Annotated in this window: 42 protein-coding genes, 4 tRNA genes, 1 other RNA gene and 1 pseudogene; 22 read left to right on the top strand and 26 right to left on the bottom strand. The window is 64.5% G+C overall.

Features of this window, described 5'->3' with window-relative positions; translation table 11 throughout:
- The 6 genes and pseudogenes from A0J57_RS25585 to rpsD form a co-directional block, all read right to left on the bottom strand.
- A pseudogene (locus tag A0J57_RS25585) lies at positions 1-211 on the bottom strand (transposase); the annotation flags it as partial.
- Between the two features lie 289 nt (positions 212-500).
- Complete coding sequence (gene aguB, locus A0J57_RS22155; RefSeq protein WP_044662074.1) at positions 501-1349, bottom strand: N-carbamoylputrescine amidase; 849 nt, start codon at positions 1347-1349, stop codon at positions 501-503.
- Positions 1350-1359: 10 nt separating this feature from the next.
- A complete protein-coding gene (locus tag A0J57_RS22150; RefSeq protein WP_082718815.1) occupies positions 1360-1704 on the bottom strand; it encodes a DUF3147 family protein in 345 nt (114 codons plus the stop codon).
- Positions 1705-1713: 9 nt separating this feature from the next.
- Positions 1714-2697: an agmatine deiminase family protein gene (locus A0J57_RS22145; RefSeq protein WP_061940327.1), complete on the bottom strand. Its 984-nt coding sequence runs from the start codon at positions 2695-2697 to the stop codon at positions 1714-1716.
- Between the two features lie 905 nt (positions 2698-3602).
- Positions 3603-5249: a M28 family metallopeptidase gene (locus A0J57_RS22135; RefSeq protein WP_061938253.1), complete on the bottom strand. Its 1647-nt coding sequence runs from the start codon at positions 5247-5249 to the stop codon at positions 3603-3605.
- Between the two features lie 135 nt (positions 5250-5384).
- Positions 5385-5999, bottom strand: a complete 615-nt coding sequence (gene rpsD / locus A0J57_RS22130; RefSeq protein WP_025549841.1) for a 30S ribosomal protein S4 — start codon at positions 5997-5999, stop codon at positions 5385-5387.
- Positions 6000-6181: 182 nt separating this feature from the next.
- Here rpsD and A0J57_RS22125 point away from each other — a divergent pair, with 182 nt between their 5' ends.
- Positions 6182-6478: a chorismate mutase gene (locus tag A0J57_RS22125; protein WP_025549840.1), complete on the top strand. Its 297-nt coding sequence runs from the start codon at positions 6182-6184 to the stop codon at positions 6476-6478.
- 44 nt (positions 6479-6522) lie between these two features.
- On the opposite strand, the gene A0J57_RS22120 is transcribed toward A0J57_RS22125, so the two are convergent.
- The 4 genes from A0J57_RS22120 to rpiB form a co-directional block, all read right to left on the bottom strand.
- Entirely contained in the window at positions 6523-7578 is a 1056-nt protein-coding gene (locus A0J57_RS22120) for a TrmH family RNA methyltransferase (protein WP_076605815.1), read from the bottom strand.
- Positions 7579-7659: 81 nt separating this feature from the next.
- On the bottom strand, positions 7660-8121 hold the full coding sequence (gene nrdR / locus A0J57_RS22115) for a transcriptional regulator NrdR (protein ID WP_013040447.1): 462 nt from the start codon (positions 8119-8121) through the stop codon (positions 7660-7662).
- Positions 8122-8127: 6 nt separating this feature from the next.
- Complete coding sequence (glyA, locus tag A0J57_RS22110) at positions 8128-9447, bottom strand: serine hydroxymethyltransferase (RefSeq protein WP_061938256.1); 1320 nt, start codon at positions 9445-9447, stop codon at positions 8128-8130.
- A gap of 12 nt (positions 9448-9459) precedes the next feature.
- Positions 9460-9897, bottom strand: coding sequence for a ribose 5-phosphate isomerase B (gene rpiB, locus A0J57_RS22105; RefSeq protein ID WP_025549838.1), 438 nt, complete (start codon positions 9895-9897; stop codon positions 9460-9462).
- Positions 9898-9999: 102 nt separating this feature from the next.
- On the opposite strand from rpiB, the gene A0J57_RS22100 reads away from it, so the two are divergent.
- Entirely contained in the window at positions 10000-10194 is a 195-nt protein-coding gene (locus A0J57_RS22100; protein ID WP_061938279.1) for a hypothetical protein, read from the top strand.
- Here the strand turns inward: A0J57_RS22100 and A0J57_RS22095 are convergent.
- Positions 10191-11276, bottom strand: coding sequence for an HPP family protein (locus A0J57_RS22095; RefSeq protein WP_061938258.1), 1086 nt, complete (start codon positions 11274-11276; stop codon positions 10191-10193). The genes A0J57_RS22100 and A0J57_RS22095 overlap by 4 nt on opposite strands.
- A 161-nt stretch (positions 11277-11437) precedes the next feature.
- Positions 11438-12094 carry an alpha/beta hydrolase gene (locus tag A0J57_RS22090; protein WP_013040443.1) on the bottom strand — a complete coding sequence of 219 codons (657 nt, stop codon included), beginning with the start codon at positions 12092-12094 and terminating at the stop codon, positions 11438-11440.
- A gap of 147 nt (positions 12095-12241) precedes the next feature.
- Between A0J57_RS22090 and A0J57_RS22085 the strand changes: the two genes are divergently transcribed.
- The 12 genes from A0J57_RS22085 to A0J57_RS22030 all read left to right on the top strand — a co-directional run bounded on the left by A0J57_RS22085 (position 12242) and on the right by A0J57_RS22030 (position 22332).
- Complete coding sequence (locus A0J57_RS22085; protein ID WP_061940060.1) at positions 12242-13288, top strand: cysteine desulfurase family protein; 1047 nt, start codon at positions 12242-12244, stop codon at positions 13286-13288.
- Positions 13285-14373, top strand: a complete 1089-nt coding sequence (locus A0J57_RS22080; RefSeq protein ID WP_235600934.1) for a cysteine desulfurase family protein — start codon at positions 13285-13287, stop codon at positions 14371-14373. The genes A0J57_RS22085 and A0J57_RS22080 overlap by 4 nt, the downstream gene beginning before the upstream one ends.
- A gap of 69 nt (positions 14374-14442) precedes the next feature.
- Entirely contained in the window at positions 14443-14778 is a 336-nt protein-coding gene (locus A0J57_RS22075) for a 2Fe-2S iron-sulfur cluster-binding protein (RefSeq protein ID WP_025549833.1), read from the top strand.
- 17 nt (positions 14779-14795) lie between these two features.
- Complete coding sequence (gene blaSGM / locus A0J57_RS22070; protein ID WP_103001355.1) at positions 14796-15710, top strand: SGM family class A beta-lactamase; 915 nt, start codon at positions 14796-14798, stop codon at positions 15708-15710.
- An 89-nt stretch (positions 15711-15799) separates the two neighbouring features.
- Positions 15800-15897, top strand: an RNA gene (ffs, locus tag A0J57_RS22065) — signal recognition particle sRNA small type.
- 114 nt (positions 15898-16011) lie between these two features.
- A complete protein-coding gene (locus A0J57_RS22060) occupies positions 16012-17622 on the top strand; it encodes a DNA polymerase III subunit gamma/tau (RefSeq protein WP_061940054.1) in 1611 nt (536 codons plus the stop codon).
- Positions 17619-17942, top strand: coding sequence for a YbaB/EbfC family nucleoid-associated protein (locus A0J57_RS22055; RefSeq protein WP_061940052.1), 324 nt, complete (start codon positions 17619-17621; stop codon positions 17940-17942). Before A0J57_RS22060 ends, A0J57_RS22055 begins: the two co-directional genes overlap by 4 nt.
- Before the next feature lie 130 nt (positions 17943-18072).
- Positions 18073-20469 carry an endopeptidase La gene (gene lon / locus A0J57_RS22050; RefSeq protein ID WP_044662086.1) on the top strand — a complete coding sequence of 799 codons (2397 nt, stop codon included), beginning with the start codon at positions 18073-18075 and terminating at the stop codon, positions 20467-20469.
- A 176-nt stretch (positions 20470-20645) separates the two neighbouring features.
- On the top strand, positions 20646-20918 hold the full coding sequence (locus A0J57_RS22045) for an HU family DNA-binding protein (RefSeq protein WP_007688799.1): 273 nt from the start codon (positions 20646-20648) through the stop codon (positions 20916-20918).
- A 287-nt stretch (positions 20919-21205) separates the two neighbouring features.
- A tRNA-His gene (locus A0J57_RS22040) sits at positions 21206-21282 on the top strand.
- Between the two features lie 158 nt (positions 21283-21440).
- Positions 21441-21812, top strand: coding sequence for a phosphoribosyl-AMP cyclohydrolase (gene hisI, locus A0J57_RS22035; protein ID WP_044662087.1), 372 nt, complete (start codon positions 21441-21443; stop codon positions 21810-21812).
- Positions 21799-22332 (top strand): hypothetical protein, encoded by a 534-nt coding sequence (locus A0J57_RS22030; RefSeq protein WP_061940050.1) that lies wholly within the window; start codon positions 21799-21801, stop codon positions 22330-22332. Before hisI ends, A0J57_RS22030 begins: the two co-directional genes overlap by 14 nt.
- A 58-nt stretch (positions 22333-22390) precedes the next feature.
- On the opposite strand, the gene A0J57_RS22025 is transcribed toward A0J57_RS22030, so the two are convergent.
- The 4 genes from A0J57_RS22025 to A0J57_RS22010 form a co-directional block, all read right to left on the bottom strand.
- Positions 22391-23587 (bottom strand): MFS transporter, encoded by a 1197-nt coding sequence (locus A0J57_RS22025; RefSeq protein ID WP_061940048.1) that lies wholly within the window; start codon positions 23585-23587, stop codon positions 22391-22393.
- Between the two features lie 116 nt (positions 23588-23703).
- A complete protein-coding gene (locus tag A0J57_RS22020; protein WP_061940046.1) occupies positions 23704-24381 on the bottom strand; it encodes a L,D-transpeptidase family protein in 678 nt (225 codons plus the stop codon).
- 93 nt (positions 24382-24474) lie between these two features.
- On the bottom strand, positions 24475-26742 hold the full coding sequence (locus A0J57_RS22015) for an NADP-dependent malic enzyme (protein WP_025549824.1): 2268 nt from the start codon (positions 26740-26742) through the stop codon (positions 24475-24477).
- A 10-nt stretch (positions 26743-26752) separates the two neighbouring features.
- On the bottom strand, positions 26753-27676 hold the full coding sequence (locus A0J57_RS22010; protein WP_025549823.1) for a LysR family transcriptional regulator: 924 nt from the start codon (positions 27674-27676) through the stop codon (positions 26753-26755).
- A gap of 92 nt (positions 27677-27768) precedes the next feature.
- Between A0J57_RS22010 and A0J57_RS22005 the strand changes: the two genes are divergently transcribed.
- Entirely contained in the window at positions 27769-29865 is a 2097-nt protein-coding gene (locus tag A0J57_RS22005) for a malate synthase G (protein ID WP_061940044.1), read from the top strand.
- Positions 29866-30024: 159 nt separating this feature from the next.
- Positions 30025-30963: a glutaminase gene (locus tag A0J57_RS22000; protein ID WP_061940064.1), complete on the top strand. Its 939-nt coding sequence runs from the start codon at positions 30025-30027 to the stop codon at positions 30961-30963.
- Here A0J57_RS22000 and A0J57_RS21995 read toward each other — a convergent pair.
- The 7 genes from A0J57_RS21995 to aroA all read right to left on the bottom strand — a co-directional run bounded on the left by A0J57_RS21995 (position 30960) and on the right by aroA (position 37526).
- Positions 30960-32744 carry a cation:proton antiporter gene (locus A0J57_RS21995; RefSeq protein WP_044662091.1) on the bottom strand — a complete coding sequence of 595 codons (1785 nt, stop codon included), beginning with the start codon at positions 32742-32744 and terminating at the stop codon, positions 30960-30962. The genes A0J57_RS22000 and A0J57_RS21995 overlap by 4 nt on opposite strands.
- 76 nt (positions 32745-32820) lie before the next feature.
- Positions 32821-32906 (bottom strand) — tRNA-Leu (locus A0J57_RS21990).
- 55 nt (positions 32907-32961) lie between these two features.
- Positions 32962-33252: an integration host factor subunit beta gene (locus A0J57_RS21985; protein WP_025549821.1), complete on the bottom strand. Its 291-nt coding sequence runs from the start codon at positions 33250-33252 to the stop codon at positions 32962-32964.
- Between the two features lie 168 nt (positions 33253-33420).
- Positions 33421-35133 (bottom strand): 30S ribosomal protein S1, encoded by a 1713-nt coding sequence (rpsA, locus tag A0J57_RS21980; protein WP_044662092.1) that lies wholly within the window; start codon positions 35131-35133, stop codon positions 33421-33423.
- A 172-nt stretch (positions 35134-35305) separates the two neighbouring features.
- Positions 35306-35941 (bottom strand): (d)CMP kinase, encoded by a 636-nt coding sequence (gene cmk / locus A0J57_RS21975; protein ID WP_025550487.1) that lies wholly within the window; start codon positions 35939-35941, stop codon positions 35306-35308.
- Positions 35938-36189, bottom strand: a complete 252-nt coding sequence (locus tag A0J57_RS21970) for a hypothetical protein (RefSeq protein ID WP_007688823.1) — start codon at positions 36187-36189, stop codon at positions 35938-35940. Before A0J57_RS21970 ends, cmk begins: the two co-directional genes overlap by 4 nt.
- Positions 36186-37526 (bottom strand): 3-phosphoshikimate 1-carboxyvinyltransferase, encoded by a 1341-nt coding sequence (gene aroA / locus A0J57_RS21965; protein WP_061940042.1) that lies wholly within the window; start codon positions 37524-37526, stop codon positions 36186-36188. The genes A0J57_RS21970 and aroA overlap by 4 nt, the downstream gene beginning before the upstream one ends.
- A 149-nt stretch (positions 37527-37675) precedes the next feature.
- Here aroA and A0J57_RS21960 point away from each other — a divergent pair, with 149 nt between their 5' ends.
- The 4 genes from A0J57_RS21960 (at position 37676) to A0J57_RS26170 (ending at position 39134) form a co-directional block, all read left to right on the top strand.
- Entirely contained in the window at positions 37676-38011 is a 336-nt protein-coding gene (locus A0J57_RS21960; protein WP_007688826.1) for a TIGR02300 family protein, read from the top strand.
- Between the two features lie 88 nt (positions 38012-38099).
- Positions 38100-38175: transfer RNA gene (locus tag A0J57_RS21955), tRNA-Ala, on the top strand.
- Between the two features lie 190 nt (positions 38176-38365).
- Positions 38366-38441, top strand: a tRNA-Ala gene (locus A0J57_RS21950).
- 417 nt (positions 38442-38858) lie between these two features.
- Positions 38859-39134, top strand: a complete 276-nt coding sequence (locus A0J57_RS26170; protein ID WP_153017879.1) for a hypothetical protein — start codon at positions 38859-38861, stop codon at positions 39132-39134.
- Between the two features lie 278 nt (positions 39135-39412).
- Here the strand turns inward: A0J57_RS26170 and A0J57_RS21945 are convergent, their stop codons facing one another.
- A complete protein-coding gene (locus A0J57_RS21945; RefSeq protein WP_025550494.1) occupies positions 39413-41689 on the bottom strand; it encodes an ATP-dependent helicase in 2277 nt (758 codons plus the stop codon).
- Positions 41690-41795: 106 nt separating this feature from the next.
- Between A0J57_RS21945 and A0J57_RS21940 the strand changes: the two genes are divergently transcribed.
- Complete coding sequence (locus tag A0J57_RS21940; protein WP_061940040.1) at positions 41796-42191, top strand: GFA family protein; 396 nt, start codon at positions 41796-41798, stop codon at positions 42189-42191.
- 136 nt (positions 42192-42327) lie between these two features.
- Positions 42328-42801, top strand: a complete 474-nt coding sequence (locus tag A0J57_RS21935) for a hypothetical protein (RefSeq protein ID WP_061940062.1) — start codon at positions 42328-42330, stop codon at positions 42799-42801.
- 206 nt (positions 42802-43007) lie between these two features.
- Here A0J57_RS21935 and rsmD read toward each other — a convergent pair whose 3' ends face one another.
- Both rsmD and A0J57_RS21925 read right to left on the bottom strand, forming a co-directional pair.
- Positions 43008-43556, bottom strand: coding sequence for a 16S rRNA (guanine(966)-N(2))-methyltransferase RsmD (rsmD, locus tag A0J57_RS21930; RefSeq protein WP_061940038.1), 549 nt, complete (start codon positions 43554-43556; stop codon positions 43008-43010).
- Between the two features lie 59 nt (positions 43557-43615).
- On the bottom strand, positions 43616-44422 hold an 807-nt coding region (locus A0J57_RS21925), incomplete at its 5' end, for a pseudouridine synthase (RefSeq protein WP_062017410.1).

Genomic DNA, 44422 nt, shown 5'->3' with positions numbered 1-44422 from the left:
GCGGGCGCCATGTCGTTTTGCTGTCCGGGGCCGAGGATGAAGCGGATCGGCAAGCCCAAGGCATCGACTACGGCATGSATCTTGGTGCCGAACCCGCCTCGCGAKCGYCCGAGAGCCTGGGCTTGAGCGCCCCCCTTTTTACCCGTGCCCCAGCCGCCTGGGCCTGGGCRCGGATCACSGTCGCATCGATCGCCAGCCATTCGATGTCCGCAGCACTTCGCCTTCCACGCCAGCCTCCAAAAGCCAGCCTTGAAGCACAAATCCAAACCGTCGTGAATCCCTAAAATGTCACTACGACCTAGAGCGTTTTTCCAAGCAGATGGAATCATCTGCTGACTCGGAAAACGCGACAAAACAAAAACTTAGAGCAGTCGAGCCGATGCAATCGGATCGGAATCTGCTCTANTTTCCAAGCAGATGGAATCATCTGCTGACTCGGAAAACGCGACAAAACAAAAACTTAGAGCAGTCGAGCCGATGCAATCGGATCGGAATCTGCTCTAGATGTCCTGCGCGATCCGTGCATAAAGCTCCGGCCGCCGGTCGCGGAAGAAGCCCATACCCGCCCGGTGCATCCTCGCCTGATCCAAATCCAGCGTCGCCACCAGCGCGCCATTGTCCTTGCCGTCGGCCTCAGCGGCGAAATCGCCCCACTCATCGGTGATGAAGCTGTGGCCGTAGAATTTCTGGCCGTCCTCCTCGCCGATGCGGTTGGCGGCGATCACGGGCATGCAGTTGCTGACGGCATGGCCGATCATCGCCCGGCGCCACATGCGGCTGGTGTCGAGGTCCGCGTCATAGGGCTCGGACCCGATGGCGGTCGGATAGAAGAGCATCTCCGCGCCCATCAGCGCCATCACCCGCGCCGTTTCCGGATACCATTGGTCCCAGCATATGCCGACGCCGATGGTGCCATATTTCGTCTTCCACACCTTGAACCCGCTATTGCCGGGGCGGAAATAATATTTCTCCTCATATCCCGGCCCATCGGGAATGTGGCTCTTGCGATAGACGCCCATGATCTCGCCCTCATCGTCGATCATGGCGAGCGAGTTGTAATGATGATGGCCGTCGCGCTCGAAGAAGCTGGTCGGGATATAGACGCCCTCGGCCTTCGCCACCTTGCGCATTTCCTGCACGGCGGGATGCTCGTCCAGGGGCAGGGCGTTGGCGAAGAGTTCCTCCTCCTCGACCTTGCAGAAATAGGGGCCCTCGAACAGCTCGGGCGGCAGGACGATCTTCGCGCCGCGCGCCGCCGCCTTCACCACATGGCCGGCGACCATTTCGATATTGTCCGCCCGATCGTCGGAAAAGGCGAGCTGGAGCGCGGCGACGGTAACTTTGGTCATCGATAACACCCTAAAGACGAATGCCCATGCGGGCGGCAATGGCGACGGTGACGAGATAGAGCAGGATCGTGACCGCGCAACCCGCGATCAGCGCCGGCGCGAAGGAAACCCCACGGCGCAACAATATGGGGATCAGCAGGAACATGGGCAGGGAGGGGATGACATAATAGAATGTCGCCTCCGCGTGGCGCGCCATGTTCTCCGCATCCGGCCTGTCATTCCACAGCCAGATCATTCCCAGCACCGAAATCAGCGGCAATGACGCGATCAGCGCGCCCAGCCCCGGATACCGCCGCGACACCACCGACACGATGGCGATGATGATCCCGGAGATCAGCGCCCGCAACGCCAGCATCGCGCTCATTCAGGCGGACGGCATCTGCTGGCTGCAACAATGGAAGCTGCCGCCGCCAGACAGGATCGCGTCGCTGCGCAGCCCGACGATCTCCCGGCCGGGGAAGAAGGGCTTGAGCGCATCCAGAGCCGCCTGATCATTGGGCTGGCCATAGACGGGCACGATGACGGCGGCATTCCCGATGGCAAAATTCATGTAGCTCGCCGGAATGACCTCTCCATTCACGACCACGCGGCCGGGGGAGGGGACGGACGCGACCTCGACCCCGAACGCCCTGGCCCGCTCCCGCGCGTCGGCATAGACGGCCGCATTGGGATCATCGTCCGTGCTCGCCTCCGGCAGCGCCAGAACGCCCGGCGCCACGAAGCGGGCCAGATTGTCGACATGCCCGTCCGTATGATCGTTGAGCAGGCCATCGCCCAGCCACAACATGTCGGAAAGCCCCAGCGATCCAGCCAGCAATGTTTCGATCTTCCCCCGGTCCAGTTCGGGGTTGCGATTGGGATTGAGCAGGCATTGCTCCGTCGTCACGAACAGGCCGGTGCCGTCGGTGTCGACCGCTCCCCCTTCGAACACCCAGTTCTGGGTCGATGTCGGCAGTCCGGTCGTCGCCGCCAACCGCGCGCCTATGTCCTCGTCGCCCGGCATCCGATATTTGCCGCCCCAGCCGTTGAAGCCGAAATCCACCAGCGCCCTTTCCCTGCCCCGCATCACCGCGATCGGCGCCGTATCGCGCAGCCAGACATCGCCCAGCTTCTGCACGAGGATGGTGACTCCCGGCGCCACCAGCGCCCGGGCGACGTCCGCATCGCCCTCGCTGGCGCAGACCAGCCGCACCTCCTCGCCCTTGCCGCCGGCATGCAGCGCGCTCGCGAACTGCGCGATCTGCCGCCGCGCATCTTCGAACGCGCCGGGCCACTCCTCGGCAGCGGTCGGAAAGCCGATCCATGTCCACTCGTGCGGCGCCCATTCGGCGGGCATACGGAAAGTCATGGGCTTGGCTCCTGATCGAGGGGTGTCCTCAGCGCCCTCTACAGGATCGGGTTGCGCATTCCAGAGGCATTATGACGGTTGATCGATTTGGCTGGATTGCGGACATTCCCCCTCCCGCAAGCGGGAGGGGGTTAGGGGGTGGGCTGGCGCGGCATCTGCGCTGTTTTGCAACGGCTAAGTCAGAAGCTCGCTACGCTCGCGCCCACCCCTAACCCCTCGGGTTAGGGGGTGGGCTGGCGCGGCATCTGCGCTGTTTTGCAACGGCTAAGTCAGAAGCTCGCTACGCTCGCGCCCACCCCTAACCCCTCCCGTTTACGGAAGGGGAATGTCCTGAATTGGCCAATTTCAACCGAAGCACTATAGGCGGTGGATCAAAGTCAAAGTCGAGCGCCAAACTGGAAATAATACACCCGCTAGAAAAATCATGCAGCCCGCGAGCATCAAGCGTGCAGTGATCAGGCCGGGACCATCGCTCACGCTTACTGCCAAGATGGAATAGTAAGCGGTGACGCCGCCCCCGGCGAATAGTAGAAGACCGCACATCAACGACACCGTTGGGAACCGGTCTATCAGGCTCGAAACTTTTATCATCGGTAAACTGTGTCGGCTTTTGAGCTATAGGGCAAGCCGTTTGAGCGGCAATTGATGGTCGCCTCCACCCCAAGACGATCAAACGGGACACCTCACGCGGTGCGTGTCCAATCGGCAACAAGTGATTCCAAAAGCATCCTATTTCTTGATGAAGGCAATTCGGGTCTGTCCTATTCCGCGCCGCCCGGCCTATCTCCGCACCGCTCTTTGAAACGTCCTGCCAATCGCTTCGCCACGCCTACGCGCGCGCAGGCACGCGCGCGCATATGGTGTGAACTTCGGCGCAGGATTTTGCCCGAAATGGCGGAAACCCGTCATTTTATCGCCCGGCTCCTGTCGCGGATCGCCCGGAACTCGTCGCCCGGCATCCAATTGGGCCAGTCGGTCGTGTTCGCCAGCGCGCGCCCCACATCATAATAGATCTTCAGGTCCGCCTTCACTCCACTCCAGTCCCATTTGGGATCATATTCATCCTTGGGGCCGTGATAGCGATGCTCTTCATAGTCCTTGGCCGCCTTTGCGCCCGCGGCGGGCCCGCCCTTCACCAGATCCTGCCCCCCTTCGAAATAGAGCATCGGCACGCCATGCTTGGCGAAGCTGAAATGGTCTGAGCGGTAGTAAAAGCCTTTCTCCGGCGTCGGCTCCAGGCTGGCGACCCGCTTCTGCGCCGCCAGCGCGCGGTCGAGATAGGCGTCAAGCTGCGACTTACCCTTGCCGATCACCACGACATTCTTCGCAGGGCCCGCCATGCTGAGTGCGTCCATGTTGACGCCGCCCACGGTCCGGCTGAGCGGAAAGACGGGATGGTTGCCATAATAGGCCGATCCCAGCAGGCCCGACTCCTCCGCCGTCACCGCGAGAAAGACCTGGCTGCGATCCGTCGCCCCAGCTTTCACATTCGCCTCCGCCAGCGCGACCAGCGCCGCCGTTCCCGTGGCATTGTCGATCGCGCCGTTGCAGATGTCGTCGCCGTCTGGGGCCGCCTCGCAATGGCCCAGATGGTCCCAATGCGCGGCATAAAGCACATATTCGTCAGGCCGCGTCCTGCCGGGAAGGAGGGCGACGACATTCTTCGAACTATGCCTGCGAATGGCGTTGTCGAAGGAGACGCTGGCCTTCACGCCCTTCAGCGGGACCGCCTTGAACCCGCGCTTCTTCGCCGCCGCCGTCAGCGCGTCGAGATTGAGGCCCGCGCTCGCCACCAGCGCCGCGGCCTTGTCCTTCTGCATCCAGCCGATGGCCGCCGACTGGTCCGCATTGCCATTGGCGCTGTCCGCGACATGTTGCGCGCCGGTCCAGCTCGACTGCACGACGTTCCAGCCATAGGCGGCCGGCACCGTGTCGTGCACGATGATCGCCGCCGCCGCGCCCTGCCGCGCCGCTTCCTCGAACTTGTAGGTCCAGCGGCCATAATAGGTCATTGCCCGCCCGTTGAACGGGCCGCGGAGCGTGGGCGTCTGGTAATCCGGATCGTTCACCAGGATGAGGACCGTCTTGCCCTTCACATCGACGCCGGCATAGTCGTTCCACTTCTTCTCCGGCGCGTGGATGCCATAGCCGACAAAGACGACCGGACTGTCCTTCACCTCGATATGCGGCTGGCCGGTGCGGTAGGTGGCGATCACCATCTCAGGACCGTAACTGGCCGAAACCGCCGTCTTGCCGCCGGTGAAGCGGAGCGGCGACACATTCTTCGCGTCGATCTCGACCAGCGGCACGTCCTGGAACCAGCTTCCCTTGTTGCCGGGCTTCAGCCCCAGCGCCTCGAAGCGCTGCACCAGATAGGCAAGGGTCTTCTCCTCCCCCGCCGTTCCGGGCGCGCGTCCTTCATAGGCGTCCGAGGAAATCTCCTTCACGACCTCCTTCATCGTATCGATCGAAGGACCGCCGTCGGTCGAAGCGGCAATCGCCGCGCCCCCGCTGGCAAGGGCGATGAGAGAGGTCAGGAAAAGCACGCGCATGGCAAGGCCTTTGAAAAGACTGCGAATGCTCCGTTGATGCCAGTTGGCCGGGCGTCAAACAAGCCGAGCGGACAAACAAAAAAGGCGGCCCCGAGGGACCGCCTTCCTGAATGTCTCGCCGGAAGCGAAACCGGATCAGCGCGAATAGAATTCGACGACCAGATTGGGTTCCATCTTCACCGGATAGGGCACTTCGTCCAGCGTCGGCACGCGGACATAGGTGACCTTGGCAGCGCCGTCCGCGACGACATAGTCGGGAATGTCGCGCTCGGGCAGGCCCTGAGCCTCCAGGACGAGCGCCATTTCCTGTGCCTTCTTGCCCAGCGTGATCTCATCGCCCGGCTTCACCAGACGCGACGCGATGTTGCACTTCACGCCGTTCACATAGATGTGGCCATGCGACACGAGCTGACGGGCCGACCAGATGGTCGGAGCGAACTTGGCGCGATAGACGACGGCGTCAAGGCGGCGCTCCAGCAGGCCGATCAGGTTCTGGCCGGTGTCGCCCTTCAGACGGGCGGCTTCGATATAGGCCTTCTTGAACTGCTTTTCGGTGACGTCGCCATAATAGCCCTTCAGCTTCTGCTTGGCGCGGAGCTGAATGCCATAGTCGGACATCTTGCCCTTGCGGCGCTGGCCATGCTGGCCGGGGCCATATTCACGCTTGTTGACCGGGCTCTTCGGGCGGCCCCAGATGTTCTCGCCCATGCGGCGGTCGAGTTTGTACTTGGCGCTTGAACGCTTCGACATGATATATTCCTAAGACAATTGCTTATAACGTTGTCCCCGGTATCGCCTGCGATCCATATTTCAGGGGCAGGGCTACCGCTTCACCGGGATGCGGAGCCAATCGCGAAGCGGCGCCTATGACGAAGGGCGCGGGGCATGTCAACCCTCGACAGGCCGGTGTTCCCGGCTTAGGTGAGCGGGCCATGAACCCCGAAAGCTACACGACCATGGCTGAAGTCCGCGCAGGCGTGGACGAACTCGACCGCCAGCTTGTCGCCCTTCTCGCCCAGCGTTTCGCCCATATGCGCGCCGCCGCCCGCATCAAGCCGGAGCGTGGCGCGGTCCGTGACGAAACGCGCAAGGCGGAAGTCATTGCAAATGCACGCGCCGAAGCGGAACGGCTGGGCCTGCCCGGGGAGGCGATCGCGAAGCTGTGGGATCAGTTGGTCGAAGCCTCGATCGCGTATGAGATGACTGAGTTCGATCGACGAAACGCTTGATGTGACCTGCGCCTGCCTTGGCAGGAACGGGCTGCGCCCAGCCTTCAGCGCGACCGTGGATTGCCCAATGCGGACAACACTCCGCGCAAAGTCCGCACCTCCAGATGGTTCCAGCCCGGCTTGGTCAGCAGGTTCCGCAAGGTCCGCCTGGTTGCGGGCGCACGGTCCGGCGGGAAGAAATAGCCTGCGCCTTCCAGCAGATTCTCGAACTGCGCGATCATTCCTTCCAGTTCCGACTGCGGCGCCGGTTCGCCCAGATCGACCACCGTCGGCTGCTCCAGGGAGGACTGCTTCGACCATTCATAGGCGCACAGGATCACCGCCTGCGCCAGATTGAGCGATCCGAATTCCGGATTGATCGGCACCGTCAGGATTTTCCGCGCCAGCGCCACATCCTCTGTCTCCAGTCCCGACCGCTCCGGCCCGAACACATAGGCGGAGCGCCCGGCAACGGCGTGGACCTCCCGCGCCGCCTCTTCGGGCGTCACCACCGGCTTGGTCACGCCGCGCTTGCGCACGGTCGTCGCATAGACATGCGCGCAATCGGCCACGGCGTCGGCCAGCGATTCGAACACTTCCGCCTTGTCCAACACCACATCGGCGCCGGCCGCAGACGGCCCGGCATCCGGATTGGGCCAGCCGTCGCGGGGCGACACCAGCCGCATCTCGGTCAGGCCGAAATTCAGCATGGCCCGCGCCGCCTTGCCGATATTCTCGCCAAGTTGCGGGCGGACGAGCACGATAACGGGCGTGAGGGGCGTAATTTTTTCCATGTTACCGTTCGTCCTGAGTAGGGGCTGAGCTTGTCGAAGCCCCGTATCGAAGGACTTGCGCGCGAGCAGACTGATCATGTCCCAGTCGCCAGCGATCAGCGCTTCCTTTTTCTTCCGCGACCAGCCTTTGACCTGCTGCTCAGCGGACAGTGCTTCTTCGCGAGTTCCGAAATCCTGTTGCCAGACCAGAGACACTGGCCGTCGGTTTTGCGTATATCCTGCAATTTCGCCAGCTTGATGCTGAGCGATGCGGCTTTCCAGATTATCCGTGTGCCCCAGATAATAGCTGCCGTCCGAACAGCGCAGCATATAGGCGTGGAATGTCATGGCAAGGTCCTTCGATACGCCATTTCGACAGGCTCAATGGCTACTCAGGACGAACGGAGGTTGAGGGAGGCATGAGAGCCCTCAATCACTCCCGACCTCCTTCACCGTGGAGGCGAAATCCTCGAAATCCCGAGCATCGGTGAAGTCCTTGTACACGCTGGCGAAGCGGATATAGGCAACGCTGTCGAGGCGTTTCAGCCCCTCCATCACCATTTCCCCAATCGCCCGCGCTGGAACTTCGCCGTCGCCTGACGTCTCCAACTGCCGCTGGATGCCGGAGATCAGCTTCTCCAGCCGACTGGGATCGATCGGTCGCTTCCGGCAGGCGATGCCGATGGAGCGCGCCAGCTTGTCCCGGTCGAAGGCTTCCTTGCGCCCCTCGCTCTTCACCACCCAGATGTCGCGGAGCTGTATCCGTTCGAAGGTGGTGAAGCGCGCGCCGCAGGCTTCGCACTGACGCCGGCGGCGGATGGCGGCGCCATCCTCCGTCGGGCGGCTGTCCTTCACCTGGCTGTCGTCATGGGCGCAGAAGGGGCAACGCAAGGGCGCTTACCCTTCGTAGATCGGGAAACGGGCGCAGAGGGCGGAGACGCGGTCGCGCACATCGGCTTCCACGGCTGCGTCGCCATGCTCGCCATGATCGCGCAGCCCCTCCAGAACATCCGCGATCATGTCGCCAATGGCCTCGAACTCCGCAACGCCGAACCCGCGCGTCGTTCCCGCAGGGGAACCAACCCGAATACCGCTGGTCTTGGTCGGCGGCAGCGGATCGCCCGGCACGCCATTCTTGTTGCAGGTGATGAAGCTGCGTTCCAGCGCCTCGTCCGCATCCTTGCCCGAAATGCCGTAGGGACGCAGGTCGATCAGGGCGAGATGCGTGTCGGTGCCGCCGGAAACCACCGCAAGGCCGCGCTGCTCCAGCTTCGAAGCCAGCGCCTTTGCATTGGTGACGATCGCCTGCGCATAGGTCCTGAATTCAGGACGCAGCGCCTCGCCGAAGGCAACCGCCTTCGCCGCGATCACATGCATCAGCGGCCCGCCCTGAAGGCCGGGGAACACCGCCGAATTGATCTTCTTCGCAATGGCCTCGTCATCGGTCAGGATCATGCCGCCCCGCGGACCGCGCAGGGTCTTGTGCGTGGTGGTGGTCACGACATGGGCATGGCCAAAGGGCGTCGGATGCGCCCCGCCAGCCACCAGCCCGGCAAAATGCGCCATGTCCACCATCAGCAGCGCGCCGACCTTGTCCGCGATCGCGCGGAAGCGGGCGAAGTCGAGGTGGCGGGGATAGGCCGAACCGCCTGCGATGATCAGCGTGGGCTTTGCTTCGATCGCCTGCGCCTCCAGCGCGTCATAATCGATGAGGTGCGTATCCTCGCGCACGCCATATTGCACGGCATTATACCATTTGCCCGACAGCGCGGGCTTCGCGCCATGGGTCAGGTGACCGCCGGCGTCGAGCGACAGGCCCATGATGGTGTCGCCCGGCTTGGTCAGCGCCAGCATCACCGCGCCGTTCGCCTGCGCGCCCGAATGGGGCTGCACATTGACGAAGCCGCAGTTGAAGATTTCCTTCGCGCGGTCGATGGCCAGCTGCTCGACCTCGTCCGACGGGGCGCAGCCCTGATAATAGCGCTTGCCGGGATAGCCTTCGGCATATTTGTTGGTGAAGACCGAACCCTGCGCCTCCAGCACCGCCCTGGATACGATATTTTCCGAAGCGATCAGCTCGATCTGGTTCTGCTCGCGCTTCAATTCCCTGGTGACGCCTGCAAACACCGCCGGATCGGCATCGGCCAGGCTGCGCGTGAAATAGCCTTCGGAGCGGATGTCCGACAGGTCGGGCTGGGTGAGGGTAGCGGTGCTCATAGGGCAGGCTCCTTAAAGCGCGGGATGGGAGAGCTTTTCAACGCGGCCGGCATGGCGGCCACCGCCGAAATCGGTGGAAAGGAAGGCGGAGACGCAGGCCTTGGCCATGTCGACGCCGGTCAGGCGCGCCCCCATGGCGAGGACATTGGCATCATTATGCTCGCGGCTGAGCGCGGCCGACAACGGCTCCGACACCAGAGCGCAGCGGCAGGCGGGGTTGCGGTTCACGGCGATGGAAATGCCGATGCCCGATCCGCAGAGCGCAATGCCACGTTCGGCGGCGCCGGACGCCACCGCCTTCGCCAGCTTGTAACCGAAATCGGGATAATCCACGCGGTCGGCAGTCGCTGGACCCAGATCGTCGACCTCATGCCCTTCGCCGCGCAGCCAGTCGGCAAGTTCCGCCTTCAAATCGACGGCGGCATGGTCGGAAGCGATGGCGATTTTCACGATAAGGTTGTCCACTCACGCAAAAGGTGATTCGTTCCCGCGCCTCATAGGGGCAGCGCCGCGATATTGCCACAGTCCACCGGCCGACCTATGGCCTGCTTCATGGCTGGCACGATTTTATCCATATTGATGCTCGCAGGCATGGCGCTGATCGGCGGCGGCGCCTACGCCATCGTGAAGAAGGGCAACCGCAAACGGGGCACGCTGATGATCCTCGCCGGACTGGTGATGTTCGGCAATGTCGCCATCTCCGCGATTCCCGGGCCGGACCTGCCGGTGCTGGAAAACGCCCGCTAGGCGCGAAAGGCCATCGCCGTCAGCAGGTCGGTCTGGGTAACTAGTCCGCATAGCCGCCGATCGTCATCGACCACGATCGCCTCGCGCCGGGCACCGCTGGTCAATGGCCGCAGCAGAGCCGCCACGGGCGTGTCCACATGCACGATATAGGGCTCGGACGCGATGTCCTGCACCCGCCCGCCCTCTCTCGCCAGATCCAGCGGGCCCACCACGCCCTGAACCCGGCCGGCATCGTCCAGCACGGGAAGCGACAGCAGCCGCCGTTCGTGGAGCAATTGCCGCGCCGCGGCCACCGGCTGGCCCGCCCGCACGGTGACGACATCGCGCGACATGATCTCGCCGCACGCCAGCCTGCCATGCGTCCGCTCGGCCGCCCGCATTTCCGCATCGTGCAGCACCGCCTGCAAGTCGGCCGCATTTACGTCCAGCCTGTCGCCATAGGCGTTCAGCGCTTCCTCCACGTCCTGTTCGGACGGCGTGCGCAGGATCGGCGCGGGGTCGCTGGTGCCATGGGTGGTCGCCGCCTTGGCCGCGACATGGGGATAGCTGTGCCCGGCCAGCCGGTGGAAGAGGATTGCGACGGTCACGAGCAGCGCCGTGTTCACGCCGACAGGCACGATCGCGAACATATAGCTCGGCGCGCCATGCGTCGCGCCCAGTACGGCGGAGAGGGCGACGGCGCCTCCGGGCGGGTGGAGGCAGCGCAGCACCGACATGGCGCCGATCGCGCAGCCTACCGCCAGCGCGGCGGCGATGGTGGGATCGGGGATCAGCCGGACCACCATGACTCCGACCAGTGCCGATATGATATTGCCGCCCAATACCGGCCAGGGCTGGGCCAGTGGACTGGCGGGCACGGCAAAAAGCAGCACCGCCGATGCGCCCATGGGGGCGACCAGCAGTGGATGGGCGATCCCGTTTCCCAGCATCAGTCCGCAGAGCAGCCCGGTAACGGCGATGCCGCCAATGGCGCCGCTCGCCGCCTTCAGCCGGTCCAGGAAGCCGGGACCGGCGGGAGCGGGAACAAAGGCGCTGTAATAGCGGCTCCAGATCAGGCGGACGTCGTTCTTCGGATCGGTCATGGGGCGCTGCCGCTAAAGCCCGCATGCCGACGGGCCAAGCGCAAAATTCCTCAGCCGCCTCAACCGCAGCTTCCATTCCCTTGCGGGAGGACCATGTACGATGGGCCAAAAGAAAAGGGGCCGCCGCAGCAGCCCCTCCACCTCGAACAGCGGCAATCGCCTTATCGGATCGGAGAATCCGGCGACAGGCGCATGTCGAGATAATTGTCGACCGATTTCATGAGCTGGTCCAGTTCATGCTCGAAAAAATGGTTCGCGCCACGGATTTCGTCATGGTGGATGGTGATGCCCTTCTGCGTGCGCAGCTTGTCCACCAGCTTCTGCACGGCGCTTGCCGTCACGACCTCGTCCGCCGTCCCCTGCACGATGATGCCGGAGGAGGGGCAGGGCGCCAGGAAGGAGAAGTCATACATGTTCGCTGGCGGCGCGACCGAGATGAAGCCCCGGATTTCGGGCCGCCGCATCAGCAACTGCATGCCGATCCACGCGCCGAAGGAGAAGCCCGCGATCCAGGTCGTCTGCGCCTCCGGATGGAAGCTCTGCACCCAGTCGAGCGCCGCCGCGGCATCGCTCAGCTCGCCAATGCCGTTGTCGAACGTTCCCTGGCTGCGCCCGACGCCCCGGAAGTTGAAGCGCAAGGTGGCGAAGCCGCGCCGCACGAAGGTCTTGTAGAGCGCCTGGGTGATGCGGTCGTTCATGGTGCCGCCGCCCTGCGGGTGCGGATGCAGGATCATCGCGACGGGCGCGCGGGGGCGGGGCGGCGGGCTGAAGCGGCCTTCGAGGCGACCTTCGGGTCCGGGGAAAATAACGTCGGGCATGGCACCTGTTATGGTTCTGGGCGGCCCAACCCGAAACCGGGCGAGCCGCGAATGGAGAGGGCGCAGCAGCCAGTGCTGGCGCTGCGCGACAGACCGCCTATATAGAAGTCGCCACCATTTCCGCAATCAATGAGTCTTCCCAAATCCGTGGCTTCCGACCGTCTCTATCTGGATCACGCCGCCACAACGCCGATCCTGCCCCAGGCAAGGGCAGCGATGGTCGAGGCGATGGAGAACTGGTCCAACCCGTCCAGCCCCCATGGCGATGGCCGCGCCGCCCGCGCCCTGCTGGAGGATGCCCGGCGGCGCATCGGCGCGGCGCTGGGATGGGGCGGGCAGATCATCTTCACCTCCGGCGCGAGCGAAGCCATCGCCATCGCGCTGGGCCGCGCCAGCTTTGACCGCATCCTGACCTCTCCCGTCGAACATGATTCGGTCCTGCGCGTCACGCCCCAGGCCGAGCGGCTTCAGGTGGACGCAAATGGCCTTCTCCTTGGTACTTCCCCCCTTTGCGAGGAGGAGGGGCATGAGACCATCCTTGCCATCCAGCATGTCAACAACGAAACCGGGGTCATCCAGCCTCTCGATGCGATAGACCGCAAGGGCGCCGTCCTTTTCGCGGACTGCGCCCAGAGTGCAGGCAAACTCCCCCTCCCGGATGCCGACATGATCGCGATCAGCGCGCATAAATTCGGCGGTCCTCCGGGCACGGGCGCGCTTCTGATCAAGGATCTTGCGCTGATCCGCCCGAGCGGCGGCCAGGAGCAGGGCTATCGCCCCGGCACCGAAAACCTGCCCGCCATCCTCGCCATGGCGGCGGCGCTCGACGCGCGCACGGACTGGCTTTCCAAAGCCGCGATCCTTCGCGCGCGGCTCGACGCCGCCATCGAAGCGGCCGGCGGAGAGATCGTCGCCCGCAATGCCCCGCGCATCCCGACCATCGCCAGCTATCGCATGCCCGGCCTTTCCGCCCGCGCCCAGCTTATCCAGTTCGACCTCGCCGGCATTTCCGTTTCGGCCGGCAGCGCCTGTTCTTCGGGTTCGCTCAAGACCAGCCATGTCCTCCATGCCATGGGCTGGGACGATGCGCGGGCGGGCGAAGTCGTCCGGGTCAGCTTCGGCCCGGATACGAGCGAGAAGGATCTGGATCGCTTCGCCGCGGCCTGGACCCGGATGGCGGGGCGGGCCCGGTGACGATCTATCTCGATTATCAGGCGACGACGCCTCTTGCGCCCGAAGCCTTCGATGCGATGGTCCCCCTGCTCCGCGACCAGTTCGCCAATCCGCACAGCGCCCACAGGCTGGGCCGCGCCGCCACCGCGCAGGTCGATCTTGCCCGCGCGGAAATCCTGAAGCTGCTGCCCGATGGCGGCCGCCTGATCTTCACCTCCGGCGCGACCGAGGCGCTCAACATGGCGATCCAGGGCGCTCCGCCGGGCGGCATCGTCACCATCGCCACCGAGCATGCCGCCGTCCTCGACACGGTCGACGCGCTGCGCCGGGCGGGTCGGGACGTCACGATCCTGCCAGTCGGTCCCGACGGGATCGTCGATCTTGAAGAAGCCGCCAGGGCGATCCGTCCCGGCACGGCGCTCGTCGCGGCCATGCTGGTCAATAACGAGATCGGCGTCATCCAGCCTGTTGCGGAGCTGGCCGACCTTGCGCACAGCGCAGGCGCGCTGTTCCTCTGCGACGCCGTGCAGGGCTATGGCCGCGTGCCCATCGCGCTCCGCTGCGACATGATCGCGATCAGCGCCCACAAGATTCATGGGCCGAAAGGCATCGGGGCGCTCTGGCTGCGCGAGGACGTGACTCTCACGCCGATCATCCACGGCGGCGGCCAGGAGGGCGGCCTGCGTTCGGGCACCCTTTCGCCGGCCCTGTGCGCGGGTTTCGGGGCCGCCGCCCGGCTGATGCGCGAACGGGCGGAAAGCGACCGCCTGCATGTGGAAGCGCTCTGGAGCGCCGCCCATGGCCTCTTCTCCCAATGGACGGTCAACGGCAGCGAGGATTTGCGCTATCATGGCAATCTGAACCTCCGAAGGGCAGGAGTCGACGGCGCGCGGTTGTTGTCGGAATGCCGCGATGTCGCTTTTTCGCTCGGCAGCGCTTGCGCAAGTGGGTCCGGGCGGCCTAGCCATGTGCTGCGCGCACTCGGCCTTTCAGACGCGGAGGCGCGCGCATCGGTGCGGATCGGCTTCGGCCGGTACACGACACTGGCCGAATTGGGGGATGCGGCGGAGGCAATGAACAGGGCAGCCCAAATATGGGCGCCATGAAGCGTCGTGCGAAAGAGCGGAAGACCGTTTTTCGCATCATGCGGCAACAGAGAGCGGGGAACGCATATCATGACCAGGGTCGTCTTCATCAGCGCCGATGGAGAGCATAAGCAGGAGGTCGAAGCGCCGACGGGCGCCGTGTTGCTGGAGGTCGCGCAGGCAGCGGGCCAGCCGCTCGAGGGAACCTGCGAGGGGCAGATGGCCTGCTCCACCTGCCATGTCATCGTCGATGCCGCCGACTTCCCGAAGCTGAAGCGGGCGAGCGAGGATGAGGAGGACATGCTGGACCTTGCCGCCGCCGCGACCCGAACCAGCCGCCTGTCCTGCCAGATCGTGCTGGACGAAAAGCTGGACAGCCTGACGGTCCGCATTCCGGGCGAATCCTATAATATGCAGGGAATGTAGGCTTGTCGAAGCGCCTGATCCTTGCGGCTCTGCTGCTCGCCGCGCCGGCTTTCGCGCAGCAGGAGGCGCCGCGACCTTCGCTCCTGCCGCCAGCGCCCCGCTACATGGTGAGCGAATCCGCTTTGGCATCCGTGCGCAATCCCAAGGAGATAGAGAGCGCGACCGGCGGCCGGCTGGGCGTCGCGCTGGTCGACAGCAAGGGCGCTTTGATGCTGGGCTTCAACCGGGACGAGCGCTTCGCCATGTGTTCGACCTTCAAGGCCCCGCTCGCCGCAGCCGTGCTGACCGGGGCGGAAGGCGGCAAGTTCGGGTTGGAGGGGCAGATCAGCTTCACCAGGTCCGATCTCCTGGACTATGCCCCGGTCGTCAGGAAGAATGCGAAGCGCGGCCGCATGTCGATGGAGGAACTGGCGGCGGCAGCCGTGGAGGTCAGCGACAACAGCGCCGCCAACCTGCTGCTGCCGATGGTCGGCGGGCCGGAGGGCCTGACCCGCTTCATCCGCGCCCATGGCGACATGGTGACGCGGCTCGACCGCAATGAGCCCTCGCTCAACGAGAATGTCGAGGGCGACGAGCGCGACACCACCAGCCCTGCCGCCATGGCCGGCCTGATGGGCCGCCTGATCTTCCGCGACCTCGCGCCGGAAAGCGCCGAAAAGCTGCGCGGCTGGCTCAATGCCAGCACAACCGGCGCCAACCGGATCAAGGCGGGCCTGCCCAAGGGCTGGACATCGGGCAGCAAGACCGGAAGCTGCGGCACCGCCTATAATGACGTGGCGCTTGTAAAGGCCCCGTCGGGCGAGGAATATATCCTCGCCATCTATCTCGACCGCCCGACCATCGACGCCAGGGCCGCCGAAGCCGCCATAGCCGAAACCGCCCGCGCGGCGCTGGATTTCGTCGGGAAGGCGCAGAAGACGGGGCTGGAATAAAGCCGCGACCTTGCAGGGAATACGGCGCTCTTCTGGCGATCCCTCTCCTTGGCCCCTTGCCATGACCGCCACCTTTCGCCATATGCCGCGCCGGGAGTCGGGCGGACGTAGTCGTCGCGAACCTGGTCAGGTCCTGACGGAAGCAGCCACAGTGATTTCGCTGCGGGTCGTTCCGGCTCCCACCTCCAAACAGCATCCGTTCGGACCGGGCCTGACGGCGTCCACTTCTTCTTTCGATGTTGGAACGATGAAGGCTGCCCTTCGGGTCGCCAAGCCCCGTACGAACGGCTAGAAGATTCGCATGTCCGATTCCCCCCAGCCCTATCGCGTGCTCGCGCGCAAATATCGCCCGCGCAATTTCCGGGAACTGATCGGGCAGGACGCGATGGTCCAGACGCTGGGCAATGCGATCCGCCGGGGACGCCTGGCCCATGCCTTCCTGATGACCGGCGTGCGCGGCGTGGGAAAAACCTCCACCGCGCGCCTCATCGCCAAGGCGCTGAACTGCATCGGCCCGGACGGGCAGGGCGGTCCCACCATCGATCCCTGCGGCGTCTGCGAACCCTGCATGGCCATTGCCGAGGGACGCCATATCGACGTGGTCGAAATGGACGCCGCCAGCCATACCGGCGTCGACGATGTGCGGGAGATCATAGAGGCGGTGCGCTACGCCGCCGTTTCGGCCCGCTACAAGATCTATATCATCGACGAAGTTCACATGCTGTCCAAGAACGCCTTCAACGCGCTTCTGAAGACGCTGGAGGAGCCGCCGGCGCATGTGAAATTCCTCTTCGCCACGACGGAAGTGAACAAGGTGCCGGTGACGGTGCTGTCGCGCTGCCAGCGCTTCGACCTGCGCCGCATCCCCGCCGAACTGCTCGCCGCCCATTTCGCCCATGTGGTGGAGGCGGAATCGGTCGCCGCCGAAGCCGATGCGCTGGCGCTGATCGCCCAGGCGGCCGAGGGTTCGGCCCGCGACGGGCTGTCCATCCTGGACCAGGCCATAGCGCATGCGGAAATGGGCGAAGGCGCCCCGCTCGTCACCGCCATGCAGGTTCGCGACATGCTGGGCCTCTCCGACAGGGGCGCCACACGCCGCCTGCTGGGCCTGCTGCTCGAAGGCGACACCGGCGCGCTGCTTGGCGCGGTGCGCGATCAATATGCGCTTGGCGTGGAGCCGCTCTCGCTGATGCGTGGCCTGCTGGAACTGGTCCATGCGGTGACGCTGGTGAAGGCGGGCCGCGACATCGCCAATCCCGGCCAGTCGGCGGAGGAGCGCGAGGCTCTGGCGGATTGGGCCTCGCAACTCGGCTTCGCGCCGCTGCACCGGCTATGGCAATTGCTGCTGAAGGGCCATGAAGAGGTTGCCAGCGCGGCATTGCCGATCGAAAGCTGCGAAATGGCGCTGCTGCGCGTGATGCACGCCGCGACCATGCCCGATCCCGGCGAGATCGCCCGCCTGCTGCGCGAAGGCGCGCCTGCGGCCGCCGCTCCGGGGCAGGCGCCTGCCGCCATACCCTCCGGATCACCTGCCGCGAAACTTCCGGCCAGCTTCGAAGAGCTGATCGAAGCCTTCTGGCAGCGCGGCAAGGGGCAACTTGCGCAGGAAATGCATGATTGCATCGGCCTTGTCCGCTATGCCGCGCCGGAACTGGACTATGCCCCGACGCCTTCCCTGTCGTCCGATTTCCTTGCCCGCCTGAACCCGGCGCTGCGCGAGGTGACCGGCACGGCCTGGCGCGTCAGCGCCGTCGACGGTCCTGCTGCGCCGACCCTGCTGGAACAGGAAATGCGCAAGGCGGCGGATGCCCGTGCGGAAATCATGGAAACCCCGGTGGTCAAGGCGGCGTTGGCTGCTTTCCCCGATGCCGAGCTTGGCGACGAGCTCGAACAATGGAGTGCAGAGCGATGAAGGATCTGAACGAAATATTGGGCATGGCGAGCCGCGTGCAGGAGGAACTGCAACGCGCTCAGGAAAATCTCGACAAGCTGGAGGTGGAGGGCAGCGCAGGCGGCGGACTGGTCAAGGTCCGCGCCTCGGCCAAGGGGCGCATATTGGGCGTCGCCATCGACGACAGCCTGCTCGCCGTGTCGGAAAAGCAGATGCTGGAGGACCTTATTACCGCCGCGTTCAACGATGCGCGCAAGAAGGCGGATGAAGTGTCCAGCGGCGAAATGGGCAAGATGACCGCCGGCCTGCCGCTGCCGCCCGGCTTCAAACTGCCTTTCTGATCGTGAGCGTGCCGGGGATCAGCCTTTATTCATCATTGCGATCCCATAACGCATGATTGAACCATGCGGCGACCATCCCCATAAAGGCGATGAACCGCATGACTGGGTGGAATGTCACCCCGGAGAGTGAATGACTACGCAATATCCCCTGCTTCCTCTGCGCGACATCGTCGTCTTCCCGCAGATGATCGTGCCGCTGTTCGTGGGCCGCGACAAGAGCGTGGCCGCGCTCGAATCGGCGATGGAAGGCGACAAGGAAATCTTCCTCGTGTCGCAGCTCGACCCGGCGGAGGATGATCCGGGCCAGGATTCGCTCTACGACACCGGCGTCATCGCCGTGGTGCTGCAATTGCTGAAGCTGCCCGACGGCACCGTTCGCGTGCTGGTGGAGGGCAAGCAGCGCGCCCGGCTGGACGGCATCGGACAGGCCGACGGCCATATGGTCGCGGATGTGACGGCGGTCGAGGAAATCGACGCCGAAGGGCCGGAGGCCGCCGCGCTGATGCGTTCGGTGGCGGAGCAGTTCGAAAATTACGCCAAGCTCAACAAGAAGCTGCCGGCAGAAACCCCCGTGCAGTTGCGCGAGATCGAGGATGCGGGGCGTCTGGCCGATGCCGTCGCCGCCAACATCAACGTCAAGGTCGCCGACAAGCAGTCGCTGCTGGTCGAAGCCGACCCGGTCAAGCGCCTCGAAATGGTCTTCGCCTTCATGGAGGGCGAATTGGGCGTGCTCCAGGTGGAGAAGAAGATTCGCGGCCGCGTGAAGCGGCAGATGGAGAAGACCCAGCGCGAATATTATCTCAATGAGCAGTTGAAGGCGATCCAGCGCGAACTGGGCAATGGCGATGGCGAAGAAGGCGACGAACTCGCTGAACTCACCGAGAAGATCGCCAAGGCCAAGCTGAGCAAGGAAGCCCGCGCCAAGGCGACGGCGGAGCTGAAGAAGCTCAAGGGCATGCAGCCCATGTCCGCCGAAGCCACGGTGGTGCGCAACTATCTCGACGTGCTGCTGGGCCTGCCCTGGGGCAAGAAGGGCAAGGTCAAGACCGACCTCAAAAAGGCGCAGGCGATCCTCGATGAGGATCATTTCGCGCTGGAGAAGGTCAAGGACCGGATCATCGAATATCTCGCGGTGCAGGCGCGCACCAACAAGCTGAAGGGCCCCATCCTGTGCCTCGTCGGGCCTCCGGGCGTCGGCAAGACCTCGCTCGGCCGTTCGATCGCCAAGGCGACCGGACGGGAGTTCGTGCGCCAGTCGCTGGGCGGCGTGCGCGACGAAGCGGAAATCCGGGGGCACCGCCGCACCTATATCGGTTCGTTGCCGGGCAAGATCGTGACCAACCTCAAGAAGGCCGGGACGATGAACCCGCTCTTCCTGCTGGACGAAATCGACAAGCTGGGACAGGATTTTCGCGGCGACCCCGCCTCCGCGCTGCTGGAGGTGCTGGACCCCGAACAGAACAGCAAGTTCCAGGATCATTATCTGGAGATCGACGTCGACCTTTCAGACGTCATGTTCGTGACCACCGCCAACTCTTTGAATTTGCCGCAGCCTTTGCTCGACCGCATGGAGATCATCCGGCTCGAAGGCTATACGGAGGATGAAAAGGTCGAGATCGCCCAGCGGCATCTGTTGCCCAAGCAGATCGACGCCCACGGCCTGAAGGAAGGCGAACTCGACGTCACGGAGGAGGCGGTTCGCGATCTGATCCGCTACTACACCCGCGAAGCCGGCGTCCGCACGCTGGAGCGCGAAGTGGCGCGCCTCGCCCGCAAGGCGCTGCGCAAGATCCTCGAAGGCGCCTATGACAAGGTGACGATCACGCCGGACAATCTGGCGGACTATGCCGGCGTTCGTAAATTCCGCCACGGCGTGGGTGAGGAAGAGCATCAGATCGGCGCGGTGACGGGCTTGGCGTGGACCGAGGTGGGCGGCGAACTGCTGACCATCGAAGCGGTGACCGTGCCCGGCAAGGGCGCGATCAAGACCACCGGCAAGCTGGGCGAGGTCATGAACGAGTCGGTCCAGGCCGCCTTCTCCTATGTGAAGGCGCGCTCGCCCGGCTACGGGATCAAGCCCAGCATCTTCACCCGCAAGGACATCCACATCCACCTTCCCGAAGGCGCGGTGCCCAAGGATGGCCCCTCGGCAGGCATCGGCATGGTGACGACCATCGTGTCGACCCTGACCGGCATTCCGGTGCACAAGGATGTGGCGATGACCGGTGAAGTCACGCTGCGGGGCCGCGTCCTTCCTATCGGCGGCCTCAAGGAAAAGCTGCTTGCGGCGCTGCGCGGCGGCATCAAGACGGTGTTGATCCCTGCGGAAAACGAGAAGGATCTGGCGGAGATTCCGGCCAATATCAAGGAAGGGCTGGAGATCGTTCCCGTGTCCCATGTCGATGAGGTGCTGGCCCGCGCACTGATGAGCAAGCCGGAAGCGATCGCGTGGACCGAGGAGGATGACCTTGCCGCCCAGCCGAACCCGGCGCAGGGGCGGGACGGGGAAGCGTCCATTCGTCACTAAGCTGACTAAGGAAAGCGGCGTCGCACGGCTATTCAGCAAGCTTTTACCATAAAATCTTGCTTGACCGGCCGCCGACGCCGCTTTCCCTTTGACAAGGCCCGAAAGCTGGGCCTTATTGCGCCGCCTACGCCGCGATTCCTAAACTATCCAAACAGCTAGAAGGGGGTTCCCAAGGCATGAACAAGCAGGATCTTATCAGCGCAGTCGCTGAAAGCAGCGGCCTTTCCAAGAGCGACGCCAGCAAGGCCGTCGAGGGTGTTTTCGACGCCATCACCGGAGCCCTGAAGAAGGGGGATGAAGTTCGTCTGGTCGGTTTCGGCACTTTCTCCGTTTCGCAGCGCAAGGCCTCGACCGGCCGCAACCCGCGCACGGGCGAGACGATGACGATCAAGGCTTCGGCCCAGCCCAAGTTCAAGGCCGGCAAGGGCCTGAAGGACTCGGTCAACTAAGGATTTTCAAGGGGCGCTCCACGGCGGAGCGCCTCGGTCCGTTTTCGAGCCGGCATCGCGGTTGGCGGAATTTTTATCGGAGAGAGACTGCCGGATTTGAGCGCGGCAGCAGGGAGCGGGGCTCTCATGCGCGCTGATCTTCCAGGGCATGAAAAGGGGTGGGGGCATCACGCTTCTCACCCCTTTTCTTTTTATTTCGGCATTGCGGCTTTTTCCGCATCAGGCCGCTTGACGGCGCGGGAAGGGCCGCATATGTGGCCTTTCTCTCAAGGGGCACAGCCCCTGTGGCGATCGTAGCTCAGTTGGTTAGAGCGCCGGTTTGTGGTACCGGAGGTCGCGGGTTCGGATCCCGTCGATCGCCCCATTTTCCTTCTTCGCTGGATGAATTTGCGCGAGGGGCGCCTGGTCGCCTTCGTCCCTGGTTCACGCTCAGCCAGTCGAAACTGCTCTCCTTCTTTCCCGCGACGGCTCTTCATCATTCAGGGCTTCGCACGAGGGCCACCGCCCTCTATAGCCGCCTTCATGGACGAAGCACGTGACCGGGGACTGACCCTCAATCCCAAATATGACAAGGACGGCCTGATCACGGCCGTCGTGACCGATGTGGACAGCGGGGAACTGCTGATGGTCGCGCATATGAATGCGGAGGCGCTTCAGCTTACCCGCGATACCGGCCTTGCGCATTTCTGGTCGCGCAGCCGCCAGTCGCTCTGGAAGAAGGGCGAGACGTCCGGCCATATGTTGCAGGTGCGCGATCTTCGCATCGATTGCGACCAGGACGCTGTCTGGGTGAAGGCCCTACCCGCAGGTCCCACCTGTCACACCGGCGCGCGCTCCTGCTTCTTCCGCCGCATCGGCCCGGAAGGCCTGACAGCTGTCGATGCGGCCGACTAGCCTTGCCGCATTGCTGTTGCTCGCGGCGTGCCAGCGTGAGGCTGCGCCCGCACAGGGGCCGCGCGAAACCGGCATACAGACCAGTTCCGGCCTCGAACGTGCAGCGATCGAAACCGGCGTGATCGCTGATGCGGCCAAGGTGCCTGCCATCGGCCTCTACCAGCGCAATCATGAAGCCGGTCGCGATGCGCTTTGCGTAGTCCCGGCCAAAAATGGCGACTATCGCTTCGGCCTGGAGGCGACCTTCGGGGAGGATCAGAGCTGTGCAGGCAGGGGCTCCGCGCGGCCAGCGGGCGACAAGCTGATCCTCAGCTTCTCCCATAGCGATCATTGCATCGTGGTGGCCCAATATGACGGCGATCAACTGTCGCTGCCGGGCGTTGTCGACATGAACTGCGCGAATGTCTGCAAGGGAAGGGGCTCCCTCGAAGGCGTCAGTTTCCCCCGCGTGGCGAGCGACGCCGCATCGGCTTTCCAGGCCCGCGACAGTGGTGGCGGGCTGCTATGCGAGTCGGACTAGACGCTTCGGACCCTGTCATGCTCCGGCGAACGGCGGAGTGCGGGATGTGTTGGAGGACTTACTCGCAGGCTACCGCCGCCAAGCGCAAGGACCTTTGGCGCAGGTTCAAGGCCAGCAGGAAGACCGCCAAGCCCCCCAAGGCCAATCCCGCGCCGATCCACCCGGTCGATGTCAGGCCGTAGCCGGCCGAGATCGCGAGCCCGCCAAGCCATGGTCCCAGCGCATTGGCGACATTGAAGGCACCGTTATGCGCCGCCGCCGCCAGCGTCTGCGCATCGCCCGCCACGTCCATCAGCCGGGTCTGCAACACGCTGCCCAGGCCCCCGCCGCAGCCGATCAGGAAAATCACCAGCGACAGGCTCCAGATATTGCCGGCCATCAGCGGGAACAACGCCAGCGACGCCGCGCTCCACAGCAGCACGCCGATAGCGGTCCGATTCGGCGCCCGATCCGCCGCCGATGCCGCAATCAGATTGCCGATCGTCAGGCCTATGCCGAAGATCGCCAGCACCACCGGCACCAACTCCTCGGACACATGGGTCACGGAAATCATCGTCGAGGCGACATAGGTGTAAACCGCGAACAGCCCGCCGAAGCCGATAGCGCCGGTCAGCAGCGTCAGCAGCACCTGCGGTTCGCGCAACGCGCCCAGTTCGCGCATCGGGCTGGCCTCCGGATCGCCGGCGTCGCGCGGCGCATAGATCGCCACCAGCGTCACCGTGATCACCGCCAGCAACGCCACGATGCCAAAGCCCCAGCGCCACCCCAGCGCCTGCCCCGTCCAGTTCGCCACCGGCACGCCGACCACGGTGGCGACCGTCAGGCCCGTCATCACCTGCGCCACCGCCAGCGCGCGCCGGTCATTCGGCACCAGGGACGCCGCCACCAGCGCCGCGACGCCGAAATAGGCGCCATGGGGCAGACCGCTCAGGAAGCGGAACAACAGCATGGTCGTATAGTCGGGCGACAGGGCGCTGAGCGCATTGCCTATCGCGAACCATGCCATCAGCCCGATCAGCAGCTTCCGCCGGGGCAGCCGCGCGCCCAGCACGGCGATCAGCGGTGCGCCCACCACCACGCCCAGCGCATAGGCGCTGATGGCATGGCCCGCCATGGGTTCGCTGATACGCAGATCGCCCGCGAAAAAGGGCAGCAGGCTCATCGCCGCGAATTCGGTCGTGCCGATGGCGAAGGCGCCCATGGAGAGCGCGAGAATGACGAGAGCGGGGTGAACCGCGCGGCTGGCCTGCGCCATCGGTTGCTCCATGTTGCGATGCGATAGGAATGCCGTCCGCACATGATAGAGTTGCGGATTGAAATCAAGTTATCATCACATGACTTTATTGCAATTACGCCAATAAGTTGCGCAACTCACATGGCCTGTCGGGCCTGGCTGGTGTCCAGCATCCTGCCATTGGTGATGACGACCAGGTCGCCCACCTTGGTCACGCCGAACAGCTTTTTCGCGAACGGCTTTGGCACACCGATGCAGCCATGGGTGGCATTGCCCCACTGGACGTCGCTGCCGTGGATCGCCACGCCGTCGCTGGTCAGGCGCAACGTGTAGGGCATCGGCGCGTTGTTGTAGGTCCGCGAATAATGATCGGCGTCCTTTTCCGTGATCGGGAACGCGCCAAGGGGACTGGGCTTGTCGTCCGCGCCATAGAGGATGACCGCCGATCCGATCTCATAACCGGCGCGGAATACCGACAATGTCTGCGCCTTGAGGTCAACCGTGATGATGACCCTTCCGGTCGCCGGCGCGCCGCTTTCGTCCCAGACATAATCGCCATGGCGGAAAGGGCCTTCGATGGGGAGCACCCGCCTGACCATCAGGGCGTGCGGATCGACCGCGAGGGGCTGGGCGCGGGTGCGCTCGACCGGTGGGGATGACCTGGCCGGCTTCGGCGCTTCACTCCTTTGAGCGCTTGTCCTGCCCTGCGGAGGGAGATCGCGCCCGCGGCCGAACGACAGGCCCAGCAACAGCATCACCGCCGCCGCACCGCCGCCGATCGCCAGCTTCACCCGCGTTGAAACCCGTCCCGCCATGAACCGTTCGTTACCTCAGATCGTCGTCATCCGCGCGGGGGCGGGGATGACGACCCGTAGCAGCCCAAGCCATTGCAGAAAAAGGTTAAGGCTTCAGCCTTCCCGTTCCACCTCCGCTGCGGCTATGGCGGTAAGGTTCAGGATGCCGCGCGCCGTCACGCCGGGCGTCAGCACATGGATCGGCTGCGCCAGACCGACCAGCATCGGCCCGACAGTAGGCGAACTGGAGGAAGCCGACAGCGCCGTCAGCGTGATGTTCGCCGCGTCGAGATTGGGCATGACCAGCAGGTTGGCCGGCCCCTCGAACCGCGAATCCGGGATCAGCCGCTCCCGCAATCCCTGGCTGAGCGCTGCATCGGCATGCATCTCGCCATCGACCATCAGTTCCGGCGCGGCCTTCTTCACCAGCTTGAGCGCCTCCCGCATCTTGCGGGCGCTGGGGGAATGGGACGCGCCGAAATTGGAATGCGACAGCAGCGCCACGCGCGGCGTCAGCCCGAAATGCTTGAGTTCAGTCGCGCCAAGCAGCGCCATTTCCGCAATCTGGTCGGGCGTGGGATCGGGCACCATATGGGTGTCGGTGATGAACAGCGCGCCCGCGTCCAGGATAAGGCCGGAAAGCGCATAGACCCGGCTGTTGCCCGGGGTGCGGTCGATGATGCGCAGCACATGTTCGACCTCGCCCCAATATTCGCTGTTGCCGCCCACCAGCGCCGCATCGACCCGTCCGGTGCGCAGCAGCATGGCCGCCGTGACGCTGGGCCGGCGGTAGACATGGCGCACGACCTCTGCCGAGGAAACGCCGCGCCGCGCGGCGACGGCGCGATACGCCTCGACCAGTTCGCCCATCAGCAGATGGTCCGTTTCGGGATCGACCACCTCGACATCGCGATCCAGCGCGAAGCTGAGGCCGAGGTCGGGCAGTTTCTGGTTCAATATGCGCCGGCGCGCCACGATGATCGGGCGGACGATGCCTTCGTCCAGCGCATCCTGAATGGCGCGCAGCACGCGCTCATCCTCGCCCTCGCCATAGGCGATGCGCCGCTGCGTTCCCCGCGCTGCCTCGAACACCGGCAGCATCAACTGGGCCGACCGCGTATTCTGCTGCGTGAGCTGTCGCTTATAGGCTTCCAGGTCGAGCTGCCGCTTGGCGACGCCGCTGTCCATGGCCGCCTTTGCCACGGCGCAGGCGATCTCCGCGATCAGGCGCGGGTCGAAGGGGGTGGGGATGATATAGTCCGGCCCGAACACCAGCTTGCGCCCGCCATAGGCCTGGGCGACGCTGTCATGGGCGGGCATGCGGGCGAGATTGGCGATGGCGTCGGCGGCGGCGACCTTCATCGCCTCGTTGATCTCGGTCGCCCGCGCATCCAGCGCGCCCCGGAAGATATAGGGGAAGCACAGGACGTTGTTGACCTGATTGGGATAGTCCGACCGCCCAGTGGCGATGATTGCGTCGGGCCGCGCCTCCCGCGCCACTTCGGGGCGGATCTCCGGCTCCGGATTGGCGAGCGCGAAGATCAGCGGATTGGGGGCCATCAGCGGCAGCCATTCGGGCTTCAGCACGCCGGGCGCGGAAAGGCCCAGGAACAGGTTCGCCCCCGGCAGCACGTCGGGCAGGGTCCGCGCGTTGGTGGTGCGGGCATAGCGGGCCATGTTCGGCAACATGCCCTCGCGTTCCGAATGGATGACGCCGTCCTTGTCGGTCAGCGTGACATTCTCTTGTCGAAGGCCCATCGACACCAGCAGGTCGACGCAGGCCAGCGCCGCCGCGCCCGCGCCGGAGGTGACGAGCTTGGCATCCGCCAGCGTCTTGCCCTGCAACACCAGTGCATTGCGCACCGCCGCCGCTACCACGATGGCGGTGCCATGCTGGTCGTCGTGGAAGACCGGAATGTTCATCCGCTTCTTCAACTCCGCCTCTATGGCGAAGCATTCCGGCGCCTTGATGTCCTCCAGATTGATGCCGCCGAAGGTCGGTTCCAACAGGGCGACGGCGTCTACGAATTTCTCGGGATCGGTGGTGTCGACTTCGATGTCGAATACGTCGATGTCTGCGAATTTCTTGAAGAGGACGGCCTTGCCCTCCATCACCGGCTTGGAGGCCAGCGCACCGATGGAGCCCAGGCCCAGCACTGCCGTTCCGTTGGAGATCACCGCGACCAGATTGCCCCGCGCGGTATAGTCCATCGCCTTTTCGGGATCTGCGGCAATGTCGACGCAGGGCGCGGCGACGCCGGGCGAATAGGCCAGCGCCAGGTCGCGCTGGTTGACCATGCGCTTGGTCGGTTCGATCCTCAGCTTTCCGGGTTGCGGATAGCGGTGATAGTCTAGGGCGGCGCGCCGGGTGTTTTCGTCCATGAAATGGCCCTTAAAGCCGCTTTTCCGCGCGGGCAATGCCCGACCGCTCCCATGGCGGGCTGGGGGCATATAGTCCGACAAGAAAATCAATGAAGGCGGTGATGGCGAGTGGCGGATTATTCTGTGGCAGATGAACGGCATAGAGGCCGACATCCGCCGATCCCTCATGATCCGGCATGATCTGCCGAATATCGCCCCGCTCCAGGGCGTCGCTCACGTCCCAGAGCGAGCGCAGGGCGACGCCCACCCCGGAAAGCGCCAGTTCCCGGACCATTTCGCTGCTGTTGGTGCGGACATGGCTGTCGCCTTCGATCAGGACCGGGCCCCTGGGTCCGAGCAGGCGCCAGGGCAATTGTCCCTCCGCCGCCAGCAGGCGGTGCTTGCGAAGATCGGCGGCGGTCTGCGGCATGCCGAAGCGCGTCAGATAATCGGGGGCAGCGCATAGCACGCGCCGGTTGGTCGCCAGCCGATGAGCGGCAAGGCCCTGGCCTGGATCGGCCGTGATGCGGATGGCCAAGTCCGCGCGGGTCGCCAGCAGGTCGGCATAGTCGTCCGACAAATCTATCTGCATCCGGACCTTGGGGTGCGCCTCCAGAAACCGGCCCAGATAGGGTGCGACGTGCATGCGCCCGAAGGATGTCGGCGCGGATACCCGTAGCGTCCCTGTCGCCTCCGCCGAAGCGCCGGAGACGCGCCGCTCCGCCGCGTCCAGCGCGGCCATGATCGCGCGCAGGTCTTCATGCAGCCGTTCGCCGGCCGGAGTCAGCGCCAGCCGCCGCGTCGTCCGGTGGATCAGCCGGGTGCCCAGCCGATCCTCCAGCCGGACCAGCCGCTTCGACACCATGGCGGGCGAGACATGCAATCTTCGTCCCGCCGCCGCCATGCCGCCTTCGTCCACGATCGTCGCGAAAAGATCATAATCCGGGTCCATCATTTGTTTCACCAGAGGAAAATCTGAATTCGAATAATATCATCTACCGCGCATAATGCGCCCCGTCTATGGTCCCGCCCAAAGGAGACCATCCCATGACCAGCATGACCGATCGCGCGGGCCTCAAGGTCGCGCAGCAACTCGCCACCTTCATCGAGGAGCGCGCGCTTCCCGGCACGGGCATCGATGCCGGTGCTTTCTGGCGTGGCGCCGCCGCGATCTTCGCGCAATTCGCGCCGGAAAATGCGGCGCTGCTGGCCAAGCGCGACGCGATCCAGGCGCAGATCGACGGCTGGCATCGGGAAAGGGCGGGCCAGCCTGTTGACGCTGCCGCCTATCAGGCATTCCTGCGCGACATCGGCTATCTCGTCCCCGAACCTGCGCCGTTTCAGATCGGCAGCGAAAATGTCGATGAGGAAATAGGGCGCCTCGCCGGACCGCAGCTGGTCGTTCCCATCCTCAACGCCCGTTTCCTGCTGAACGCCGCCAATGCGCGCTGGGGCAGCCTCTATGACGCGCTCTACGGCACCGACGCGATTCCCGGCTCGGCGGCTGGCAAGGGCTATGACGCGCAGCGCGGCGCGCAGGTCATCGCCTGGGCGAAGGCTTTCCTGGACGAAGCGATACCGCTCGCTAACGGCTCCTGGGCCAAGCTCGCCAGCGACGACATCCAGCTTGCCGATCCCGGCCAATATCTCGGACGGAGCGAGAAGGGCCGACTCTTCCGCCATAATGGCCTGCACATCGAAGTCGTCTTCGATCGCGCGCACCCCATCGGCAAGGACGATCCGGCGGGCATAGCCGACGTCATCCTCGAATCCGCGCTCACCACCATCTGCGATCTCGAGGACTCCGTCGCCGCCGTCGACGCGGAGGACAAGGTCGCCGCCTATTCCAACTGGCTCGGCCTGATGCAGGGCGACCTCACCGACACGTTCGAGAAGAACGGCGCCATGATGACCCGCGCCCTCAACCCCGACCGCGGCTATACCGCGCACGACGGCAGCACCTTCACCCTGCCGGGCCGCAGCCTGCTGTTCGTCCGCAATGTCGGCCATCTGATGACCACGCCCGCCGTCCTGCTCGCCAACGGGCAGGAAGCGCCCGAAGGCATTCTCGACGGCATCGTCACCACGCTGATCGCCCTGCATGATCTGAAGCGTGAAGGCGGCAACAGCCGCACCGGCAGCGTCTATATCGTCAAGCCGAAGATGCACGGCCCCGAAGAAGTCGGCTTCACCAACCGCCTGTTCGACGCCATCGAAGACCTGCTGGGCCTCAACCGCCACACCCTGAAGGTCGGCGTCATGGATGAGGAGCGCCGCACCTCCGCCAATCTGGCCGCCTGCATCGAGGCGGTGAGGAACCGCATCGTCTTCATCAACACCGGCTTCCTGGACCGCACCGGGGACGAGATGCACACATCGATGCGCGCCGGCCCGATGATCCGCAAGGGCGAGATGAAGACCAGCGACTGGATCGCGGCTTACGAGGACCGCAACGTCCAGATCGGCCTCGCCTGCGGCCTGTCGGGCCGCGCCCAGATCGGCAAGGGCATGTGGGCCGCGCCGGATCGCATGGCCGACATGCTGGACCAGAAGGTCGGCCATCCCAGGAGCGGCGCCAACACGGCCTGGGTTCCGTCCCCCACGGCGGCGACGCTGCACGCGACTCATTATCACCGCATCGACGTCTTCGCCCGCCAGGCGGAACGCAAGGCCGAGGCCATCGCACCCCTCGACAAGCTGCTGGCCATTCCGGTCGCGCAGCCGGGCCGCAACTGGTCGGAAGAGGAAATCGCCCAGGAACTGGACAATAATGCGCAAGGCATCCTTGGCTATGTCGTCCGCTGGATCGATCAGGGCGTCGGCTGCTCCAAGGTTCCCGACATCCATGACATCGGCCTGATGGAGGACCGCGCCACGCTGCGCATCTCCTCGCAGCATATGGCGAACTGGCTGCTTCACGGCGTCTGCACGAAGGAGCAGGTCGACGCCGCCTTCACCCGCATGGCCGCCAAGGTCGATGCCCAGAATGCGGGCGACCCGCTCTACCGGCCGATGAGCGGCAACCCGGACAGCCTTGCCTGGCAGGCGGCTCGCGCCCTGATCTTCGAGGGCGTGGCGCAGCCCAACGGCTATACCGAACCGCTGCTCCACAAATATCGGGCACTGGCCAAGGCGACGGCTTGAGGCTGTGGGATTGAGGCGGATGGCTCATCGTGCCGCCTGTCCTGCCAGCAGCACATAGCCCTTTTCAGAATTTCCTGCCCAGCTATGTTGGGCAGGAGCCGGCGGCGTTCTATCAAGTCATTTTCATCCAACCCTGCCTGGTGGGACGCCGATCTGCTCATGGACTTGCCCGCGATCATTGCCGACATCGTCGCTCATGCTGCGAGCCGGGAAGATCGCGGCACGGTCGCCAGCTATATTCCGGAACTGGCCAAGGTCGATCCCGGCCAGTTCGGCATCGCTGTCGCGACCGCCGATGGCCGGTTGATCGAGGGAGGCGACTGCGCCACCGGCTTTTCTATCCAGTCCATCTCCAAGGTGTTCGCCCTGACGCTCGCGCTCGGCAAGATAGGCGATCAGCTTTGGCAGCGGGTAGGGCGGGAACCGTCCGGCAACGCCTTCAATTCCATCGTTCAGCTGGAGCAGGAACAGGGAATCCCGCGAAATCCCTTCATCAACGCGGGCGCCGTCGTCGTCGCGGACGTCAATCTGGGCGGTCATCAACCCCGCGTCGCGATTGGAGAAATGCTGCGCTTCGTCCGCTATCTGGCAGGCGACGACGGCATCGCCATCAATGAAACCGTCGCAGCGTCGGAAACGGCGACCGGCTTTCGCAATATGGCGCTGGCCAATTACATGCGCGCCTTCGGCAATATCCGTCATCCGGTCGATCTGGTGCTTGGCACCTATTTTCACCAATGCGCGATCGAGATGAGTTGCCGTCAACTCGCACTTGCGGGCCGCTATCTGATGCTCGACGGCCGGCATCCCGAGGGCGGACGGGTCGTCTCGTCCAGCCGGGCCAAGCGGATCAACGCCCTGATGTTGACCTGCGGCCATTATGACGCTTCGGGCGATTTCGCCTTCCGCGTCGGCATTCCTGGCAAGTCGGGGGTAGGCGGCGGCATATTGGCGATCGTGCCGGGTCGCGCGTCCATTGCCGTCTGGTCGCCTGGCCTGAACGAAAATGGCAATAGCCAGCTTGGCACGTTGGCGCTCGAAGAACTGGCCCATCGCACCGGCTGGTCGGTTTTCAGCCCACCGCAAGGTCGGTCCTAAGGCACCTCATCGGCCCGCAGCCGCCGCAGCTTGGGCGCGGTTTCGAGCTGCGCGGCATCCTTGATGCCCATGCGCAGATCCTCCCGCGTCTGGTGGATGGAGGCGATCACCGGTCCCATCGCCACGCCCAGGTCGACCAGCGCGGTCTCCGCCAGTTGGAGCGAACTTTCGAGCGTCTCCGGAACCGCATCGCTGGCGCCGGCGCGATAGAGCTGGGCCGCATGATCGGTGTCCCGCGCGCGCGCGATGATCGGCAGATCGGGCACCCATCCCCGCACACGCTTCGTCACCCGAACCGACAGGACAGGATCGTCCATCGTCAGGATCAGGGCCCGTGCATGGCCGAGACGAAGCTTGTCGAGCATTTCGGTGCGGGACACGTCGCCGAACAATATGGGATACCCCCCGCGCCGAGCTTCCGCGACGACGTCCGGGTCGGATTCCACGACGATGAAACGCTGCTTGTGCAGGTTGAGCAGGTCGCAGATCATGCGCCCCACGCGCCCGAAGCCGATTACGACGGCGGCCGCCTCGGCATGGTCTTCGTTGATTTCCGGCGCCTCTTCGCCCAGCGCCATTTCCAGCCGCCGCGCAATGTCATGTCCCAGCCGTGCGAGCAGCGGCGTGATGGTAAGGCCGATAGCGGTCACGATCTGCCAGAAGGCTGCGGTGGAAGGAAGGATCAACTGGGCCGCAGCGGCAGCGGACAATACGATCAATGTGGTTTCCGAAGGGCTGGACATCAGCACGCCGACTTCCAGCGCCACGCCCTTCCTCGCGCCCGACAGGTAGAGCAGGGCCGCGGTGACGATCGTCTTGGCAAGGACCACGCCCACCATCGCCAAAATGAGCGTAGGCCAGTTGGCCAGGATGACGCGCACGTCAAGGCCCATGCCGACGGTGATGAGGAAGACCCCGAGCGCCAGTCCCTTGAACGGCGCGGTCATGACCTCGACCTCGCCATGATAATCGGTTTCCGCGATCAGCAGCCCGGCGAGGAGCGCGCCGACGATCGGAGACAGGCCGGCGATCGAGGTCGCCATGCTGGATATGATGACGACCAGCAGGCTGGCGGCCAGGAACACCTCCGGGCTCTTGGTGCGGGCGGCCTGGCTGAAGATATGCGGCAGGCAGAGGCGGCCAAGGACCAGCATGATGGCGATGGTGATCCCGCTCTTGATCAGCGTGTCGGCCAGTTCGCCCCACGGGCCGTCCGGACTGGCAGCGACCGAGGGCGCTAGCGCGCCCAGCATGAAGATGATGGGGACGAGGGCCAGATCCTCGAAAAGCAGCATGGAAAAGGCCGCGCGGCCGACGGCGCTTTGCGTGCCCACCATCGGCAGCACCACGGCCGTGGACGACAGCGCCAGCGCGAGGCCCAGGCCGAAAGCGCCTGCCGGTGGCTGGCCCAGCAAGTAGAGGCCAAGTGCAATCAGCGTACCGCCGCCGATCAATTCTGCCGCGCCGACGCCGAATACTTGTGTCCGCATGGTCCAGAGACGACGAAAACTGAGTTCGAGTCCGATGGAAAAAAGCAGCAGGATGACGCCCAGTTCGGCAAAGGGCTCTATCGCCGCCCTGTTGGAAATGGTGACATGATAGAGCCAGGGATATTGGCCCACCAAAGCGCCCAATCCCGACGGCCCCACCGCCAGCCCGACGAGGATGAAGCCGATGACCGGGCTGATCCGCAGCCGCGCGAAGCCGGGGATGACAAGCCCCGCGGCCCCCAGGATGACGAGGGAATCGCTGAAGCTCTGTGGGTTGATCGCGCCGGCCATGACCGATCATCGCCACAAATGCAGCGGATATCCAGCGATAAGCACTGGAAACCGGAAAAGATGCTGTGAAAGGCTGTGGTGCGGACGGCGGGACTTGAACCCGCATTCCCAGGGGGAGGCGGATTTTAAGTCCGCTGCGTCTACCGATTTCGCCACGTCCGCTTGAGGCCGTTACCCCCTGAAGGCTAACGACGCACAGGTCAAGGATGTGGTTGGATCAGTGGGCAGCTTTGCCGTTCAGCCGTTCCCGCATTTCCTTTCCGGGTTTGAAGTAGGGAACCCGCTTGGCGTCCACCGGCACCTGTTCACCGGTGCGCGGATTACGGCCGGTACGCGCGTCGCGCGCCCGTGTCGTAAAGGCGCCGAAGCCCCGAAGTTCCACTCGCCCTCCGCTGGAGAGGCGGTCGACTATTTCCTTGAAGAAAAGATCGACGATCCTTTCCACTTCCTGGAGGTTGAGGTTTGGATTTTCCTCAGCCAATTTCTGAATCAGTTCCGAGCGTATCATTGGTCCTCCAGACTCCCCCTTCTGGTTCCCTGTTTATTTATAATGAATCCTCATGGCTGTGACAATCAGCCAATATCGGTATGTCATTCTCATTTTGGGAATAGAAAAAGCCCGCCGGAGTTAAGTTCCGGCGGGCCATATTACTTAAGTTAGATACCGAAGGAGGGCTTAGCCCTCGCTCTTGGCCTTGAGCGCTTCGCCCAGGATGTCGCCCAGCGAGGCGCCGCTGTCGGACGAACCATATTGGGCCACAGCCTGCTTCTCTTCAGCGATCTGAAGGGCCTTGACAGAGAAGGTCGGCTTCTTGGCGCGGTCGAAACCGGTGACCATGGCGTCGAACTTCTGGCCGATCTGGAAGCGTTCCGGACGCTGTTCGTCGCGGTCGCGGCCAAGGTCGCTGCGCTTGATGAAGCCGGTGGCGCCATCTTCGCCGGCCTGGACTTCCAGGCCGCCGTCGCGGACTTCCAGAACCGTGACGGTGACCGTCTGGTTCTTGTTGAGGCCAGCGGCAGCGGCGGTGGTGCCGCCAGCGGCCGGGCCGCCACGCTCAAGCTGCTTCATGCCAAGGCTGATGCGTTCCTTCTCGACGTCGATGTCGAGAACGACGGCCTGGACGGTCTCGCCCTTGCGGTGCAGGGCCAGCGCGTCCTCGCCCGAAATGCCCCAGGCGATGTCCGACATGTGGACCATGCCGTCCACGTCGCCGTCCAGGCCGATGAACAGGCCGAACTCGGTGGCATTCTTGACTTCGCCCTCGACGGTCGAACCGATCGGGTGACGTTCGGCGAAGCTGTCCCAAGGGTTGTTCTGGGCCTGCTTGAGGCCGAGCGAGATGCGGCGCTTTTCCGGATCGACTTCCAGGACGATGACGTCGACTTCCTGGCTGGTCGAAACGATCTTGCCGGGGTGGACGTTCTTTTTGGTCCAGGACATTTCCGAAACGTGGACCAGACCTTCGATGCCCGGCTCCAGCTCGACGAACGCACCATATTCGGTGATGTTCGTGACGCGGCCCGACAGCTTCGCACCGACCGGATATTTGGCGGCGGCGCCTTCCCACGGATCGCTTTCCAGCTGCTTCATGCCAAGGCTGATGCGCTGGGTGTCGCGGTTGATGCGGATGATCTGGACGCGGACGGTGTCGCCGATGTTGATCATCTCGTTCGGGTGGTTGATGCGCTTGTAGCTGAGGTCGGTGACGTGCAGCAGGCCGTCGATGCCGCCCAGGTCAACGAACGCACCATAGTCGGTGATGTTCTTGACGACGCCCTCGATGATCTGGCCTTCGGCCAGCGTCTGGATGAGGCCCGAGCGCTGTTCGGCGCGGGTTTCTTCCAGGATGGCGCGGCGCGACACGACGATGTTGCCGCGGCGGCGATCCATCTTCAGGATCTGGAAGGGCTGCGGGATGTCCATCAGCGGGGTGACGTCGCGAACCGGACGAATATCGACCTGGCTGCCGGGCAGGAATGCAACGGCGCCGTCCAGGTCGACGGTGAAGCCGCCCTTGACGCGGCCGAAGATGACGCCTTCGACGCGGGCGTTCTCGGTGAACTCGGCTTCCAGCTTGTCCCAGGCGGCTTCGCGGCGGGCGCGGTCGCGCGACAGCATGGCTTCGCCATGGGCGTTTTCGACGCGGTCGACATAGACTTCGACTTCGTCACCGACCTTCAGGTCGGCCTTCTGGCCCGGCGCGGCGAATTCGCGCAGCGGCACGCGGCCTTCCGACTTCAGGCCGACGTCGATCAGCGCCATGTCGTTTTCGATGCCGGTAACGGTGCCCTTGACGACGCGGCCTTCGAAGCCGCCATCCTCGCCACCGAGAGAATCATTGAGAAGCGCGGCGAAATCGTCGCGCGAGGGGAATGCCGTAGAGGCCATAGGTAAGTCCTTCACTCGTCATTGCTGGCCTACCGGTTGTGTCCGGTGGTCTTTCAGGCCAAAGCGCCCGCAGGGCCGGATACCCATGCGAACATCCGTTCGGCCATGTCGAGTCGACGCCCTGTGGACAAGCGAAAAGGGCGCCTGGGAATCCCCGGCACCCGGCATCGCGTCAGGCCTGTTGCCGACGTTCCAACTGGGCGTCCACCAGTGCAATGGCCTGCTGGACGGCGGCGTCTATAGTCAAATTGCTGGTGTCGAGCAAGTCCGCTCCATCGGCCATGCGCAACGGGGCATGATCGCGGCTCATGTCGCGGGTGTCGCGGGCCTGGATGTCCGCGATCAGGCTGTCCATGTCGGGATGGCCGCCATGGTCGAGCGCGTCCTGATAGCGGCGCTGGGCGCGGACATGGACGCTGGCGGTGACGAAGATCTTGGCGTCGGCATCGGGGGCGATGACGGTGGCGATGTCGCGCCCGTCCAGGATCGCGCCGCCAGGTTGGGTCGCGAAGTCGCGCTGGCGCCTGACGAGGGCCTGCCGGACGCTTTGGTGGATCGATACGCGGGAGGCGAGCGAGCCCACGGCCTCGCTGCGCAGCGCGGGATCTTTCAGCATGGCGTCGTCGAAGTCGCAGGCGGCGAGCGCATCGGCTTCATGGTCCGGGTCGCCGCTGGCCTTGAGCACGGCAAGGCCCACGGCGCGATAGAGCAGGCCGGTATCGAGCACGGGCAGGCCGTAATGCCGGCCCAGCGCCCTGGCGATGGTGCCCTTGCCCGATGCGGCGGGGCCGTCGACGGCGATGATCATGATGCTTTGCCTTTCCGCAGCGCCTTGGCGAGGCCGATCAGGGCGATGAAGGCCCATATGACTTCCAGCGCCATCGACGCGACGTTGAAATGAACCGTCAGCGAATAGATCAGCAGCACCGCGCCGACCAGGTTAAGCAGGTTGAAGAGGGTGAAGCTCAGCACCTTCGCCATGTTGCTATAGGCATAGGCAATGACCATCAGGCCGCTGCCGATCAGTCCCAGGATATTGGCAAGGTCGAACGTCATGCGAGTGCGCCGAGCGATTGCAGCAAAGCGGTGAAACCCGGGAAGCTGGTCGCAACGGGGCGCATGTCGTCGATGGTGACGCCATTGCTGGACACGAGGCCTGCGACCGCGAAGCTCATGGCGATGCGGTGGTCCAGCTTCGTCGCGACGGGGCCGCCGCCGGGGAGGGGCGCGCCACCGCTGCCCTCTATGACGATGCCGTCCTCCAGTTCCTCGACCTGCACGCCGATGGCGCGCAAGCCTGCCGCCATGGTGGCGATCCGATCCGATTCCTTGACGCGCAATTCTTCCAGGCCGCGGAAGATGCTGCGCCCTTGCGCCAAGGCGGCGGCGATGAAGGCGACGGGATATTCGTCGATCATCGACGGGGCGCGGGCCGGATCGGGCTCGACGCCCCTCAGCGTCGAGGCCGTGATGACGAGATCGCCCACCGGCTCGCCGCCGACCTCGCGCGGGTTTTCGATGACGATGTCGCCGCCCATCTCGCGCAGCAGATCGACCAGCCCGGCGCGCGTCGCGTTGAGGCCGACATTGGCGATGGTCACGTTCGATCCCGGAACCAGCAGGGCTGCAACCATCGGGAAAGCGGCGGAGGAGGGGTCGCCGGGAACGATGATCGATTGCGGGTGGAGTTCGGCTTCGCCCTTGAGCGTGATGATGCGGGTGCCGTCGGATTCGACCTCCACGTCGAGGTCCGCGCCGAAGCCCTTGAGCATGCGTTCGCTGTGGTCGCGGGTGGGGATCGGTTCGACCACGCGGGTGATGCCGGGAGTGTTGAGGCCGGCGAGCAGGATGGCCGACTTGACCTGCGCCGATGCCACGGGAAGGCGATAGTCCAGCGGCACGGCCGGGCAGGCGCCGCGCATGGTAAGGGGCAGGCGGTCTCCGGGACTGGTGGTGAAGCTGGTGCCCATCCGCGACAGCGGATCGGTGACGCGGGCCATGGGGCGCTTGCTGAGGGAGGCGTCGCCCACGAAGGTGGCGGTGATGGCGTGGCTTGCGACCAGCCCCATCAGCAGGCGGGTGGAGGTGCCGCTATTGCCCATGTCGAGCGCGCTTTCCGGCTGGAGCAGGCCGCCGACGCCCACCCCATGGATATGCCAGATGCCGTCCGCATCCCTGCGGATGTCCGCGCCCATCGCCCGCATGGCGGCGGCGGTGGCGAGGACGTCCTCACCCTCCAGCAGCCCTTCGACCCGACTCTCGCCCACGGCCAGCGCGGAGAGCATCAGCGAGCGGTGCGAAATGCTCTTGTCGCCCGGCACGGCGATCGAGCCGGAAAGGGCCGGGGCGGCGGTGAAGGTCATGGGCATGGGCTGGTCGGAAGAAGCGGTCACGGGTCAATCCGTCTGCAAAACTTGAAAAAATGCGCCCGGCTTTTGACAGCGCGGTTTCGCTATGGCAAGGCGCCGTCTCTTCGCGGGCGACCCTGTCGTGCCGCGTAATTTCTGTTTTGAGCACTCGCAAGAGAAGGACAAGGCCGGACATGGTCAAGGCTGAATGGGGCACGAAGCGTACCTGCCCGAAATGCGCCACGCGCTTCTACGACCTGGGCAAGGATGACCCGGTCACCTGCATCAACTGCGGCACGGCCTGGGAACCGGAACCGGTGCTGAAGTCGAAGCAGCCGCTGCCCTATGAGGAAGCGCCCAAGAAGGTCATCGAAACCGCCGATGGCGAGATCGAGACGGCGGACGACGATCTGGACCTGGATCTGGACGTGGATGATGACGGCGATTCGCCGGACAATGACGTCGATCTGGGCGGCGACGACGATCTGGGCGTCGACGCCGGCGGGGACGATGGCGACGACGACAATTAATTGAATTTTGTGCTTGCCAAGGAGATCGCCGCCACCTAATGGCAGCGGCCTCCGAGGCGCCGCCCCAACGGCGCCGACACTGGATAACGGGGCCTTAGCTCAGCTGGGAGAGCGCCTGCATGGCATGCAGGAGGTCAGCGGTTCGATCCCGCTAGGCTCCACCAGTTTTGCCGGAAGCCGTCCGGGGGACGGCTTCCGGCAAAACTCCCGAGCGCAAGCGAGGGGTGTGGTGAGGATGCGAATAACCTCGATTAACACTCCAACGCCACGCAAGGAGTGTTCTATATTTGGCCGACGGCTTTATGCCGGACATGGCCTGATCCATTGGGATGCGGTATGATGCCGCGCAACGATGGGGCCTTAGCTCAGCTGGGAGAGCGCCTGCATGGCATGCAGGAGGTCAGCGGTTCGATCCCGCTAGGCTCCACCAACTTTCCCCTATCATCTGAAGTAGCTCGCCATGGGCCAGCTTCTCGATCCGATCAGGATTGTAGGCTGATGTTTTGCGGCTGATTTCTGCCGCTTTCCGCCGAAGTTCACAGTGTATGCGCGCGTGCGCCCGCGCCCCGATGTATCGGACGTTTCAAAGACAGAGCCTAGTAGGCTGGCCGGGGCGGGATAGGACAGGTGGAAAGGGTCGCCTGTGGGGAAATAGGATGCTTTTTGCGTATGTTGTTGCCGTTGGGTTACTATGGCTGATCCTCAGTTGCTCGGTTAAGTCCGAAAGCTGGCCGGTGAAAGGAGCGTCTGGAATCGACCAGAAATTGCCGTTTAGCAATCCACAGGCGAAACCCGATAGCCGACATTTCGATGCCTGTTATAATCGTCAGATACTTGGAGAATGTGCGTGAGCGGCGATCAGGAAATTGTTTTTGGAACGGGTGATCGAGCTATCATCGAACCTTGGGACGAAAAGTCTGCGTACCGCTTGGAAAATCTGATTTGCGTAGATGAAACCGGAATAGAGCGCTGGCGTGCCTCATTGCCGGAAAACAGCGGGCCGGACTGTTTCGTCGCAATCTTAGTGGAAGAAGGCCAGCTAGTCGCAACTACATGGAGCGGTCAACGGATCGAGATTGACAGCATCAGCGGAAAGCATCGGCGAACCGTATTTGTGAAATGATTGTATAGGTCGCCAACCGACCAATCCAAGACCTTCCCCTCCCGTAAACGGGAGGGGTTAGGGGTGGGCGCGAGCGTAGCGAGCTTTTGACTTAGCCGTTGCAAAACAGCGCAGATGCCGCGCCAGCCTACCCCCCTAACCCCCTCCCGCCTGCGGGAGGGGAATGTCCACTACCCACCCATCTTTATCATTCCCATACAAGACGGCACCTGCCAACGCTATTTCATCCGGTATCTACGATATTGGACGGCGGTCTTGAGAAAAGGCTCGATTGACGGCTAGGCAGGCTGGACGAAGCTGTCCATCACCCGCTTCCGACCCGCCGTTTCGAAATCGATCTCCAGCTTGTTGCCTTCGATCTCCGCCACCGTGCCGTAGCCGAATTTCTGGTGGAAGACGCGCAAGCCGACGCTCATGTCATCCCGCCCCTTGTTGCCGAGCGAGACCGCCGATGCGCGCGCCTCCACGATCCTTGCGGGTTCGCGGGTGAACTGTCCGCTCTGTTGGGCGCGCTGCCACCCGGGGCCGCGACCGGTGCCGCGCTGGACATTGGCGAAGGGATCGGCCCGCTCCGACCAGTTGGCGCGCCAGAGCGAGGCGCCGCCGGACATGCTGCTTTCCTCCTCCACATGTTCGGGAGGCAATTCCCCGACGAAGCGCGAAGGGATGGAGCTGGTCCACTGACCATAGATGCGGCGGTTGGCGGCGTGCAGGATGACGCAGGACTTCCTCGCCCGCGTGATCGCGACATAGGCGAGGCGGCGTTCCTCCTCCAGGCTGTTGAGGCCGCCTTCGTCGAGCGCGCGCTGGGAGGGGAAGATGCCTTCTTCCCACCCCGCGAGGAAGACCGTGTCGAACTCCAGCCCCTTGGCGGCGTGGATGGTCATGATCGTGACCTTGCGCTCGTCCTGTTGCGCCTCATTGTCCATGACGAGGCTTACATGCTCCAGGAACGCGCCCAGCGTCTCATATTCCTCCATGGCGCGGGTCAGTTCGTTGAGGTTCTCCAGCCTTCCCGCGCTTTCGGCGGTGCGTTCGGCCTGGAGCATGGCGGTGTAGCCGCTTTCGTCCAATATCTGTCGGGCCAGTTCGGCATGGGGGAGTTGCACCGCGCGGTCGCGCCAGCGGGCGAGATCGCCGATGAAGGCGCCAAGGCTGCGGCGGGCCTGCGGCGTCATCTCGTCCGTGTCGAGGATTCGCGCGGCGGCGAGGGCAAGCGGAACGCCTTCCGCCCGGGCAAGCCGATGCAGCTTTTCCACGGCCTTGTCGCCCAGGCCGCGCTTGGGGACATTGACGATCCGTTCGAACGCCAGGTCATCGGCCGGCTGATTGACCAGGCGAAGATAGGCGAGCGCGTCCCGGATCTCGGCGCGTTCATAGAAGCGGAAGCCGCCCACGATGCGATAGGGCAGGCCGATCTGGATGAAGCGGTCTTCGAACTCGCGCGTCTGGTGCTGGGCCCGGACGAGGATGGCGACCCCCTCCAGCGATTGGCCGCTGCGTTCGATCGATTCGATCTCGTCGCCCACGCGCCGCGCTTCCTCCGGCCCGTCCCAGACGCCGATGATGCGGACCTTCTCGCCCACGTCGATGTCGGTCCAGAGCGTCTTGCCCAGGCGATTGCCATTTTCCGCGATCACTCCTGACGCAGCGCCCAATATATGGGGGGTCGAGCGATAATTCTGTTCCAGCCGCACGATCTTCGCGCCGGGAAAATCCTTTTCGAACCGCAGGATATTGGCGACTTCCGCCCCCCGCCATGAATAGATCGACTGGTCGTCGTCTCCCACGCAGCAGATGTTCTTGCGCTGCTGGGCGAGCAGGCGCAGCCACAGATACTGGCTGCTGTTGGTGTCCTGATATTCGTCCACCATGATATAGCGGAAGCGCTGCTGATAGCTTTCCAGCACGTCCCGATGGCGTTTCAGGATCGTCAGAACATGCAGCAGCAAGTCCCCGAAATCGCAGGCATTCACATCCCGAAGACGCGCCTGATAGGCGGCGTAGAGCTTCTGCCCCTTTCCGTTGGCATAGCCCTCGCTCTCGCCGGCGCCGATTTCCTCCGGCGTCAGCCCCTTGTTCTTCCACTGGTCGATGAGGCCGGCGAGCTGGCGTGCGGGCCAGCGCTTCTCGTCGATTCCCTCCGCCTGGATGAGCTGCTTCATCAGGCGAAGCTGATCGTCCGTGTCGAGGATGGTGAAATTGGATTGCAGCCCCACCAGTTCGGCATGGCGGCGCAGCATCTTCGCGGCGATGGCGTGGAAGGTGCCCAGCCAGGGCATGCCTTCGACGGCGGGGCCGATCATCCGACCGACGCGTTCCCGCATTTCGCGCGCCGCCTTGTTGGTGAAGGTGACTGCGAGGATTTCCGAAGGATAGGCCCGACGGGTGGCGATCAGATGGGCGAGGCGAGCGGTGAGCGCTGCCGTCTTGCCCGTGCCGGCGCCTGCAAGCACCAGCACCGGTCCTTCGGTCGTGAGCACGGCCTCCCGCTGGGGTTCGTTCAGCCCCTGGAGATAGGCGGGATCGTCGGGGGAGGGAGCGGGCAGAGTCATGCGCTATCAACTAGGATGCCGGGCGGGAAGCGGCAAGGGCGGGCGGCCCTTGCACCGTTGCTCCTTCTATGAGAACAAAAGGCGAATCATGCAAGGAGTAAAGGCCATGTTCTCGGGGCGGTGCCAATGCGGGGCGATCCATTACGAAGCGCAGGGCGAGCCGGCCTATAGCGCGCTGTGCCATTGTTCGGATTGCCGGAAAAGCGCGGGCGCGCCGATGGTGGGCTGGTCCCTGTTCCCTGAAGAACAGGTGACGGTGACGGGTCGGCCGGTGGCATACCGGTCCTCCGACAATGTGACGCGGGAATTTTGCGGAACCTGCGGTACGGGCCTTTTCTACCGCAATGCCGCCGTTTTCCCCGGCATGATCGACATCCAGACCGGAACGCTGGACGACCAGTCGAACCTGCCGCCAACCATCCACGTCCAATTTGCCGAGGCTGCGCCATGGATGGAGGGCGCGCATCAACTGCCCAAGTTCCAGCGCTACCCCGAGGCCTGAGGCCGACGGGCGGGATCGTCTGGCGGCGCATCCGCAACGGCTCGTCGCCCGGGCCGGAACGCAGGCATCGCGCATCCGGTTCTTTGTTCAGCCCAAACGGCAGAACGGGGCGAGAACAAAGGAAAGGATGATCCCGATGAAATCGATCCTGTTGGCAGGTGCGGCCATATTGGCCTTCGGCACCGGCGTTACCGGCATTGCGATCGCGCAGGACATGCCGGCTTCGGCGCAGCCGCCCGTCGCCGATACGCCGCCTCCGCCCGAGCAGGGCGCGACGCCTGCGACGCCGGCGACCCCCGCCGAACCGGGAGCGACGCCAGCCAGCCCGGCCACTCCAGCGACGCCCGCGACACCGCCCCCAGCCGCCGATCCCAATGCTGGGCAGCCGACCGGAGCCGTGCCGCCGGACACGGGCATGCAACCGGCTCCTGCCGGCGTTCCGCGTGATCCGTCCGCTCCCGTCGGAACCTCAGCCAATCCCGCGACCGTGGGTGGCAATATGACGCCGCCGCCGACCGAGCAGAAGGATTATCCGCTGTGCAGCAGGACCGTGCAGGATAGCTGCATCAACCGGAGCGAAGCGCCCAAATCCATGCGCAAGCGGCGTTGATGCTTGCTAGGCCGGGCATGGCGGCGATCATGGCCGCCAGCCCGGTCCAGCCACGCCCCCGGTCAGGCTGTGCCGGTCGAGCACCGTCAGCAAGGTCGCCGGGGCTGCTCCCGATATGCCGGGTCGCAGGCTGGGTGCAATGCGCAGCCGTGGCGATGGCCCATGGTAATGTCTGTCGCGCCATCACTTCACCCAATCCGCCTGGACTATTCGGCGCGCTCCGTTGCGCGCAGCAGCGTCAGTCGGGCCTTGCCCACGTCACGGGTCGTCTCCACGGTAAAGCCCTTTACCGCCACATCCTCGCGCCGGTCGGTTTCGATGCTGATCCAGCTTGCGGGGCCGGTCCAGCCCAGGCGGCTCAGCTTGTCCAGCGCCACCATGCCAGCGCCGCTCTGATAGGGGGGATCCATGAAGATGAGGTCGAGCGGCTCGCTTGCCGGACCCAGCGACAGGACGCTGCTCTGGCGGATGTCGGGGCGGATGCCCAGCCTGTCGCCATTGGTCCGGATCGCGTCCAGCGCCGCGCGGTCCTGTTCCACGAAGATGCAGCTTGCCGCGCCGCGCGAGAGCGCTTCGAACCCCAGAGCGCCCGAGCCCGCGAAGAAATCGCCAACGCTCAGCCCCTCGAAGGAGCCGATCCGGCTCAGCAGCATGGAAAACAGGGTTTCCCGGGTGCGGTCCGCCGTAGGGCGTGTTGCGTCGCCCTTGGGGGCGGTAAGGGGGCGACCCCGCCATTGGCCTGCAATTATTCTCATGGGCTGGCTCGTTCCAGAAAAGAAGGGCCCCTCGACAGGCTCAGGGCGAACGGAGGGGGTCAGGGTTTCCCAAGGCTCTTGCGGAAGACGACCAGATCGTGCTGCCGCACTTCCTCGACCGCGCCGGATGCCAGCTCGCCCAGATGGAAGGGGCCATAGCTGGTGCGGATCAACCGGTTCACCTGAAGCCCCAGATGTTCGAGCACGCGGCGGACTTCGCGGTTCTTGCCTTCGGTCAGCGTCATTTCGATCCACTGGTTGCGGCCGGTGCGGCGTTCCAGATTGGCCTCGATCCGGCCATAGCGTATGCCGTCTATCTCCAGCCCGTCGAACAGGTCCTCCAGCTGGTTCTGACTGACTTCACCGAAGGCGCGGGCGCGGTAGGTGCGCGGGACGCCGGTGGAGGGCAGCTCCATCTGCCGCTTGAACTCCCCATCGGTGGTGAGCAGCAGCAGGCCTTCGGTCGTCATGTCGAGCCGTCCGATCGGCATGACGCGCGGCAGGTCGGCGGGCAGCTTGTCATAAATGGTCGGACGGCCGCGGGGGTCGCGTTCGGTCGTCAGGAAACCCGCCGGTTTGTGGAAGAGGAACAGGCGCGCAGGTGCCGGTGCGGCGACCGGATTCCCGTCGACCGCGACGCCGTGCAGCGAAGTGAGGAGGGTGGCGGGGGTCGAAACCGCTTCGCCGTCGAGCGTGATCCGCCCCTCCTCGATCATCCGCTCGATCTCCCGCCGGGAGGCGACGCCTGCGCGGGCGAGCAATTTGGCGATGCGCTGTGGTTCGTTCTTGCCGCTGGCGGCGGCGGCAGCGGCAAGAACGAACCACAGCGCATCGCCAAATTGCTCGCCCGCGCAGGCGTCGCCTCC

This window comes from Sphingobium sp. 22B (assembly GCF_001580035.1).
Taxonomy (GTDB): Bacteria; Pseudomonadota; Alphaproteobacteria; order Sphingomonadales; family Sphingomonadaceae; genus Sphingobium; species Sphingobium fuliginis.
Note: the sequence above shows the minus strand (reverse complement) of the source record. Positions and strands in the feature narration are given on the sequence as shown.

What these genes read in the sequence shown, in the direction of transcription:
- aguB (WP_044662074.1), bottom strand. Translation starts at nt 1,349, where the DNA reads ATGACCAAAGTTACCGTCGCCGCGCTCCAGCTCGCCTTTTCCGACGAT.
- A0J57_RS22150 (WP_082718815.1), bottom strand. Translation starts at nt 1,704, where the DNA reads ATGCTGGCGTTGCGGGCGCTGATCTCCGGGATCATCATCGCCATCGTG.
- A0J57_RS22145 (WP_061940327.1), bottom strand. Translation starts at nt 2,697, where the DNA reads ATGACTTTCCGTATGCCCGCCGAATGGGCGCCGCACGAGTGGACATGG.
- A0J57_RS22135 (WP_061938253.1), bottom strand. Translation starts at nt 5,249, where the DNA reads ATGCGCGTGCTTTTCCTGACCTCTCTCATCGCCCTTGCCAGCGGGGGC.
- rpsD (WP_025549841.1), bottom strand. Translation starts at nt 5,999, where the DNA reads ATGTCGAAGCGTTCAAGCGCCAAGTACAAACTCGACCGCCGCATGGGC.
- A0J57_RS22125 (WP_025549840.1), top strand. Translation starts at nt 6,182, where the DNA reads ATGAACCCCGAAAGCTACACGACCATGGCTGAAGTCCGCGCAGGCGTG.
- A0J57_RS22120 (WP_076605815.1), bottom strand. Translation starts at nt 7,578, where the DNA reads ATGACATTCCACGCCTATATGCTGCGCTGTTCGGACGGCAGCTATTAT.
- glyA (WP_061938256.1), bottom strand. Translation starts at nt 9,447, where the DNA reads ATGAGCACCGCTACCCTCACCCAGCCCGACCTGTCGGACATCCGCTCC.
- A0J57_RS22100 (WP_061938279.1), top strand. Translation starts at nt 10,000, where the DNA reads ATGGCTGGCACGATTTTATCCATATTGATGCTCGCAGGCATGGCGCTG.
- A0J57_RS22095 (WP_061938258.1), bottom strand. Translation starts at nt 11,276, where the DNA reads ATGACCGATCCGAAGAACGACGTCCGCCTGATCTGGAGCCGCTATTAC.
- A0J57_RS22090 (WP_013040443.1), bottom strand. Translation starts at nt 12,094, where the DNA reads ATGCCCGACGTTATTTTCCCCGGACCCGAAGGTCGCCTCGAAGGCCGC.
- A0J57_RS22075 (WP_025549833.1), top strand. Translation starts at nt 14,443, where the DNA reads ATGACCAGGGTCGTCTTCATCAGCGCCGATGGAGAGCATAAGCAGGAG.
- A0J57_RS22060 (WP_061940054.1), top strand. Translation starts at nt 16,012, where the DNA reads ATGTCCGATTCCCCCCAGCCCTATCGCGTGCTCGCGCGCAAATATCGC.
- A0J57_RS22055 (WP_061940052.1), top strand. Translation starts at nt 17,619, where the DNA reads ATGAAGGATCTGAACGAAATATTGGGCATGGCGAGCCGCGTGCAGGAG.
- lon (WP_044662086.1), top strand. Translation starts at nt 18,073, where the DNA reads ATGACTACGCAATATCCCCTGCTTCCTCTGCGCGACATCGTCGTCTTC.
- A0J57_RS22045 (WP_007688799.1), top strand. Translation starts at nt 20,646, where the DNA reads ATGAACAAGCAGGATCTTATCAGCGCAGTCGCTGAAAGCAGCGGCCTT.
- hisI (WP_044662087.1), top strand. Translation starts at nt 21,441, where the DNA reads ATGGACGAAGCACGTGACCGGGGACTGACCCTCAATCCCAAATATGAC.
- A0J57_RS22030 (WP_061940050.1), top strand. Translation starts at nt 21,799, where the DNA reads ATGCGGCCGACTAGCCTTGCCGCATTGCTGTTGCTCGCGGCGTGCCAG.
- A0J57_RS22025 (WP_061940048.1), bottom strand. Translation starts at nt 23,587, where the DNA reads ATGGCGCAGGCCAGCCGCGCGGTTCACCCCGCTCTCGTCATTCTCGCG.
- A0J57_RS22020 (WP_061940046.1), bottom strand. Translation starts at nt 24,381, where the DNA reads ATGGCGGGACGGGTTTCAACGCGGGTGAAGCTGGCGATCGGCGGCGGT.
- A0J57_RS22015 (WP_025549824.1), bottom strand. Translation starts at nt 26,742, where the DNA reads ATGGACGAAAACACCCGGCGCGCCGCCCTAGACTATCACCGCTATCCG.
- A0J57_RS22010 (WP_025549823.1), bottom strand. Translation starts at nt 27,676, where the DNA reads ATGATGGACCCGGATTATGATCTTTTCGCGACGATCGTGGACGAAGGC.
- A0J57_RS22005 (WP_061940044.1), top strand. Translation starts at nt 27,769, where the DNA reads ATGACCAGCATGACCGATCGCGCGGGCCTCAAGGTCGCGCAGCAACTC.
- A0J57_RS22000 (WP_061940064.1), top strand. Translation starts at nt 30,025, where the DNA reads ATGGACTTGCCCGCGATCATTGCCGACATCGTCGCTCATGCTGCGAGC.
- A0J57_RS21995 (WP_044662091.1), bottom strand. Translation starts at nt 32,744, where the DNA reads ATGGCCGGCGCGATCAACCCACAGAGCTTCAGCGATTCCCTCGTCATC.
- A0J57_RS21985 (WP_025549821.1), bottom strand. Translation starts at nt 33,252, where the DNA reads ATGATACGCTCGGAACTGATTCAGAAATTGGCTGAGGAAAATCCAAAC.
- rpsA (WP_044662092.1), bottom strand. Translation starts at nt 35,133, where the DNA reads ATGGCCTCTACGGCATTCCCCTCGCGCGACGATTTCGCCGCGCTTCTC.
- cmk (WP_025550487.1), bottom strand. Translation starts at nt 35,941, where the DNA reads ATGATCATCGCCGTCGACGGCCCCGCCGCATCGGGCAAGGGCACCATC.
- A0J57_RS21970 (WP_007688823.1), bottom strand. Translation starts at nt 36,189, where the DNA reads ATGACGTTCGACCTTGCCAATATCCTGGGACTGATCGGCAGCGGCCTG.
- A0J57_RS21960 (WP_007688826.1), top strand. Translation starts at nt 37,676, where the DNA reads ATGGTCAAGGCTGAATGGGGCACGAAGCGTACCTGCCCGAAATGCGCC.
- A0J57_RS21945 (WP_025550494.1), bottom strand. Translation starts at nt 41,689, where the DNA reads ATGACTCTGCCCGCTCCCTCCCCCGACGATCCCGCCTATCTCCAGGGG.
- A0J57_RS21940 (WP_061940040.1), top strand. Translation starts at nt 41,796, where the DNA reads ATGTTCTCGGGGCGGTGCCAATGCGGGGCGATCCATTACGAAGCGCAG.
- A0J57_RS21935 (WP_061940062.1), top strand. Translation starts at nt 42,328, where the DNA reads ATGAAATCGATCCTGTTGGCAGGTGCGGCCATATTGGCCTTCGGCACC.
- rsmD (WP_061940038.1), bottom strand. Translation starts at nt 43,556, where the DNA reads ATGAGAATAATTGCAGGCCAATGGCGGGGTCGCCCCCTTACCGCCCCC.